The sequence below is a fragment of the Rhodococcus sp. GXMU-t2271 genome, assembly GCF_041414735.1.
Lineage (GTDB): Bacteria > Actinomycetota > Actinomycetes > Mycobacteriales > Mycobacteriaceae > Rhodococcus > Rhodococcus indonesiensis.
In genome coordinates, this window is record NZ_JAUIZP010000029.1 from 115,344 (window position 1) to 171,639 (window position 56,296).

54 protein-coding genes and 4 tRNA genes (2 of these 58 only partly in view) are annotated in these 56,296 nt (G+C 72.2%); 31 read left to right on the forward strand and 27 right to left on the reverse strand.

What is annotated here, in order from left to right:
- Nucleotides 1-954, forward strand: partial view of a heme o synthase gene (locus QYS60_RS11680; protein ID WP_003939481.1) — the 3' portion only. The gene continues 24 nt to the left of window position 1, outside the view; only the last 954 of its 978 coding nucleotides appear in the window; its start codon lies off the left edge, out of view; the stop codon is at nt 952-954.
- Nucleotides 955-972: 18 nt separating this feature from the next.
- On the opposite strand, the gene QYS60_RS11685 is transcribed toward QYS60_RS11680, so the two are convergent.
- Complete coding sequence (locus QYS60_RS11685) at nt 973-1,938, reverse strand: quinone oxidoreductase (RefSeq protein ID WP_289380536.1); 966 nt, start codon at nt 1,936-1,938, stop codon at nt 973-975.
- A 22-nt stretch (nt 1,939-1,960) separates the two neighbouring features.
- Between QYS60_RS11685 and QYS60_RS11690 the strand changes: the two genes are divergently transcribed.
- The gene (locus tag QYS60_RS11690; protein WP_040784537.1) at nt 1,961-2,302 is read left to right on the forward strand and encodes a hypothetical protein; all 342 of its coding nucleotides are present in this window, start codon (nt 1,961-1,963) and stop codon (nt 2,300-2,302) included.
- A gap of 78 nt (nt 2,303-2,380) precedes the next feature.
- Here QYS60_RS11690 and QYS60_RS11695 read toward each other — a convergent pair whose 3' ends face one another.
- From QYS60_RS11695 to mptB, 4 genes are read right to left on the reverse strand one after another with little or no spacing between them, the layout of a single operon-like run.
- Nucleotides 2,381-3,346, reverse strand: coding sequence for a heme A synthase (locus tag QYS60_RS11695; RefSeq protein ID WP_054373461.1), 966 nt, complete (start codon nt 3,344-3,346; stop codon nt 2,381-2,383).
- Between the two features lie 49 nt (nt 3,347-3,395).
- Nucleotides 3,396-4,193 (reverse strand): ABC transporter permease, encoded by a 798-nt coding sequence (locus tag QYS60_RS11700; RefSeq protein WP_371383227.1) that lies wholly within the window; start codon nt 4,191-4,193, stop codon nt 3,396-3,398.
- The gene (locus QYS60_RS11705; RefSeq protein WP_003939486.1) at nt 4,190-5,134 is read right to left on the reverse strand and encodes an ABC transporter ATP-binding protein; all 945 of its coding nucleotides are present in this window, start codon (nt 5,132-5,134) and stop codon (nt 4,190-4,192) included. Before QYS60_RS11705 ends, QYS60_RS11700 begins: the two co-directional genes overlap by 4 nt.
- Nucleotides 5,131-6,873, reverse strand: a complete 1,743-nt coding sequence (mptB, locus tag QYS60_RS11710; protein WP_371383228.1) for a polyprenol phosphomannose-dependent alpha 1,6 mannosyltransferase MptB — start codon at nt 6,871-6,873, stop codon at nt 5,131-5,133. The genes QYS60_RS11705 and mptB overlap by 4 nt, the downstream gene beginning before the upstream one ends.
- 96 nt (nt 6,874-6,969) lie before the next feature.
- Here mptB and QYS60_RS11715 point away from each other — a divergent pair, with 96 nt between their 5' ends.
- The 8 genes from QYS60_RS11715 to QYS60_RS11750 all read left to right on the forward strand — a co-directional run bounded on the left by QYS60_RS11715 (nt 6,970) and on the right by QYS60_RS11750 (nt 13,966).
- Complete coding sequence (locus tag QYS60_RS11715; RefSeq protein ID WP_371383229.1) at nt 6,970-7,710, forward strand: helix-turn-helix transcriptional regulator; 741 nt, start codon at nt 6,970-6,972, stop codon at nt 7,708-7,710.
- A 90-nt stretch (nt 7,711-7,800) separates the two neighbouring features.
- A complete protein-coding gene (gene sufB, locus QYS60_RS11720) occupies nt 7,801-9,246 on the forward strand; it encodes a Fe-S cluster assembly protein SufB (RefSeq protein ID WP_003939489.1) in 1,446 nt (481 codons plus the stop codon).
- Entirely contained in the window at nt 9,247-10,476 is a 1,230-nt protein-coding gene (gene sufD / locus QYS60_RS11725) for a Fe-S cluster assembly protein SufD (RefSeq protein WP_003939490.1), read from the forward strand.
- Nucleotides 10,477-10,520: 44 nt separating this feature from the next.
- Nucleotides 10,521-11,318 carry a Fe-S cluster assembly ATPase SufC gene (gene sufC, locus QYS60_RS11730; RefSeq protein ID WP_003939491.1) on the forward strand — a complete coding sequence of 266 codons (798 nt, stop codon included), beginning with the start codon at nt 10,521-10,523 and terminating at the stop codon, nt 11,316-11,318.
- Nucleotides 11,319-11,332: 14 nt separating this feature from the next.
- Nucleotides 11,333-12,586 (forward strand): cysteine desulfurase, encoded by a 1,254-nt coding sequence (locus QYS60_RS11735; protein ID WP_371383230.1) that lies wholly within the window; start codon nt 11,333-11,335, stop codon nt 12,584-12,586.
- Nucleotides 12,586-13,074 (forward strand): Fe-S cluster assembly sulfur transfer protein SufU, encoded by a 489-nt coding sequence (sufU, locus tag QYS60_RS11740; RefSeq protein ID WP_371383231.1) that lies wholly within the window; start codon nt 12,586-12,588, stop codon nt 13,072-13,074. Before QYS60_RS11735 ends, sufU begins: the two co-directional genes overlap by 1 nt.
- Complete coding sequence (locus QYS60_RS11745) at nt 13,074-13,457, forward strand: metal-sulfur cluster assembly factor (protein ID WP_371383232.1); 384 nt, start codon at nt 13,074-13,076, stop codon at nt 13,455-13,457. Before sufU ends, QYS60_RS11745 begins: the two co-directional genes overlap by 1 nt.
- A 116-nt stretch (nt 13,458-13,573) precedes the next feature.
- Nucleotides 13,574-13,966, forward strand: a complete 393-nt coding sequence (locus QYS60_RS11750; RefSeq protein WP_289379128.1) for a MarR family winged helix-turn-helix transcriptional regulator — start codon at nt 13,574-13,576, stop codon at nt 13,964-13,966.
- Nucleotides 13,967-14,016: 50 nt separating this feature from the next.
- On the opposite strand, the gene QYS60_RS11755 is transcribed toward QYS60_RS11750, so the two are convergent.
- The 3 genes from QYS60_RS11755 to QYS60_RS11765 are packed head-to-tail and all read right to left on the reverse strand — an operon-like array spanning nt 14,017 to nt 16,963.
- Nucleotides 14,017-14,991, reverse strand: coding sequence for a Ku protein (locus QYS60_RS11755; protein WP_371383233.1), 975 nt, complete (start codon nt 14,989-14,991; stop codon nt 14,017-14,019).
- Between the two features lie 52 nt (nt 14,992-15,043).
- The gene (locus tag QYS60_RS11760; protein ID WP_371383234.1) at nt 15,044-16,153 is read right to left on the reverse strand and encodes a lycopene cyclase family protein; all 1,110 of its coding nucleotides are present in this window, start codon (nt 16,151-16,153) and stop codon (nt 15,044-15,046) included.
- A 3-nt stretch (nt 16,154-16,156) separates the two neighbouring features.
- Complete coding sequence (locus QYS60_RS11765; protein WP_371383235.1) at nt 16,157-16,963, reverse strand: SDR family oxidoreductase; 807 nt, start codon at nt 16,961-16,963, stop codon at nt 16,157-16,159.
- Nucleotides 16,964-17,069: 106 nt separating this feature from the next.
- Between QYS60_RS11765 and QYS60_RS11770 the strand changes: the two genes are divergently transcribed.
- Nucleotides 17,070-18,698 carry an ABC-F family ATP-binding cassette domain-containing protein gene (locus QYS60_RS11770; RefSeq protein ID WP_003939499.1) on the forward strand — a complete coding sequence of 543 codons (1,629 nt, stop codon included), beginning with the start codon at nt 17,070-17,072 and terminating at the stop codon, nt 18,696-18,698.
- Nucleotides 18,699-18,835: 137 nt separating this feature from the next.
- Nucleotides 18,836-19,081, forward strand: a complete 246-nt coding sequence (locus QYS60_RS11775) for a helix-turn-helix domain-containing protein (RefSeq protein WP_003939500.1) — start codon at nt 18,836-18,838, stop codon at nt 19,079-19,081.
- 6 nt (nt 19,082-19,087) lie between these two features.
- On the opposite strand, the gene QYS60_RS11780 is transcribed toward QYS60_RS11775, so the two are convergent.
- Together QYS60_RS11780 and acnA are read right to left on the reverse strand one after the other, a co-directional pair.
- Complete coding sequence (locus tag QYS60_RS11780; protein WP_003939501.1) at nt 19,088-19,660, reverse strand: TetR/AcrR family transcriptional regulator; 573 nt, start codon at nt 19,658-19,660, stop codon at nt 19,088-19,090.
- A gap of 113 nt (nt 19,661-19,773) precedes the next feature.
- The gene (gene acnA / locus QYS60_RS11785) at nt 19,774-22,578 is read right to left on the reverse strand and encodes an aconitate hydratase AcnA (protein ID WP_054374954.1); all 2,805 of its coding nucleotides are present in this window, start codon (nt 22,576-22,578) and stop codon (nt 19,774-19,776) included.
- Between the two features lie 257 nt (nt 22,579-22,835).
- Here acnA and QYS60_RS11790 point away from each other — a divergent pair, with 257 nt between their 5' ends.
- The 9 genes from QYS60_RS11790 (at nt 22,836) to QYS60_RS11830 (ending at nt 33,005) form a co-directional block, all read left to right on the forward strand.
- Nucleotides 22,836-23,381, forward strand: a complete 546-nt coding sequence (locus QYS60_RS11790; RefSeq protein ID WP_371383236.1) for a DUF6676 family protein — start codon at nt 22,836-22,838, stop codon at nt 23,379-23,381.
- Nucleotides 23,382-23,718: 337 nt separating this feature from the next.
- Nucleotides 23,719-25,581, forward strand: coding sequence for an NlpC/P60 family protein (locus tag QYS60_RS11795; RefSeq protein ID WP_371383305.1), 1,863 nt, complete (start codon nt 23,719-23,721; stop codon nt 25,579-25,581).
- A gap of 148 nt (nt 25,582-25,729) precedes the next feature.
- Complete coding sequence (locus tag QYS60_RS11800; RefSeq protein WP_003939505.1) at nt 25,730-26,887, forward strand: MoxR family ATPase; 1,158 nt, start codon at nt 25,730-25,732, stop codon at nt 26,885-26,887.
- The gene (locus tag QYS60_RS11805) at nt 26,884-27,837 is read left to right on the forward strand and encodes a DUF58 domain-containing protein (protein WP_371383237.1); all 954 of its coding nucleotides are present in this window, start codon (nt 26,884-26,886) and stop codon (nt 27,835-27,837) included. The genes QYS60_RS11800 and QYS60_RS11805 overlap by 4 nt, the downstream gene beginning before the upstream one ends.
- Complete coding sequence (locus QYS60_RS11810) at nt 27,834-28,814, forward strand: VWA domain-containing protein (RefSeq protein WP_371383238.1); 981 nt, start codon at nt 27,834-27,836, stop codon at nt 28,812-28,814. Before QYS60_RS11805 ends, QYS60_RS11810 begins: the two co-directional genes overlap by 4 nt.
- A gap of 79 nt (nt 28,815-28,893) precedes the next feature.
- Nucleotides 28,894-29,643, forward strand: a complete 750-nt coding sequence (gene fabG1 / locus QYS60_RS11815) for a 3-oxoacyl-ACP reductase FabG1 (RefSeq protein WP_003939508.1) — start codon at nt 28,894-28,896, stop codon at nt 29,641-29,643.
- Between the two features lie 52 nt (nt 29,644-29,695).
- Nucleotides 29,696-30,508, forward strand: coding sequence for an NADH-dependent enoyl-ACP reductase InhA (inhA, locus tag QYS60_RS11820; RefSeq protein WP_003939509.1), 813 nt, complete (start codon nt 29,696-29,698; stop codon nt 30,506-30,508).
- Nucleotides 30,509-30,517: 9 nt separating this feature from the next.
- Complete coding sequence (locus QYS60_RS11825; protein ID WP_371383239.1) at nt 30,518-31,582, forward strand: ferrochelatase; 1,065 nt, start codon at nt 30,518-30,520, stop codon at nt 31,580-31,582.
- Between the two features lie 364 nt (nt 31,583-31,946).
- Entirely contained in the window at nt 31,947-33,005 is a 1,059-nt protein-coding gene (locus tag QYS60_RS11830) for a hypothetical protein (protein ID WP_371383240.1), read from the forward strand.
- On the opposite strand, the gene QYS60_RS11835 is transcribed toward QYS60_RS11830, so the two are convergent.
- Complete coding sequence (locus QYS60_RS11835; RefSeq protein ID WP_371383241.1) at nt 32,996-33,805, reverse strand: hypothetical protein; 810 nt, start codon at nt 33,803-33,805, stop codon at nt 32,996-32,998. The genes QYS60_RS11830 and QYS60_RS11835 overlap by 10 nt on opposite strands.
- A gap of 132 nt (nt 33,806-33,937) precedes the next feature.
- Between QYS60_RS11835 and QYS60_RS11840 the strand changes: the two genes are divergently transcribed.
- From QYS60_RS11840 to QYS60_RS11850, 3 genes are all read left to right on the forward strand, one after another.
- Nucleotides 33,938-34,759 (forward strand): DUF3097 domain-containing protein, encoded by an 822-nt coding sequence (locus QYS60_RS11840; protein WP_289379129.1) that lies wholly within the window; start codon nt 33,938-33,940, stop codon nt 34,757-34,759.
- A 61-nt stretch (nt 34,760-34,820) separates the two neighbouring features.
- Nucleotides 34,821-35,252: an NfeD family protein gene (locus QYS60_RS11845; RefSeq protein ID WP_003934930.1), complete on the forward strand. Its 432-nt coding sequence runs from the start codon at nt 34,821-34,823 to the stop codon at nt 35,250-35,252.
- Nucleotides 35,253-36,482 carry an SPFH domain-containing protein gene (locus QYS60_RS11850; protein WP_003934929.1) on the forward strand — a complete coding sequence of 410 codons (1,230 nt, stop codon included), beginning with the start codon at nt 35,253-35,255 and terminating at the stop codon, nt 36,480-36,482.
- A gap of 54 nt (nt 36,483-36,536) precedes the next feature.
- Here QYS60_RS11850 and QYS60_RS11855 read toward each other — a convergent pair whose 3' ends face one another.
- Genes QYS60_RS11855 through QYS60_RS11865 form a run of 3 tightly spaced genes read right to left on the reverse strand, consistent with a single transcriptional unit; the run spans nt 36,537 to nt 38,360 of the window.
- Entirely contained in the window at nt 36,537-37,070 is a 534-nt protein-coding gene (locus tag QYS60_RS11855) for a hypothetical protein (RefSeq protein ID WP_371383242.1), read from the reverse strand.
- The gene (locus QYS60_RS11860) at nt 37,067-37,648 is read right to left on the reverse strand and encodes a hypothetical protein (RefSeq protein WP_371383243.1); all 582 of its coding nucleotides are present in this window, start codon (nt 37,646-37,648) and stop codon (nt 37,067-37,069) included. The genes QYS60_RS11855 and QYS60_RS11860 overlap by 4 nt, the downstream gene beginning before the upstream one ends.
- Before the next feature lie 31 nt (nt 37,649-37,679).
- Nucleotides 37,680-38,360: a TVP38/TMEM64 family protein gene (locus QYS60_RS11865; RefSeq protein WP_371383244.1), complete on the reverse strand. Its 681-nt coding sequence runs from the start codon at nt 38,358-38,360 to the stop codon at nt 37,680-37,682.
- Between the two features lie 257 nt (nt 38,361-38,617).
- Here QYS60_RS11865 and mutA point away from each other — a divergent pair, with 257 nt between their 5' ends.
- Genes mutA through meaB form a run of 3 tightly spaced genes read left to right on the forward strand, consistent with a single transcriptional unit; the run spans nt 38,618 to nt 43,756 of the window.
- Nucleotides 38,618-40,483 (forward strand): methylmalonyl-CoA mutase small subunit, encoded by a 1,866-nt coding sequence (gene mutA / locus QYS60_RS11870; protein ID WP_040781258.1) that lies wholly within the window; start codon nt 38,618-38,620, stop codon nt 40,481-40,483.
- Nucleotides 40,484-42,730, forward strand: coding sequence for a methylmalonyl-CoA mutase (gene scpA / locus QYS60_RS11875; RefSeq protein ID WP_371383245.1), 2,247 nt, complete (start codon nt 40,484-40,486; stop codon nt 42,728-42,730).
- 6 nt (nt 42,731-42,736) lie between these two features.
- On the forward strand, nt 42,737-43,756 hold the full coding sequence (meaB, locus tag QYS60_RS11880; RefSeq protein ID WP_371383246.1) for a methylmalonyl Co-A mutase-associated GTPase MeaB: 1,020 nt from the start codon (nt 42,737-42,739) through the stop codon (nt 43,754-43,756).
- Here the strand turns inward: meaB and QYS60_RS11885 are convergent.
- From QYS60_RS11885 to QYS60_RS11910, 6 genes are all read right to left on the reverse strand, one after another.
- On the reverse strand, nt 43,753-45,132 hold the full coding sequence (locus QYS60_RS11885; RefSeq protein ID WP_371383247.1) for a CoA transferase: 1,380 nt from the start codon (nt 45,130-45,132) through the stop codon (nt 43,753-43,755). The two genes, meaB and QYS60_RS11885, sit on opposite strands and share 4 nt — an antisense overlap.
- A gap of 12 nt (nt 45,133-45,144) precedes the next feature.
- Complete coding sequence (locus tag QYS60_RS11890; RefSeq protein ID WP_003934921.1) at nt 45,145-46,095, reverse strand: sulfite exporter TauE/SafE family protein; 951 nt, start codon at nt 46,093-46,095, stop codon at nt 45,145-45,147.
- A gap of 287 nt (nt 46,096-46,382) precedes the next feature.
- Complete coding sequence (locus QYS60_RS11895; protein WP_371383248.1) at nt 46,383-47,627, reverse strand: trans-acting enoyl reductase family protein; 1,245 nt, start codon at nt 47,625-47,627, stop codon at nt 46,383-46,385.
- A gap of 25 nt (nt 47,628-47,652) precedes the next feature.
- Nucleotides 47,653-48,024, reverse strand: a complete 372-nt coding sequence (locus QYS60_RS11900; protein ID WP_371383249.1) for a DUF2784 domain-containing protein — start codon at nt 48,022-48,024, stop codon at nt 47,653-47,655.
- A gap of 47 nt (nt 48,025-48,071) precedes the next feature.
- Nucleotides 48,072-48,467, reverse strand: a complete 396-nt coding sequence (locus QYS60_RS11905; protein ID WP_003934918.1) for a universal stress protein — start codon at nt 48,465-48,467, stop codon at nt 48,072-48,074.
- Between the two features lie 139 nt (nt 48,468-48,606).
- Nucleotides 48,607-50,049, reverse strand: coding sequence for an SDR family NAD(P)-dependent oxidoreductase (locus QYS60_RS11910; RefSeq protein ID WP_371383250.1), 1,443 nt, complete (start codon nt 50,047-50,049; stop codon nt 48,607-48,609).
- A gap of 147 nt (nt 50,050-50,196) precedes the next feature.
- Here QYS60_RS11910 and QYS60_RS11915 point away from each other — a divergent pair, with 147 nt between their 5' ends.
- Complete coding sequence (locus tag QYS60_RS11915; RefSeq protein ID WP_371383251.1) at nt 50,197-50,421, forward strand: hypothetical protein; 225 nt, start codon at nt 50,197-50,199, stop codon at nt 50,419-50,421.
- A 95-nt stretch (nt 50,422-50,516) separates the two neighbouring features.
- On the opposite strand, the gene QYS60_RS11920 is transcribed toward QYS60_RS11915, so the two are convergent.
- The 4 genes from QYS60_RS11920 to QYS60_RS11935 form a co-directional block, all read right to left on the reverse strand.
- Nucleotides 50,517-50,602: transfer RNA gene (locus tag QYS60_RS11920), tRNA-Leu, on the reverse strand.
- A 188-nt stretch (nt 50,603-50,790) separates the two neighbouring features.
- Nucleotides 50,791-50,876 (reverse strand) — tRNA-Leu (locus QYS60_RS11925).
- A 188-nt stretch (nt 50,877-51,064) separates the two neighbouring features.
- Nucleotides 51,065-51,150, reverse strand: a tRNA-Leu gene (locus QYS60_RS11930).
- 188 nt (nt 51,151-51,338) lie between these two features.
- Nucleotides 51,339-51,424, reverse strand: a tRNA-Leu gene (locus tag QYS60_RS11935).
- A gap of 113 nt (nt 51,425-51,537) precedes the next feature.
- Between QYS60_RS11935 and QYS60_RS11940 the strand changes: the two genes are divergently transcribed.
- Together QYS60_RS11940 and QYS60_RS11945 are read left to right on the forward strand one after the other, a co-directional pair.
- Entirely contained in the window at nt 51,538-52,899 is a 1,362-nt protein-coding gene (locus QYS60_RS11940; protein WP_371383252.1) for a M20/M25/M40 family metallo-hydrolase, read from the forward strand.
- Nucleotides 52,900-52,928: 29 nt separating this feature from the next.
- Complete coding sequence (locus QYS60_RS11945; RefSeq protein WP_003934914.1) at nt 52,929-53,462, forward strand: YbhB/YbcL family Raf kinase inhibitor-like protein; 534 nt, start codon at nt 52,929-52,931, stop codon at nt 53,460-53,462.
- A gap of 107 nt (nt 53,463-53,569) precedes the next feature.
- Here the strand turns inward: QYS60_RS11945 and QYS60_RS11950 are convergent, their stop codons facing one another.
- The 3 genes from QYS60_RS11950 to QYS60_RS11960 are packed head-to-tail and all read right to left on the reverse strand — an operon-like array spanning nt 53,570 to nt 55,952.
- Nucleotides 53,570-54,640, reverse strand: coding sequence for a quinone-dependent dihydroorotate dehydrogenase (locus tag QYS60_RS11950; protein WP_003934913.1), 1,071 nt, complete (start codon nt 54,638-54,640; stop codon nt 53,570-53,572).
- 41 nt (nt 54,641-54,681) lie between these two features.
- Entirely contained in the window at nt 54,682-54,942 is a 261-nt protein-coding gene (locus QYS60_RS11955) for a DUF5703 family protein (protein WP_017682199.1), read from the reverse strand.
- Nucleotides 54,942-55,952: a hypothetical protein gene (locus QYS60_RS11960; RefSeq protein ID WP_371383253.1), complete on the reverse strand. Its 1,011-nt coding sequence runs from the start codon at nt 55,950-55,952 to the stop codon at nt 54,942-54,944. The genes QYS60_RS11955 and QYS60_RS11960 overlap by 1 nt, the downstream gene beginning before the upstream one ends.
- Before the next feature lie 138 nt (nt 55,953-56,090).
- Between QYS60_RS11960 and QYS60_RS11965 the strand changes: the two genes are divergently transcribed.
- On the forward strand, nt 56,091-56,296 hold the 5' portion of the coding sequence (locus QYS60_RS11965) for a hypothetical protein (protein ID WP_371383254.1). Its footprint extends 142 nt past the window's final position; 206 of the gene's 348 nt are visible here — the first part of the coding sequence; it begins with the start codon at nt 56,091-56,093; its stop codon lies off the right edge, out of view.

Genomic DNA, 56,296 nt, shown 5'->3' on the forward strand with positions numbered 1-56,296 from the left:
GGACACGGCTTCGGCGCCCCCGAGGCACCCGGAGCGCCGCGCCCCGACACGGTGTGGGGACGCGTTTCGGGCACGGTGCTCGCCTATATCGCGCTGACCAAGCCGCGCGTGATCGAGCTGCTGCTGGTGGCGACCATCCCGGCGATGCTCTTCGCCGCCCGCGGCGAGGTGGATCTGGTGCTCATCGCGAGCACCCTGTTCGGTGGGTGGATGGGCGCGGCGAGCGCGAATGCCCTCAACTGCGTCGTCGACGCCGACATCGACAAGGTCATGAAGCGGACGGCGCTGCGGCCGCTGGCCCGGCAGGCCGTCCCGACCCGGCACGCGTTCGTGTTCGGCGCGGTGCTCGGCGTCGTGTCGTTCCTGTGGTTGTGGTGGCGGGCGAACCTGCTCGCCGGCCTGCTCGTGGTCGCCACGATCGCCTTCTACGTCCTGGTGTACACGATGGTCCTCAAGCGCAGGACCTGGCAGAACGTGGTGTGGGGCGGGGCCGCGGGGTGCATGCCCGTGATGGTCGGCTGGGCCGCGGTCACCGGCTCGCTGAGCTGGGAACCGATCGTGCTGTTCCTGGTGATCTTCTTCTGGACGCCGCCGCACACCTGGGCCCTGGCCATGCGGTACAAGGAGGACTACAAGGCCGCCGGCGTGCCCATGCTGCCCGTGATCGCGAGCGAGCAGCACGTCACCAAGCAGATCCTGCTCTACACCTGGGCGACCGTGCTGGCGACGCTGGTGCTCGTGCCGGCCGCCGGCCTGGTGTACGCGGTGGTCACCGTCGCTGCCGGTGCCTGGTTCCTGCTCGTCGCGCATCAGCTGTACCGCAGCGTCCGGGGTGGGGCGGCGGTCAAGCCCCTCAAGCTGTTCCTGCAGTCGAACAACTACCTCGCGCTGGTGTGCCTGGGCCTGGCCGTGGACTCCGTGCTCGACCTGCGCACGATCGCCTCGTTCTTCTGATCCGCTGCGAGCACCCACTCAGGGGAGCAGCACGATCGAACCGGTCGTGCGGCGGGCCTCGAGATCCCGGTGTGCCTGCGCCGCCTGCGCCAGCGGGTACCGCGCGCCGACCCGGACGGTGAGGGTCCCGTCGGCGACGGCGGCGAACACGTCGCCCGCCCGCCACATCAGCTCCTCGCGGGTGCGCACATGGTGCGCGAGGGTCGGCCGCGTGACGTACAGCGAGCCCGCGGGGTTGAGCCGCTGCAGGTCGAACGGCGGAACCGGACCGCTGGCCGCGCCGAACAGCGCCAACGTGCCGCGGATGCGCAGCGAGGCGAGCGACGACTCGAACGTGGCCGCGCCGACGCCGTCGTAGACCGCCGCGACGCCCTCCCCGCCGGTGAGGTCCCGGACCTGCTCGGCGAGGTCGTCGGAGTAGCGCAGCACCTCGGTCGCGCCCGCCCCGCGCGACAGGGCCTCCTTCTCGTCGGAGGAGACGGTCGTGATCACCCGCACGTCCTTCGCGGCGGCGAGCTGGGTGAGGAGCAGGCCCACCCCGCCGGCGCCCGCGTGCACGAGCACGGTCTCGCCGGGCTGCGCCGGATACGTCGAATTGAGCAGGTAGTGCGCGGTCATGCCCTGCAGCAGCGCCGACGCCGCCTGCTCGGCGGGAACCGCGTCGGGCACCGGCACGGCCACCGCCGCCGGCACGAGCACCTGCTCGGCGTAGGAACCGTCGGCCGCCGCCCAGCTCACCCGGTCGCCGACCGCGACGCCGGCCACGCCCTCACCCGTCGCGACGACCCGTCCGGTGCCCTCGGTCCCGGGAATGTACGGCAACTCCCGGGGGTACAGCCCGGTGCGGAAGTAGGTGTCGATGAAGTTGACGCCCACGGCATCCGTCCGGACCAGCAGCTGACCCGGCCCCGGCTCGGGAGCCGGGACCTCGACGGGGGTGAGGACCTCGGGGCCGCCGAACCGTGCCACTTCGATTGCGCGCATGCGTTCACAGTATTCTGCAGGCATGAGCGCCGATACTCAGGTCGTGGCCGCACCGGCCGACATCGTGAAGTCCCTCCGCAGCTTCGTCGCCGCGCACGGTGGCTCCGCCAAGGCGGTGCTGCAGCCGGTCGCGCGGGGCGCGGTGCGCATCACCGTCGTCGCCGAGGACGGTGTGCTCGGCGACCGGGTGGTGCGCGATCTCGCCACCGCGCAGGCGGTGGTCGAGGCGCTGCCCGACGTGACCGTCTCGGAGTGGGATCGCGAAGTGACCAGCATCGCGACGCCGCAGCAGGGCCACTGGAAGAAGATGGCCGGCTGGGTGGCCCGTCAGACCCGGTTCCCGCGGGCCCGCAACGAACGCTGACCGATCCTCGACCGGCTCCGGGGGCCACCCGTCACGGGTGGCCCCCGGAGCCGTTTCTCGCTCGCGCGTGCGCGCGGGTCAGACGGCGACCGGTTCGCGGGCCGGTTCGGTGGTGCGGACCCGTCCCGCCGCCCACACCGCTGCGGTCGCGGCCGTGCACAGCCCGGCTCCGGCGACGTGCACGGCGACCAGGGCGGCGGGCACGTCGGTGAAGTACTGCACGACCCCGACGAGGGCCTGAGCGACGACGAGGGCGAGCAGCACGTGCAGGCGCGTCTTCACCGCCTGCGGGGCGGCGACGGCGTACAGCGCGAAGGCCAGGCCGACGAGCAGACCGAGGTATCCGACGAGCAGTTCGGCGTGCAGGTGCACCAGCGACTCGATGTCGATCTCGAGGCGCGGCACCGGCCGGTCGGCGCTCTTGTCCCCGGCGTGCGGGCCGGCGCCGGTGACCATCGTGCCCGCGACGAGCACCCCCGCGAGCAGCGCGGCGGACAGGGCGGTGAGGGTCCGCAGGGGGCGGGGGATCGTCGCCACGACCACCCCGTCGTCGGGCTCGCCGACCTTCGCGTGCAGCAGCACCGCGAGCCACACCATCAGCATCGACGCCAGCAGGTGCACCGCGACGGTCCACCAGGCCAGGCCGGCGAGCACGGTGATGCCACCGATGACGGCCTGCAGGACGGTGCCGGCGGGCATCAGCCAGGCGTAGACGAGAACCTCGCGGCGACGCCGGGCCCGGGTCACGGCCAGCACGACCGCCGCGGCGGAGGCGACGACGACGAACGTCAGCAGCCGGTTGCCGAACTCGACGACCTGGTGCAGGGTCGCGACCTCCTCGGACACCCCGACGGGCACGAAGCTGCCCGGGAAGCACTGCGGCCAGGTGGGACAACCCAGGCCGGATGCCGTCACGCGGACGATCGACCCGGTCACGGCGATGCCGCCCTGGGTCAGGATCGCGATGAGCGCGAGCAGCCGCTGGGTCCGCAGGGACGGCAGGGGCAGACGGTCGACAAGGCGCAGGAAGCCGCGATACAGCACATCGACGATGGTACGGGCCGGTCCACTACAGGCTGTAGTGGGGTGCCGGTCAGACGAACCGGAACAGTCTGCTCGCCAGGACACCGCCGACGGCCGCCCACGCGCCGAGGATCGCCACGGCCAGCCAGTCGACGCTGCCGCGCAGCGCCGCGTCGAGCGCGAGGGCGAGCGCCCCCGACGGGACCAGGCGCGCCAGGTGCACCACCGCATCGGGAAGACCGTCGCCGGCGAGGACGACGCTGCCGATCCCGAGCAGCACGAACCAGATGACGTTGGCCAGCGCCAGCACGATCTCGGCGCGCAGGGTGCCGCCGAGCAGCAGGCCCAGGGTGGCGAACGTCACGGTGCCCAGGGCGATGACGGCGGCGCCGAGCAGCAGCCCGACGGGTTCCGGGCGCCAGCCGAGGGCGAGACCGATGCCGCCCAGCAGAATCGACTGCAGTGCCACGACGAGGGCCACCGCACCGCTCTTGCCTGCGATGATGCCCCATTTCGGCAGGGCGGTGGCACCGAGTCTTTTCAATGCACCGTATCTGCGGTCGAATCCGACCGCGATGGCCTGGCCGGTGAACGCCGTCGACATCACCGCGACCATCATCACCGCCGGCAGCACACGCTCGACCCGGGCCTCACCCAGATCGCCGATCGGGAGCAGGGTGAGTCCGATCAGCAGGGTGATCGGGATGAACATCGTCAGCAGCAGCTGCTCGCCGTTGCGCAGCAGGAGCACCAGCTCCATGCGGGTCTGCGCGGCGAGCATCGCCGCCGGGCCGTTCGGGCGGGGCGCGGGAGCGAAGGTGCCGGGCGTGAACCGGTTCGCCGCCAGGCGCTCGTGCGAGGTGCTCATCCGCGGATCTCCCGTCCGGTCAGGTCCAGGAACACGTCCTCGAGGCTGCGCTGGTCCACCCGGATCTCGCGGGCCAGCACGCCCTGGTCGGCGCACCACGCGGCCGCTGCCGCGACGACCTGCGGATCGATGGGGCCCTCCACGAGATACCGGCCGGGCCCGGCCTCGCGCACCCGGAAGGCCTCCGCCAACGCGGCACGCAGGGGAGTGAGATCCAGCCCCGAGGCGGCGGTGAGCCACAACTGGCCCTCCGCGCCGGTGCTGGCGACCTCGGCAGGGGTGCCGGCGGCCACGATCCGGCCGTGATCGATGATGACGACCTCGTCGGCGAGTTCCTCCGCCTCGTCCATCAGGTGCGTGGTGAGCAGCACCGCGACCCCGTCGCGCCGGAGGGCGTCGATCAGTTCCCAGACCAGCAACCGCGCCTGCGCGTCCAGACCGGCGGTCGGTTCGTCGAGGAAGACGAGTTCGGGCCGGCCGACGAGGGCGCAGGCCAGCGCGAGCCGCTGCTGCTGCCCGCCGGACAGTCGCCGGTAGGGGGTGCGCCGTGCCTCCTCGAGTCCGAGACTGCGCAGCAGCCAGGCCGGATCGAGGGGATCCGCGGAGTAGGCGGCCACCAGATCGAGCATCTCCCCGGCCTTGGACCCGGGGTAGGCGCCGCCGCCCTGCAACATGACCCCGATCCGCGGGCGCAGGGCCTCGGAGTCGGCGATCGGGTCGAGTCCGAGGACCCGCACGGTCCCGGAGTCGGGGGTGACGAAGCCCTCGCACATCTCCACGGTGGTGGTCTTGCCGGCACCGTTGGGGCCGAGCAGCGCGAGCACCTGGGCGCGGTCGACGGTCAGATCGAGCCCGTCGACCGCGGTGAGGTCGCCGAACCGCTTGACGACGCCCTCGAGGCGGACGGCGGGCGGCGCAGCGGCGGGGGATCTCGAGGTCACGAGGTTCCAGCGTAGGCGCCGGGCGAATCGGCGGGACGCGGTGGTGTGTCGTCCTCGTCGCGCCAGGGGAGCCGGTTGCGGGTGGCGAAGATCGCCAGTCCCACCACGACGACCGTCGCGATCGCCGCCTGCACGATGATGAACGGCTGGTACTCGCCGCCGTTGGGCATCAGGATCACGCTCACCAGCGACGAGAACGCCACGGTGGGGAGCCGGAAGATCGGGCGGGTGGCCCACGCGGCCAGCGGGATCACCGCCCACAGCAGGTACCAGGGCTGCACTACCGGGAACAGCAGCACGATCGCGCCGAGGGACACCCCGAGCGCGCCCACGGGATGCAGCCGGCCGGTGAGCACCGCCAGCATCATCCGCACCGTCACCAGCGCCGCGATCAGCGCGGCGACGGGCCGGGTGAGCGACAGGATCGCGGTCGTGTGGTCACCGAGACCGAGCAGCACCCCGGCCAGGCCGGTGCCCAGGCCGAGCAGCGTCGGGATGGACATCCAGCTGCGTACCTCGGTTGCGGTGCCGAGGGTCTGCGTCCAGCCGAACCCGAGCCCGCTGCCCCAGCTGACCGCGCCCACGACGGCGACGGCGACCACGGCGAGCAGCGCGGCGGCGGCGACCACCGCGCGCAGGGTGCCGCCCCAGCGGTGCGCGAGCGCCATCCCGACGAAGCCGAGGGCGAGCAGCGAGGGCACCTTGACCATCGACGACAGCGCGATGACGGCGGAGCCCGCCAGCAGCCAGCCCAGCGCGCGGCCGCGCAGCGGCGCCGCCGGGTCGGCGGTGTAGATCCCGCGCAGCGCCAGTTCGAGACCGGCCAGCATGAGACCGAGCATCAGGGCCTCGTTGTGGATGCCGGCCACGAGGTGGAACAGCAGCAGGGGATTGGCCGCACCGAGCCACAGGGCGCTGACGGAGGCGACCCCGCAGCGGCGCGCGAGCCGCGGCAGCGCCCACACGATCAGCGCGACCCCGGCGAGCGCGGTCACGCGGTGCAGGAACACGCCGGCGACGATGTTCTCGCCCGTGAGGTCGGTGATCCGCTGTCCGAGCCACAGGATCGCCGGCCCGTACGGCGCGGGGGTGTCGCGCCAGATGTTGGGCACGGTGCGGGTCAGGACGTGGTCGACACCCAGGGCGCCGGCGGGGCCGATCCCGTAGGGGTCGAGACCGCGGGCTGCGATCTCGCTCTGCGCGAGATACGAGTAGACGTCCTTGCTGAACATCGGGGGTGCCACCGTCAACGGCAGGATCCACAGCAGCAGGGTGCGGTCGAGCTGGGACCGGCTCAGCCGTCGGGGTACCCCGTCCGGGTCGCGGCGGCCGACGGCGAAGCGGCCGAGCAGCAGCCAGGCCAGCACCACCAGCACGGTGCCCGTCATGGTCAGCGTCAGCGCGGCGCTGGGCATGCGGGCGGGCAGCCCGAGCACCCGCAGGCCCTGGACGGGGTTCTGCAGCACCGGTTGCGCCCCCGCGCCGAGCGCCCCCACCGCCATGAGCACGGTGCCCGTCGCGCCGAACAACCGGATGCGGTGCAGTTGGGTGGTCTCGGTGGCGTCGAGGCCGCGGCCCTCGAGTTCGTCGCCGTGCAGGATCGTGGCCACGGCGGGGCCGCCGCCGCGCCCGTCGAGTCCGAGGGCGCGCCGGCCGAGTTCCACGGCGCGGGCCCCGAGGTCCGCGGCACGGCGGCTCGGCGCCGGCCCGCTCGGGTCGGGTTCCACGGTGGACGGCACGCGAGCAGCGTAGCGGGCCGGAAACCGGGACCTCGCCGCCTGTAAGGTAGGGCACCCTTTGTAGACCGGCCGGAGTAATTCCGTCACACTGGTGTTGTGAAAACGACGTCCGATACCGGGGTGCACGGGGAACGCGCAGGTCATCCGCCTGCCGGGTTGCCGGTGGCCCAGGTTCCGGGCGCGCACGAGGGCCAGACCCGGGCGGCGGTGGTGCAGCTGCTGCTCGAGGAGGGACCGATCACGGCCACCGAGATCGGCGCCCGTCTCGGCCTGAGCGCGGCCGGGGTGCGTCGCCACCTCGACGCCCTCATCGACACCGGAGAGGCCCAGGCGGCTCCGGCCCCTCGACGGGAAGGTCGCGGGCGGGGACGGCCGGCGCGCCGATTCCAGCTCACCGCGGTGGGCCGGGCGCGGCTGGGGCACTCCTACGACGACCTGGCCAGTGCCGCGATGCGGCACCTGCGCGAGGTCGGCGGCGAGGCGGCGGTCGAGGACTTCGCCCGGCGTCGCGTGCAGTCCCTGCTCGGCGGGGTCGCCCCGGTCGAGTCCGGCAGCGGCGCCGAGATCGAGGACACCGCCGAGGACATCGCGGCGGCGTTCACCGATGCGGGGTTCGCGGCCTCGACCCGGCGGGTCGGCACCGGCGTGCAGATCTGCCAGCACCACTGCCCGGTCTCGCACGTCGCCGAGCAGTTCCCCGAGCTCTGCGAGGCCGAGCTCGAGGCGTTCACCCGGATACTCGGCACCCACGTGCAGCGACTGGCGACCATCGCCAACGGCGACAGCTTCTGCACCACCCACGTGCCGGTGCCACCGTCGGACACCCGGAAGACCTGAGCGGAACCCGTCCACCCCGACAGAAGCACGACGTTGACCGCCGGCGATCAGCCCTCGCCGGTACCGAACAAGACTCCGGAAGGAGCTCACATGACCGTCACATCGGATCAGGCGTCGGCCGGCGCGCCGCTGACACAGGAGGAGACCATCGCGTCCCTCGGTCACTACGGCTACGGCTGGTCGGATCCCGACGCGGCCGGCGCCACGGCCCAGCGAGGGCTGTCCGAGGCGGTCGTGCGCGACATCTCCGCGAAGAAGAACGAGCCCGAGTGGATGCTCGACATCCGCCTCAAGGCGCTGCGCACCTTCGAGAAGAAGCCGATGCCGGTGTGGGGCTCGAACCTCGAGGGCATCGACTTCGACAACATCAAGTACTTCGTGCGCTCCACCGAGAAGCAGGCCACGAGCTGGGAAGAACTGCCCGAGGACATCAAGAACACCTACGACAAGCTCGGCATCCCCGAGGCCGAGAAGCAGCGCCTCGTCGCCGGTGTCGCCGCCCAGTACGAGTCCGAGGTCGTCTACCACCAGATCCGTGAGGACCTCGAGTCCCAGGGCGTGATCTTCCTCGACACCGACACCGGCCTGCGCGAGCACCCGGAGATCTTCCGCGAGTACTTCGGATCCGTCATCCCGGCCGGCGACAACAAGTTCTCGGCGCTGAACACCGCCGTGTGGTCGGGCGGCTCGTTCATCTACGTCCCGCCGGGTGTGCACGTCGACATCCCGCTGCAGGCCTACTTCCGGATCAACACCGAGAACATGGGTCAGTTCGAGCGGACCCTGATCATCGTCGACGAGGGCGCCTCCGTGCACTACGTCGAGGGTTGCACCGCCCCGATCTACAAGTCGGACTCGCTGCACTCGGCGGTGGTGGAGATCATCGTCAAGAAGGGCGGGCACTGCCGCTACACGACCATCCAGAACTGGTCGAACAACGTCTACAACCTCGTCACCAAGCGCACCAAGGTCGAGGCCGGTGGCTCGATGGAGTGGATCGACGGCAACATCGGGTCCAAGGTCACCATGAAGTACCCGGCCGTGTGGATGATGGGCGAGCACGCGCGCGGCGAGGTGCTCTCCGTGGCGTTCGCCGGCGAGGGTCAGCACCAGGACACCGGCGCGAAGATGCTGCACCTGGCGCCGCACACCTCCTCGACCATCGTGTCGAAGTCGGTGGCCCGCGGCGGCGGACGCGCCTCCTACCGCGGTCTGGTGCAGGTCAACAAGGGCGCGCACGGGTCGAAGTCGACCGTCAAGTGCGATGCGCTGCTCGTCGATCAGATCTCCCGCTCGGACACCTACCCGTACGTCGACATCCGTGAGGACGACGTGACGATGGGGCACGAGGCGACCGTCTCCAAGGTCTCCGACGATCAGCTGTTCTACCTGATGAGCCGAGGCCTCACCGAGGACGAGGCCATGGCGATGGTGGTGCGCGGCTTCGTCGAGCCCATCGCCAAGGAACTGCCGATGGAGTACGCACTCGAGCTCAACCGCCTGATCGAACTGCAGATGGAAGGGGCAGTCGGCTAAATGACTGCGGAAGCGAAGAACACCCCCGCCACCGGTTCGCCGGTCGTCGCCACCGGGGTGCAGGGAGCCGCGCGCTCGGAGAAGGCCGGCGGGCCGGCCGTCAACAAGGGCGAGGTCTTCACGTCGTACGACGTGAATGCCTTCGAGATCCCCTCCGGCCGCGACGAGGCGTGGCGATTCACCCCGCTGCGCCGTCTGCGGGGTCTGCACGACGGCACCGCTGTCGCCGACGCCGACGCCACCGTCGAGGTCACCTCCGCGGACGGCGTGCAGGTCGAGACCGTCGGTCGCGACGACGCCCGCCTCGGCGAGGGCGGCGTGCCCGCCGACCGGGTCGCCGCCCAGGCCTACTCGGGCTTCACCACCGCCACCGTCGTCACGGTCGGCCGCGAGGTCGAGGTTCCCGAGCCCGTCACGATCACCGTCACCGGCCCCGGCGAGGGCAAGGTCGCGTTCGGGCACCTGCAACTGCGGCTCGAGCCGTTCGCGTCGGTCACCGTCGTCCTCGACCAGCGCGGGTCCGGCACCTACGCCGAGAACGTCGAGTTCGTCCTCGGCGACAGCTCGCGCCTGAACATCGTCGCCATCCAGGACTGGGCCGACGACGCGGTCCACGTCGCGGCCCACCACGCCCGCCTCGGCCGCGACGCCGTGCTGCGGCACTTCACCGTCGGCCTGGGCGGTGACCTCGTGCGCGTGTCTCCGACGGTCCGGTACGACGCGCCCGGCGGCGACGCCGAGATGCTCGGCCTGTACTTCGCCGACGCCGGCCAGCACCTCGAGCAGCGCCTGCTCGTGGACCATGCGCAGCCGCACTGCAAGTCCAACGTCGTGTACAAGGGGGCGCTGCAGGGCGATCCCGGCTCCGGCAAGCCGGACGCGCACACCGTGTGGATCGGGGACGTGCTCATCCGCGCCGAGGCCGAAGGCACCGACACCTTCGAACTCAACCGCAACCTGGTGCTCACCGACGGTGCCCGAGCCGACTCGGTACCCAACCTCGAGATCGAGACCGGTGAGATCGTCGGTGCCGGCCACGCCAGCGCCACCGGCCGGTTCGACGACGAGCAGCTGTTCTACCTGCGTGCCCGCGGCATCTCCGAGGAGCAGGCCCGCCGGCTCGTGGTCCGCGGATTCTTCCACGAACTCGTCGAGAAGATCACCGTGCCCGCCGTCCGGGAGCGGCTCGAGGCCGCCATCGAGGCCGAACTCGCCGCCGTCGGCGCCTGACCCCCACCCGTTCTCCCCATATTCGCGAAGGAACCGTTACCGACATGTCCACCGAGCAGAACGTCCTCGAGATCAAGGACCTGCACGTCCGCGTCGCCCAGACCGACGACAACGCCGAGCCGATCAACATCCTCAAGGGCGTGAACCTCACCGTCCGGTCCGGGGAGACGCACGCCATCATGGGCCCCAACGGCTCGGGCAAGTCCACCCTGTCCTACGCCATCGCCGGCCACCCCAAGTACGAGGTCACCTCGGGATCGATCACCCTCAACGGTGAGGACGTCCTCGCGATGAGCGTGGACGAGCGGGCCCGCGCCGGCCTGTTCCTGGCCATGCAGTACCCCGTCGAGGTCCCGGGCGTGTCCATGTCGAACTTCCTGCGCACCGCCGCGACCGCGGTCCGCGGCGAGGCCCCGAAGCTGCGCCACTGGGTCAAGGAGGTCAAGTCGGCGATGACCGAACTCGACATCGACCCGGCGTTCGGTGACCGCTCCGTCAACGAGGGCTTCTCCGGCGGCGAGAAGAAGCGCCACGAGATCCTGCAGCTGGGCCTGCTCGCGCCGAAGATCGCCATCCTCGACGAGACCGACTCCGGCCTCGACGTCGACGCCCTGCGCGTGGTGTCCGAGGGCGTCAACCGCTACCAGGAACGCGAGCACGGCGGCGTGCTGCTGATCACCCACTACACCCGCATCCTGCGCTACATCAAGCCGCAGTTCGTGCACGTGTTCGTCGGTGGCCGTGTCGTCGAGTCCGGCGGCCCCGAGCTCGCCGAGGAACTCGAGACGAACGGTTACGTGCGCTTCACCCAGGCCGCCGCGGCCGCGGGTGCCGACAAGTAAGGAACGGTGAGCCGATGACGGTGCAGGTGCCCACGGTGGACGTCGCCCGGATCCGGGCCGACTTCCCGATCCTCGGGCGCACGGTGCGCGACGGGAAACCCCTGGTCTACCTCGACTCCGGGGCCACTTCGCAGCGCCCGACGCAGGTCCTCGACGCCGAACGCGCGTTCCTGACCACCTGCAACGCGGCCGTGCACCGGGGAGCGCACGAGCTGTCCGAGGAGGCCACCGACGCCTACGAGGGCGCCCGCGCCGTCATCGCCGACTTCGTCGGCGCGGATGCGGACGAGCTGGTGTTCACCAAGAACGCCACCGAGTCGCTCAACCTCGTCGCCTACGCCTTCGCCGACGCCCGGTTCCCCCGGCGGGTCGGTCCCGGCGACGAGATCGTCGTCACCGAACTCGAACACCACGCCAACCTGGTGCCGTGGCAGGAACTCGCCCGCCGCACCGGCGCGACGCTGCGCTGGTTCGGCGTGACCGACGACGGCCGCATCGATCCCGATTCCCTCGAACTCACCGACCGGGTCAAGGTCGTCGCCTTCACCCACCAGTCCAACGTCACCGGGGCCGTGGCCCCGGTCGAGGAGCTGGTGCGGCGCGCGCAGTCCGTCGGCGCGGTCGTCGTGCTCGACGCCTGCCAGTCGGTGCCGCACATGGGCGTGGACTTCCATGCGCTCGGGGTCGACTTCGCGGCCTTCTCGGGGCACAAGATGTTCGGCCCGTCCGGCGTCGGCGTCCTCTACGGCCGCCGCGAGCTGCTCGCCGACGTGCCACCGTTCATCACCGGTGGCTCGATGATCGAGACCGTCACCATGGAGGCCTCCACGTTCGCGCCGCCGCCGCAGCGCTTCGAGGCGGGCTCGCCGATGTCGTCGCAGGCCGTCGGACTCGGCGCCGCGGTGCGGTATCTGCAGCAGATCGGCATGGACGCCGTCGCCGCACACGAGCACGAGCTCACCGCGGCGGCCCTGGCCGAACTCGCCGGCATCGACGGCGTGCGGATCGTCGGCCCCACCACGGCCGAGCAGCGCGGCGGTGCCGTCGCGTTCGTCGTCGACGGCATCCACGCGCACGACCTCGGACAGATCCTCGACGACGAGGGCGTGGAGATCCGCGTCGGCCACCACTGCGCGTGGCCGCTGCACCGCCGCTTCGGGATCGCGGCGACCGCCCGGGCCTCCTTCGCCGTGTACAACACGCTCGACGAGGTGGCCGCGCTCGGTGCGGCGATCCGCCGCGCCCAGGACTTCTTCGGAGCACGCTGATGCGGATGGAACAGATGTACCAGGAGGTCATCCTGGACCACTACAAGCACCCGCACCACCGGGGCCTGCGCGAGCCCTACGGAGCGCAGGTGCACCACGTCAACCCCACGTGCGGCGACGAGGTGACGTTGCGGGTGCAGCTCGCCGACGACGGCACCGTCGAGGACATCTCCTACGACGGGCAGGGTTGCTCGATCAGCCAGGCGTCGACCTCGGTGCTCACCGACCAGGTGATCGGGCTCCCGCTCGGCCGCGCCCTGGCCACCGTCGACGCGTTCGCGGAGATGGTCGGCAGCCGCGGAACCGTCGAGGGTGACGAGGACGTGCTCGGCGACGGCATCGCCTTCGCCGGGGTCTCGAAGTACCCGGCGCGCGTGAAGTGCGCGCTGCTGGGCTGGATGGCGTTCAAGGACGCCGTCGTGCAGATCACCGACGGCACCGACAGCACTCACCGGACCGCACCCGTAGCCAGTGGAGGACAGAACTGATGACCGAACCCGTGACCCCGGCGGACGAGACCGCCACCGCCGCCGCCCCGGACGCGTCCCCCGCCCTCGACCCCGAGCGGTACGACGAGCTCGAGGAGGCGATGCGCGACGTCGTCGACCCCGAACTCGGGATCAACGTCGTCGACCTGGGCCTGGTCTACGGCATCTCCGAGGACGACGAGGCCGTCACCATCGACATGACGCTCACCTCGGCGGCCTGCCCGCTCACCGATGTCATCGAGGACCAGTCCCGCAACGCCCTCGTCCGCAGCGGCCTGTGCGACGAGCTGCGCATCAACTGGGTGTGGATGCCGCCGTGGGGACCGGACAAGATCACCGACGACGGTCGCGAGCAGCTGCGCGCGCTCGGCTTCACCGTCTGACCCGGTCGGTGACCCGGCACGTCCCCCCAGTGCCCCCGGACCCGGGAGCCGCCGGCTCCGTCGACCCGGGAGCCGCCGGCTCCGTGGACCCGATCACCGCCCTCGAACACGAGTTCATGGCGCTGATGCGCCGCGGCCGGGACCAGCTGGGGGTGCGCGCCCGCGCCGTCCACCCCCAGCTGGATCCGGCGTGCTACCCGCTGCTGGTGCTGCTCGGCCGCGCGGACGCGGTGGCGATGTCGGACTTGCTCCGTGATCTCGCGATCGAGAAGTCGACGTTGACGCGGCGCATCGACGCCGCCGTGCGGCTCGGGCTGGTCGAGCGGACGACGGACCCGCACGACGCACGCGCACGGCTCGTCGCGCTCACCGCCGACGGCCGGGACCGCTTGACCGCGCTGCAGCAGGAACAGACAGCGCGGTGGCGCCGTCGCCTGTCCACCTGGGATCCCGCCGACGTCGAGCAGCTCACGGCTCTACTGCGCCGCCTCCGCGACGGGCTGGACTGAGGTCGTCCCCGCCCGACGCCTGAGGCCCCGGCCGGTGCCGGGCCGGGGCCTCAGGCCCGCTTGCGGGCGGTGGACTTCTTCGCGGTGGACTTGGTTGCCGCCGTCTTCTTCGCGGTCGACTTGCCGCTGGACTTCGCGGCGGTCTTCTTCGCCGGTGTCTTCTTCGCGGCGCTCTTGCGGGCGGGTGCCTTCTTCGCCGCCGAACCCCGGGCGGGCGCAGCCTCGTCCGACTTCTTCTCTCCGGACGCGGCGTGCACGCTGCGCTGCAGCGCAGCCACCAGATCCAGCACCTCGGCGTCCTCGGCCGCGGGTTCGCCCGTCGGGGTCACCGGCAGCACCTTCTCGCCGCCTCGGGCGATGATGTCGTCGATCAGCGACCGCAGCTCGACCTGGTACTCGTCGGTGAACTCGTCCGGGCGGAAATCGTCGGCCATCGACTCGACGAGCATCTCCGCCATCGCCATTTCCTTCTGTTTCGGCGGCTCCGCGTCGTCGAGCACGGGGAACGACACCGAGCGCACCTCGTCCGGCCACAGCAGGGTCTGCAGCACGAGCACGCCGTCCCGGTTGCGCAGGGCCGCCAGCCGGGTCCGTTGGCGCAGCGTGAAGTGCACGAGCGCGGTGCGATCGGTCTGGGTGAGCGTCTCGGCGAGCAGCGTGTACGCCTTCGGCGACGCCGAGTCCGGCTCGAGGTAGTAGGACTTCTCGAACAGGATCGGGTCGATCTGCTCGGACGGGACGAACTGCAGCACCGGGATCTCGTGCTTCTCCGCGACGGGCAGTTTGTCGAAGTCCTCGTCGGTGAGCACGACCCGGACGCCTTCGTCGGAGTCGTAGGCCTTGTCGATCTCGGCGTAGGGCACCGACTCGCCGCATTCGGTGCAGACCCGGTCGTATTTGATCCGGCCGCCGTCCTTCGCATGCACCTGGTGGAACCGGATGTCGTGGCTCTCGGTGGCGGAGTAGACCTTCACCGGGACGTTCACCAGTCCGAACGCGATGGCACCCTTCCAGATCGAACGCATGGTTCCATCATGATCGAGATCGGCGTCCGCCGCGCGGAACCGGGCGAACTCGTCACCACAGGGCACGCAGCATGGCCCCACGCAAGGCCGGAGAGCCCGTCGTGAACATCCGGGTCATCGCCGCCACCGTCCCCCCGACGTCGGTGCGGCCGGACAGGTAGGAGCGCTGGCGCTCGGGCGGCAGCGTGAAGAACCCGGCGAAGAACGCCGGGGTCTGTTCCGGGTGCAGTTTCAGCAGCACCCGCAGCCCCGAGGCGCGCAGCTGCGCGACCGCCCGCGCCGACGGCGACCACAACGCCGCCGTGGCCTTGCGGCCTCCGGCGAGCGCGTGCGCCACGGGATCGGCCGCGGCCAGCGACGCCGCCACCGCATACCCGGTGCCCGGGTGCATCAGACCGCCGCGGGCACCGAACCGGGCCACCCCGCGCGCCGACCCCGGCGGCGGCTGCACCCCGAACCGCACCCGCTCGACCGGCTCCGAGCCGCTCAGTTCCACCCCCCGCGCGGCGAGCCGGACCTCGAGGCGTCGCTGCAGCTCGGGCAGGGGGATCGCGGGCCGCCCCACCAGACACGTCTCCTCGAGCAACACCCGGTCCTGCCCGAGGGGCACCGCGTACAGGAACGACGGCGCATCCCCGGAGCCGGCGCGGTTGTCGCGCCGCCAGTCCATGAACCAGGCGGCGCGCCCCTGCAGCGCGGGTGCAGCGGTCGCGGTGTCGACGATCACGCCGAAGGCGGTCTGCTGGGCGCGGGAGCGGTGGGCAGGCACCCCGCGCGCGTCGATCACGGCCGGCGCGCGCAGCACCGCACCGTCCGCGAGGACGACATGGTCGGCGTCGACGACGTCCGCCCGGGCGGCGCAGACCCGCACGCAGTCCAGCGCCAGACTTCGTTGCAGTGCCGATGTGTCGAACACACCGTAAGGGCGCGGAATTCGGTGCGGATGCGTGGTCCACGCCGCCGGTTCCGCCACCCGCGCCGCGAGTACCGACTCGGGCAGCCATCGTGGCAGCTCGTCGAGCCAGGCCGCGTAGGTCGCCGTCCACGGGCGGTCCGGTCGCGGGTCCACCGCGAGCACGTCGAGGCCGGCCGCGGCGACGCGGTGCGCCACCGCGCGCCCGGCGGGCCCGAGCCCGACGACGATCACCTCCGCGTCGATCACCTGCTACATCGCTCCCGTCGCCAGCAGTCCACCGTCCACCCGCACAGTCTCCCCGGTGATCCACCCGGCCGCATCCGAGACGAGGAACGCGACCAGTTCGGCGACGTCGGCCGGGGTGCCGAGCCGGCGCATGGGATACCGGGCGGCAGCGCTGTCCTCGCCGTCGGCGACGAGTGCGGCCGCGAACTTCGTCTTCACCACCCCGGGCGCCACCGCATTGACGCGCACACCCGGCCCGAGCTGCCAGGCCAGCTCCTCGGTCAGCCGGATCAGCGCCGCCTTCGACGCCCCGTACGCGGCGATCACCCCGGTCGAACGCAGGCCCGCCACGCTCGCGATGTTGACCACGGACCCGCCGTGCTCACCCATCCACGCGCGGTACGCCTGCTGCACGAATCCCAGCGCGGCGACGACGTTGACGTCGAAGATCTTGCGGACGGCGTCGAGGTCTGCGTCCATCAACGCCCCGAACACGGGGTTGATGCCCGTGTTGTTGATCAGGATGTCGAGGGCGCCGAGTTCGGCGACGGTGCGGCGCACCGCCTCGGCCCGGGCCTCGGCGTCCCCGGCGTTGCCGGGCAGCTCGAGCACCCGTCCGCGGTGACCGAGGGCGCGCAACTCGCCGGCGGCCTCGGCGAGCGGTTCGGCCTTGCGGGCGGTGAGGGCCACGTTCGCGCCGCGGGCGAGCAGCACCCCGGCGATCGCCTTGCCGATCCCACGGCTCGCGCCGGTCACCAGTGCCGTGCGGCCCGTCAGGTCCGAGCCGGCGGGCAGTTCGGGGGAAGTCGTCATGCCGGGAACGTAGCGCATCTCACGTCGGGTGTCGGCGGTCCGGACGGTAAAATGAATGGTTCGTGCGCCTGTCGCTGCGGCATCATCGACAGCCGATCCGAAACATCCCTGAGGAGTCCCACGCGTGATCACCGCCACCGATCTGGAAGTCCGCGCCGGCGTGCGGACGCTGCTCTCGGCGCCGGGACCGGCGCTGCGGGTGCAGCCGGGCGACCGGATCGGGTTGGTCGGACGCAACGGCGCCGGCAAGACCACCACCCTGCGCATCCTCGCGGGGGAGGGGGAACCGTACGCGGGCGCCGTCGTCCGCTCCGGTGACCTGGGGTACCTGCCGCAGGACCCGCGCGAGGGCAACCTCGACGTGCTCGCCAAGGACCGCGTGCTCTCCGCCCGCGGCCTCGACGAGATCCTGCGTGCGATGGAGAAGCAGCAGGCCGTCATGGCCGAGGCCGTCGACGAGAACGTCCGCGACCGGGCGGTGCGCAAGTACGGGTCGCTCGAGGAACGCTTCTCGGCCCTCGGCGGGTACGAGGCCGAATCGGAGGCAGCCCGCATCTGCACCAGCCTCGGCCTGCCGGACCGGGTGCTGGGCCAGCCGTTGCGCACCCTGTCGGGCGGCCAGCGCCGCCGCGTCGAACTCGCCCGCATCCTCTTCGCCGCCTCCGACGGTTCCGGCAAGTCCGCCACCACCCTGCTGCTCGACGAGCCCACCAACCACCTCGACGCCGACTCGATCACCTGGCTGCGCGGATTCCTGCAGAACCACGACGGCGGACTGGTCGTCATCAGCCACGACGTGGACCTGCTCGCCGACGTCGTGAACAAGGTGTGGTTCCTCGACGCGGTGCGCGGTGAGGCCGACATCTACAACATGGGCTGGAAGAAGTACCTCGACGCGCGGGCCACCGACGAGGCGCGCCGTCGCCGCGAACGCGCCAACGCCGAGAAGAAGGCGTCCGCGTTGCGCCAGCAGGCGGCCAAGCTCGGCGCGAAGGCCACCAAGGCCGTCGCGGCGCAGAACATGGCCAAGCGCGCCGACAAGCTGCTCGCCGAACTCGACGAGGTGCGGGTGGCCGACAAGGTGGCCAAGATCCGGTTCCCGGAACCGGCGCCGTGCGGCAAGACCCCGCTCACCGCCGAGAGCCTGACGAAGGTGTACGGCTCGCTGGAGATCTTCACCGGCGTGGACCTGTCGATCGACCGGGGCAGCCGCGTCGTCGTGCTCGGCCTCAACGGTGCCGGCAAGACCACGCTGCTGCGCCTGCTCGCGGGGGTCGAGACCCCGGACGCCGGCGGGCTGGTGCCCGGACACGGCCTGAAGATCGGATACTTCGCACAGGAGCACGACACCCTCGACGACGATGCGACGGTGTGGGAGAACATCCGGCACGCGGCACCGGACGCGGGGGAGCAGGACCTGCGGGGGCTGCTCGGGGCGTTCATGTTCACCGGTCCCCAGCTCGACCAGCCCGCCGGGACGCTGTCCGGTGGTGAGAAGACCCGCCTGGCGCTGGCCGGGCTGGTGTCCTCCGCGGCGAACGTGTTGCTGCTCGACGAGCCGACCAACAACCTGGACCCGGTCTCGCGGGAACAGGTGCTCGACGCGCTGCGCAGCTACGCCGGTGCGGTCGTCCTCGTCACCCACGATCCCGGCGCCGCCGAAGCGCTCGATCCGGAGCGCGTGATCCTGCTCCCGGACGGTACCGAGGACCACTGGTCGCAGGAGTACCTGGAACTGATCCAGCTCGCCTGAGGTCGCGGGCCCCCCGTCCGGTGCCGAGCCGGACCCGGGGCGGCCGCCGCGGCCCGGACCTGCGCGATTCCTCCCGGCGCTCCGCGCCGTCCACTAGCCTGGGAGGCGGGGCCTTGCCGATCCGACGGGAGGATCCGATGGCACGCAAATCCGAGCACGCCGGGAGTGTACTGACCAAGGGCACACGGGTCACGGGGGAGTCGCGTGATCGTCTTCAGGCAGAACTGAAACGCCGCTACGAGGCCGGGGCGAGCATCCGGACGCTGGCGCAGGAAACGGGCCGGTCCTACGGGTTCGTGCACAACGTGCTCGTGGAGTCCCACGTCGCGCTGCGCGGCCGGGGCGGACCGAACCGGCGCAGCGCGGCCCGCGCCGCCACCTGACCGGGGTCAGCCGGCGGCGGTGCGTCGCACGGACTCCTCGACCAGGTCCAGCACCGCCGCCAGTTCGTCGTCGGCGGTGCCAGAGGCGAGCCGCGCGATCAGCCCGTCGAGAACCAGGTCCAGGTAGCTGAGCACGACCTCGGTCGGCACATCGTCGCGTAGCCGGCCCGCCTCGCGTTGCCGTTCGAGCCGGCCCACCGTCGCCTTGGTCAGCTCCGCGGAGTGCTGGGTCCAGGCTTTCGCGAAGTCCGGGTCGGTGCGCAGGCGCCGCGTGATCTCGAGCCGGGTGCCGAGCCAGTCGAACTGCTCGGGTGAGGCGAGCATGTCCCGCATCACCTGCACCAGGCCCTGCTCGGCGGCGACGTCGGCCATCCGCGCGGCGTCCTCCTGCGCCAGGGCCAGGAAGAGGCCGTCCTTGTCCTTGAAGTGGTGGAAGATCGCGCCGCGGGACAGTCCCGTGGCGTCCTCCAGGCGGCGCACCGTGGCGCCGTCGTAGCCGAACTCGGCGAAGCACCGGCGGGCGCCGGCGAGGATCTGTCTCCGGCGCGCGGCGAGGTGGTCCTCACTGACCTTGGGCACCGCGAACGTCCTTTCGGGGAGGAGACGGCGGGCCCGAGACGAAGTCGCCCCGAGCCCGCCGCCGGTGCACAGCGTGGTCCGCCCGCGGGTGCGGGCGGCCGATCCGGGTGGTGTCAGCCCCGGATCATGTTGCGCAGCACGTACTGCAGGATGCCGCCGTTGCGGTAGTAGTCCGCCTCGCCGGGGGTGTCGATGCGCACGACCGCGTCGAACTCGACCGTGCTGCCGTCCGCCTTGGTGGCGGTGACGTGCACCGTGCGCGGCGTCGTGCCCTGGTTGAGCTCCTCGATGCCCGCGATGTCGAACACCTCGGTGCCGTCGAGTCCGAGAGACTTCGCCGACTCACCCGCGGGGAACTGCAGCGGGATGACGCCCATGCCGATCAGGTTCGACCGGTGGATGCGCTCGAACGACTCGGTGATGACCGCCTTGACGCCGAGCAGGCGGGTGCCCTTGGCGGCCCAGTCGCGGGACGAACCGGAGCCGTACTCCTTGCCGCCCAGGACGACCAGCGGGATCCCGGCCTTCTGGTAGTTCTGCGAGGCGTCGTAGATGAACGCCTGCGGCGCGCCGTCCTGCGTGAAGTCGCGGGTGTAACCGCCCGAGACCCCGTCGAGCAGCTGGTTCTGCAGGCGGATGTTCGCGAACGTGCCGCGGATCATCACCTCGTGGTTGCCGCGCCGCGACCCGAGCGAGTTGTAGTCCTTGCGCTCGACCCCGTGGGAGTCGAGGTACTGCGCGGCGGGGGTGCCGGGCTTGATCGGTCCGGCCGGGCTGATGTGGTCGGTGGTGACCGAATCGCCGAGCAGGGCCAGCACGCGGGCGCCCTTGATGTCGGAGACCGGAGCCGGATCCATCGTCATGCCGTCGAAGTACGGAGCCTTGCGGACGTAGGTCGAGTTCTCGTCCCACGCGAAGGTGTCGCCCTCCGGCGTCTCCAGGTTCTGCCAGCGGTGATCGCCCTTGAAGACATCGGCGTACGACTTGCGGAACATGTCCTGGCTGATCGCCGACTTGATGGTGTCGTCGATCTCCTGGGCCGACGGCCAGATGTCCTTCAGGAAGACGTCGTTGCCGTCCTGGTCCTGTCCGAGCGGGTCGGTCTCGAAGTCGAAGTCCATCGTGCCCGCCAGGGCGTATGCGATGACGAGCGGCGGGGACGCGAGGTAGTTCATCTTCACGTCGGGGGAGATGCGCCCCTCGAAGTTGCGGTTACCGGAGAGCACCGCGGTCACCGACAGGTCGTTGTCGTTGACGGCCTTGGAGATCTCCTCCGGCAGCGGCCCGGTGTTACCGATGCACGTGGTGCAGCCGTAGCCACCGAGGTAGAACCCGAGCTTCTCGAGGTACGGCCACAGGCCGGCCTTCTCGTAGTAGTCGGAGACGACCTGAGAGCCGGGTGCCATGTTGGTCTTGACCCACGGCTTCGACGACAGGCCCTTCTCGACGGCGTTGCGGGCGAGCAGCGCGGCGCCGAGCATCACCGACGGGTTCGAGGTGTTGGTGCACGAGGTGATGCCCGCGACGACGACGGCGCCGTGGTCGAGCACGAACTCCCCGCGCTCCTCGGAGACGACCCGCACGGGCTTGGTGGGCCGGCCGTCCGCGCCGTTGGCGGCGGACTGGACGTCGACGGCACCGTCGTCGGCGAAGGACAGCGCGACCGGGTCGGACGCCGGGAAGGATTCCTCGACGGCCTCGTCGAGCTTGGTGTGCTCGGCGGGGTGCTGCTCCTCGACGTAGTTGTGGATGTCCTTGCGGAAGGCGATCTTCGACTCGCTGAGCAGGATGCGGTCCTGCGGGCGCTTGGGGCCGGCGATGGACGGGACCACGGTGCTCAGGTCCAGCTCGAGGTACTCGGAGTAGGAGGGCTCCTTCTCCGCGTCGTGCCACATGCCCTGCTCCTTGGCGTACGCCTCGACGAGCGCGAGCTGCTCGTCGCTGCGGCCGGTCAGGCGCAGGTAGTTGATGGTCTCGCCGTCGATCGGGAAGATCGCGGCGGTGGATCCGAACTCGGGGCTCATGTTGCCCAGGGTGGCGCGGTTGGCCAGCGGCACCTCGGCGACGCCCGCGCCGTAGAACTCGACGAACTTGCCGACCACGCCGTGCTTGCGGAGCATGTCGGTGACCGTGAGGACGACGTCGGTGGCGGTCACACCCGGCTGGATCTCGCCGGTCAGCTTGAAGCCGACCACGCGCGGGATGAGCATCGAGACCGGCTGGCCGAGCATCGCGGCCTCGGCCTCGATGCCGCCGACGCCCCAGCCGAGCACGCCGAGGCCGTTGACCATCGTGGTGTGCGAGTCGGTGCCGACGCAGGTGTCGGGGTAGGCCTGGCCGTTGCGCACCATCACGGTGGGGGCCAGGTACTCGATGTTGACCTGGTGCACGATGCCCATGCCCGGGGGGACGACCTTGAAGTCGTCGAAGGCGCCCTGGCCCCAGCGCAGGAACTGGTAGCGCTCGCCGTTGCGCTCGTACTCGAGGTCGACGTTGCGCTCGAGGGCGTCGGCCCGGCCGAAGACGTCGAGGATGACCGAGTGGTCGATGACCATGTCGGCGGGGGAGAGCGGATTGACCTTGTTCGGGTCGCCGCCGAGGGTGGTGACGGCCTCACGCATGGTGGCGAGGTCGACCACGCAGGGCACGCCGGTGAAGTCCTGCATGATCACGCGGGCGGGAGTGAACTGGATCTCGACGCTCGGCTCGGCCGACGGATCCCAGTTCGCGAGGGCGCGGATGTGATCGGCGGTGATGTTCGCACCGTCTTCGGTGCGCAGCAGGTTCTCGGCGAGAACCTTCAATGCATAGGGCAGCTTTTCGGTGCCGGGTACGGCCGAGAGGCGGAAGATCTCGTACGAGTTCTCTCCGACCTCCAGCGTCCCCTTGGCGCCGAACGAATCAATACTGGTGCTCACGTCAGCTCCACTCGTCGATGAGGCTCGCCGCCGACGGGGCTGTGTCGACGGCCGAAGCGAGGCTCCGCAGCCGGGCCGGGCCGCAGAACAGGGCCGGACGGCGTCGGAGGCGTCTCGCGGCAAGTCTAACAGTACGCTTGTCCTGTGAAGCGATGGGACGGAACCGCCGATCCGGCGTCCGGCCGCCGCGATCGCCTCGTCGCGTAGGGTACGAACGGCGCCGCACGAGCGGTGGCCGTCGAGTACCACGGAGAGAGATGTCTGCGCCCCTGCCACGTGTCCTGACGCCGTCGTCCACCGACCTCCCGCCGGGCGTCTCGCTCGAGCAGGTCCTCGCCGACCTCGCCGACGACCAGGTCTCGGCACCTCCGGAGCGCGTCGACGATCTCGTCGCCGTCGTCGACCGCGCGCAGCAGCACGGGATCGACTTGAGCATCGTCGTGCTCGACCGCGATCCCCGCCTCGATTCGCAGCTGCGCGACCTCGCCACGGACGTCGCCGGCGAGGACGGCGGCACCGTGCTCGTGCTCAGTCCCGGCTGGGTGGGCGCCCACAGCGACAGCATCGACCGGGTGCTCCTCGAGTCCGCGCAGGACCGCACCTACACCGGCGACCCGGTCGTCTCGGCGTCGAATTTCGTCGATGCTCTCACCGAGCCCGCGCCGCCCTGGACGCTGTTCACGGTGCTGCTGCTGCTCGCGGTCGCGGGCGCGGCCGGAGCGACCTACCTCGCCAAGGCCGTCCGTCGCCGTCGCGACACCGACACGACGACAGCGGCGGCGGCCGGCCGGATCGAGCGCTGACGCGGCGGAGAATTTTCGTCTCGCGCTGTGGCCGTCGTCACAGCTCAGGCCGTTGACACAGGTCTCATTCCGCTTCCGTCTTCTGTGACTGGAGTTTCATCGGGGTGCGAAGTGTCGTACGGTGCACTTGGCGCTCTTGGGGAAGGGGTGTCACACATACCCGGTGCCGGGTCGCGGTGCGAACCGTGAGTCGACGCCGGGCCGTCGAGCGGTGCAACCGCGGCCTCGTCCGCGGTGGATCGCTGCTGCACCGACCCCTTTCCCGGTTGCGCTCGGGTGCGTCCCGCCGGCGCGACCGAGGGAGGGCGATGTGAGGCGTAGCGGAATACGGCAGGCGATGTCCCGGCAGTCGTCGCGGACGCCCCGAAGACGCCGCTTGTCCCGCACGGCGCGGCTGGTCCTCGGCATCGGCCTGGCCACCTCCCTGATCGCGGGCACGGCCGCGTCCGCCGGGGCGGTCCCACCCCCGCCGCCCAATCCGAGCGATGCCGATCTCGCGGCAGCCGGGGGTGCCGTCGCCGCCGGGCTGGACCAGGTGGGTGGGCTCATCCTCCGCATCGCCTCAGCCGACCAGCACCTCGCCGAACTCGAGAGCCAGGTTGCGATCAAGCGGGAGAACGTCAACCGCGCCCTGGTCGACCTGCAGTCCGCCCGCGACGCCGCCGACGCCGCCGCCCACGCGGTCACCCTGTCCCAGCAGGCGCTGAAGGACGCCGGCACCCGGATCCGGCAGGCCCAGCAGGATTTCGACGCCTTCGCGCGCGACAGCTACGTCCAGGGCACCAATGTCGCCTCGCTCGCCTCGTTCATCGGCTCCACCGGGCCCGACGACCTGCTCGACCGCGCCCAGATCATGCGCCTGCTCTCCGCGGGCCGTACCGCCGTCCTCGACGCGCTCGAACGGGCCCGCACCGAGCAGGCCAACCGGGACTCGCGAGCGCGCGCCAGCAAGCAGGAAGCGGACGCCGCGGCCGCGGCGGCGGAGGAACGCCGTGCCGCTGCCGAGGCCGCCATCAGCGAGGCGCGTACCGCGCTGGCCGCACAGACCGCAGAGAAGCAACGCATCGAACAGGACCGCGCACAGGCGCAGGCGGAACTCGACCGGGCCCGCGGCACCGTCACCGGACTCGAAGGTCAGCGCGCGCAGTACGCGGAGTGGGATCGGCAGCGGCAGGCCGAGGAGGCCGCGACGGCGGCGGCCGAGGCTGCCGCGCGGCAGGCGGCGGCCGATGCCGCCCGGCGCGTCGCCGCCGACGCCGACGCCAACGCCCGTGCTGCCGAATTGGCCAACGGGCAGCGGCCCCACACTCAGATCGACGGCTACGTGCGGCCCCAGCCCGCGGCCGCCGAATCCGGCGAGTCCGAGGTCGGATTCGAGTCGCCGCTGCCGCCGACCTCCGGCACGACCCGGCCGGGGCGCGCCACATCGGGGCAGGACGGAACGGACACCGACGGATCGGGCACCGACGGATCGGGCACCGACGGATCGGGCACCGACGGATCGGGCACGGACGGATCCGGTACGGACGGATCCGGTACGGACGGATCCGGTACGGACGGATCCGGTACCGACGGCTCGGGCACGGACGGATCGGGCACGGACGGATCGGGCACCGACGGATCGGGCGGCTCGACCGACGGCAGCGAGGACGCCGGCTCCGAGGACTCGACGATTCCCGACCGCGCCGACCCGGTGGAGGAGGAAGACACCACCACCACTCCGCCCACCCGCAGCCGGCCCCGGACCAGTCCCGAGCGGGGCTCGACCCTCACCGGCGCGGCCGCCGTCGAGACGGTGATCGATCGGGCGATGTCTCAGATCGGGGTGCCCTACGCGTGGGGCGGGGGCGACGAGAACGGCCCGACCCTCGGCATTCGCGACGGCGGCGTCGCGGACAGCTACGGCGACTACAACAAGGTCGGCTTCGACTGCTCCGGGCTGATGATCTACGCATTCGCCGGGATCGGGATCTCGCTTCCGCACTACACCGGCTACCAGTACACCGCCGGCGAGCAGGTGCCGTCGGCACAGATGCGCCGCGGCGACATGATCTTCTATGGCCCCAACGCCAGCCAGCACGTGGGCCTGTACCTGGGCGACGGGCAGATGATCGAAGCCCCGCAGTCGGGTTCGCACGTGAAGATCTCACCGGTACGCTGGGACGGCATGACCCCGTACGTGGTACGGATGGTCTCCTGACACGCTGTTCCGCCCGGCCGGAGGAGGACTCGTCCGACGCCGGTGCCCACGCGCACCGGCTCGGCGACGGCGCCGCCGTCCGCCACCTGGAATAGTGGTGTGGGTAGGTGACTTCCAGCAGCAACGAGGCGAAAGCGGTGGATTCTTGGTGACCTCACGCGAGGGTGGCACGTCGGGCACGGCAACGTCGGACGCGAAGACCGCCGTGGCCGCCCCGGCCGGGGAGACGGGCCGCACGTCGGACCAGGCACACGATGTGCGTCTGCTCGAACAGGCCATCTACGAGGTCAAGCGGGTGATCGTCGGTCAGGACCGGCTCGTCGAGCGGATGCTCGTCGGCGTCCTCGCCCGCGGCCACGTGCTGCTCGAGGGTGTCCCCGGCGTGGCGAAGACCCTCGCGGTCGAGACGTTCGCGAAGGTCGTCGGCGGATCGTTCTCCCGGGTGCAGTTCACCCCCGACCTCGTGCCGACCGACCTCGTCGGCACCCGCATCTACCGGCAGGGCCGCGAAGCATTCGACACCGAACTCGGACCCGTCGTGGCGAACTTCGTGCTCGCCGACGAGATCAACCGTGCCCCGGCCAAGGTGCAGTCCGCCCTGCTCGAAGTGATGGCCGAACGGCACGTCACGATCGGCGGCCGGACCTTCCCCATGCCGGACCCGTTCCTGGTGATGGCCACCCAGAACCCGATCGAGAACGAGGGCGTGTACCCGCTGCCGGAGGCGCAGCGCGACCGTTTCCTGTTCAAGGTCCTCGTCGACTACCCCACGGTCGAGGAGGAACGCGAGATCGTCTACCGCATGGGGGTGGCGGCACCCGAACCCAAGCAGATCCTCGACAGCGACGAGCTGATCCGCCTGCAGCAGGTCGCCAACCGCGTGTTCGTCCACCACGCCCTCGTCGACTACGTGGTGCGGGTCATCTTCGCCACCCGTTCTCCCGGCGAGATCGGCCTGACCGAGGTCGACGGCTGGATCGCCTACGGAGCGTCCCCGCGGGCGACTCTCGGCATCATCTCCGCCGCGCGTGCCCTGGCCCTGCTGCGCGGCCGCGACTACGTCGTGCCGCAGGACGTCGTCGACATCATCCCGGACGTGCTGCGGCACCGGCTGGTGCTGTCCTACGACGCCCTCGCCGACGACGTCTCGCCGGACCAGATCATCGCCCGCATCCTGCAGACCGTCGGCATGCCGCAGGTGGCCCCGCAGGCCGAACCACCCGTCCCCGCCCCGGCGCCGGTCGGGGTCGCGGCCGCGCCGGCGGCAGGGATGCCCGGGCCGGAGGCCGGTGCGGGGCAGCGGTGAGCCGACGCCCCCCGGTGACTCCGCCGACCTTCCGTTCCGGCGAGTTGCGTGACCCCGCCCTGACGGCGGCGCTGCGAACCCTCGAGCTGACGGTGCGGCGCCGCCTCGACGGGGTGCTGCATGGCGACCACCTCGGACTCATCCCGGGCCCCGGCTCCGAGCCCGGCGACGCCCGCGAGTACCAGCCCGGCGACGACGTGCGCCAGATGGACTGGTCCGTCACCGCTCGCACCACCCACCCGCACGTGCGGCAGACCGTCGCCGACCGCGAGCTCGAGACGTGGCTGGCGATCGATCTCTCGCCCAGTCTCGACTTCGGCACCGGGGTCTGCGAGAAGCGGGACCTCGCCGTGGCCGCCGCCGCCGCGGTCGGCTACCTCGCCGGCGGCGGCGGCAACCGGATCGGCGCGGTGGTCGGGACGGGGGTGCACACCCGCCGCGTGCCCGCCCGCGGCGGCCAGCTGCACACGCAGGCGATGCTCCGCTCGATCGCGACGACCCCGCACGCCCCCGACGGCACCCGCGGGGACCTGCGCGGCCTGATCGAGTCGCTGCGGCGCCCGCAGCGGCGCCGCGGCCTGGTCGTCGTCGTCAGCGACTTCCTCGGCCCCATCGACTGGGAACGGTCGCTGCGTGCCCTCTCCGGCCGGCACGACCTGCTCGCGGTGGAAGTCCTCGACCGTCGCGATCTCGAACTTCCCGACCTCGGCAACGTCGTGCTGCACGACCCCGAAACCGGGCGCACCCGCGAGTTCACCACCACCGAGCAGTTGCGCGCCGACTACGCGCGCGCCGCGACCGAACACCGCGACGCCGTCCGCCGGGCCGTCCGCAGCTGCGGCGCCCCTCTGTTGAGCCTGCGCACCGACCGCAACTGGATCGACGACGTCGTCCGGTTCGTCGCCGCGCGCCGCCACAGCTTCGGCGCGCCGGTGAAGGGGGCCCGGTGAGCATCTCCGACTTCACCGCGCCGTGGTGGCTGCTGTTCCTTCTCGTCGTCCTCGCCCTCGCCGCCGGCTACGTGGCGGTGCAACGCCGCCGCATGCGGCACACACTGCGGTTCACCAACTTCGAACTGCTTGAGAAGGTGGCGCCGCAGCGGCCCGGCCGCAGCCGGCACGTCCCGGTCGCGTTGCTCCTGGCCGGTCTCGCGTTGCTCACCGTCGCCGCGGCCGGGCCCACCGCCGAACAGCGGGTCCCGCGCAACCGCGCCACCGTCGTCCTGGTGATCGACGTGTCCCTGTCGATGCAGGCCACCGACGTCGAGCCGACCCGTCTGGCCGCCGCGCAGGCGGCCGCCAAGTCCTTCGCCGACGACCTCACGCCCGGCATCAATCTCGGCCTGGTGGCGTTCTCCGGCACCGCCTCGGTGCTCGTCTCGCCCACCACCAACCGGGCGGCCACCAAGACCGCGATCGACAACCTGCAGCTGAGCGAGCGCACCGCCACCGGGGAGGCGATCTTCACGGCCCTGCAGTCCGTCGACACCCTCGCCGCGGTGCTCGGCGGCGGCGACCAGGCACCCCCGGCCCGGATCGTGCTGCTCTCGGACGGCAAGCAGACCGTCCCGGAGAGCCCCGACGACCCGCGCGGCGGATTCACCGCGGCCCGGCAGGCCGCGGACAAGGACGTGCCCGTCTCGACGATCTCCTTCGGCACCGAGTACGGCACCGTCTCGATCGAGAACGAACGCATCCCGGTTCCGGTGGACGACCCGTCCCTCAAGGAGATCGCCAACCTCTCCGGGGGCACCTTCTTCACCGCATCGAACCTGCAGGAACTCGAGGACGCCTACAACACCCTCGAGGAACAGATCGGGTACGAGACCACCCGCGGTGACGCCAGCCGGCCCTGGCTGATCCTCGGCGTCCTCGCCGTCACCGGTGGGGTCGGGGCCGCCCTGCTGCTGCGTCAACGCCTGCCCTGACCTGCGCCGCAGCCGGTCCGCCCGCCGCTCCGGGCGCCTTGTTACCGACCCGTACCGCCACCAGATAGGGTTTGACCCCATGACTGACGCAAGCAGCCCCGCCGGATCGCCGCGCCCCGCGGCCACCCCCCGCTCGGTTCTCGTCACCGGCGGCAACCGTGGCATCGGCCTCGCCGTCGCCCGCCGCCTGCAGGCGGACGGCCACAAGGTTGCCGTCACCCACCGCGGCTCCGGCGCCCCGGAGGGACTGTTCGGCGTTCGCTGCGACGTCACCGACAGCGACTCCGTCGACGCCGCGTTCAAGGCAGTCGAAGAGCATCAGGGACCGGTCGAGGTTCTGGTCGCGAACGCCGGCATCACCGACGACACGCTGCTGATGCGGATGACGGAGGACCAGTTCACGAAGGTCGTCGACGCCAACCTCACCGGTGCGTTCCGGTGCGCGAAGCGCGCCAACCGCGCGATGCTGCGGGGGCGCTGGGGCCGGATGATCTTCCTCGGCTCGGTCGTCGGCATGGCCGGCCAGGCGGGACAGATCAACTACGCGTCCTCGAAGGCCGGTGTCATCGGCCTGGCCCGCTCGGTGACCCGTGAACTCGGCTCGCGATCGATCACGGCCAATGTCGTCGCGCCCGGCTTCATCGAGACGGACATGACCGCCGAACTCTCGGACGACGTCCGCGACACCGCGAAGAAGTTCATCCCGCTGCAGCGTCTCGGCAAGCCCGAGGACGTCGCCGCCGTCGTCAGCTTCCTGGCCTCCGACGACTCCGCGTACGTCTCCGGCGCGGTCATCCCCGTCGACGGCGGCCTCGGCATGGGCCACTGACCCCGGCACACACGCCACCACATCCGAAACTCACTGGAGGACCGACACACTCATGGGCGGACTGCTCGAGGGCAAGACCATTCTCGTCACCGGCATCATCACCGACGCCTCCATCGCCTTCCACACCGCGAAGGTCGCGCAGGAACAGGGCGCCAAGGTGATCATCACCGGCTTCGACCGGCTACGCCTGATCGACCGCATCGCGCAGCGCCTGCCGCAGCCGGTGCCGCCGGCCCTCGAACTCGACGTGCAGAACACCGAGCATCTCGACACCCTCGCCGACCGCGTCCGCGAACTCGCCCCCGACGGCCTCGACGGCGTGGTGCATTCCATCGGGTTCGCCCCCCGCTCCTGCCTGGGCAGCCCGTTCCTCGACGCGCCGTGGACCGACGTCGCCGTCGCCCTCGAGGTGTCCGCCTACTCCTATGCCGCCCTCGCCAAGGCACTGCTGCCCGCCCTCAACGACGGTGCGTCCCTGGTCGGCATGGACTTCGATCCGGCCCGGGCCGTGCCCTTCTACAACTGGATGGGCGTGTCCAAGGCCACCCTCGAGTCCGTCAACCGCTACGTCGCCAAGGAGGTCGGCGGCCGCGGCATCCGTTCCAACCTCGTCGCCGCCGGCCCGATCAAGACCCTCGCGGCCAAGGCCATCGCCGGCGACGCCACCGGTCCCGGGGCGGAGATGAACCGGCTCAACGAGGGCTGGTCCGCGGCGGCCCCGATCGGCTGGGACGTCGAGGATCCGACGCCCGTCGCCAAGACCGTGTGCACGGTCCTCTCGGACTGGCTGCCCGGCACCACCGGGTCGATCGTCTACGTCGACGGGGGCTTCCATTCCCAGGTCGGCTTCGGTGCCGGAGCCTAGGGTCGAGCCATGACCCCTACTCCCGAGCCGTACGACGCGCTGCTGGTGCTGTCGTTCGGCGGTCCGGAAGGCCCGGACGAAGTGCGGCCGTTCCTCGAGAACGTCACCCGCGGGCGCGGGGTGCCCCCCGAACGCCTCGACGAGGTCGCCGAGCACTACCTGCATTTCGGCGGTGTGTCGCCGATCAACGCCCTCAACCGCGACCTCATTGCGCGTCTCGAGAAGGACTTCGCCGCCGCCGGGCTGGACCTGCCGATCTACTTCGGCAACCGCAACTGGCACCCGATGATCGAGGACACCGTCGCGGCCATGCGCGGCGACGGGGTGCGCAACGCCCTGGTGTTCCCGACCTCGGCGTGGGGTGGCTATTCGGGGTGCCGGCAGTATCACGAGGACATCGCCCGGGCCCGCGCCGCCGTCGGCGACGACGCGCCCGCGCTGACCAAACTGCGGCACTTCTACGATCATCCGCTGTTCCTCGCCGCCGTCGCCGACGCCGTCGCCGCGGCCCGGGCCCAGCTGCCCGCCGACCGTCGCGACGCGGCCCGCCTGGTGTTCACCGCCCATTCGGTGCCCACCGCCGCCGACGCCACCGGTGGTCCCCCCGATCGGGGTGGACACCTCTACAGCCGGCAGGTCGACGAGGCCGCCCGCCTGATCGCCGCCGCCACCGGCACCCCCGACCACGACCTGGTGTGGCAGTCCCGGTCCGGGCCCCCTCAGGTGCCGTGGCTCGAGCCGGACATCGTCGACCACCTCGACGCTCTGCACGCCCGCGGCGTCGACGCGGTCGTCGTCGTGCCGGTCGGATTCGTCTCCGACCACCTCGAGGTCGTCTGGGACCTCGACACCGAGGCGCGCGACCGGGCCGCGGAGCTCGGCATGGCATTCGTCCGCGCCGCCACCGCCGGCACCGACCCGCGGTTCGTGCAGATGGTGCGCGAGCTGGTGCGCGAACGCCTCGACGGTGCCGCCCCGGTGCGGCGCGGCACCGAGCCGCTGCTGGGCGTCGGGTGCAACGGGGAGCTCTGCGCCCCCGAATGCTGCCGGCCTCCGGCACGGCCGCGCCGCTGACCGGGCGGGCCCGCCCCGCGGGCCCGGCGTCCGGGATCCGGCCGACACCGTCCACCGGCCGCGCCGGGCCGCCTCGCTGACCGTCGGGCGGCGCCGCTGCCCGGGGATGGACGTCACGCCCCGCCAGGGTCGTCACGGCCCCGTCAGGGGCGTCGCTGCCGGGTACCCGAGCCGGACCGGAGGGCGGTCGTGCCGATTTCGGGCTCGGCTGCCGCGACCCGGGAGAAGATGTCGGCATGACGACGGAGCCGGTCCTGCCCGGCACGGACGCAGGGAACCGTCAGGACAGGGGCGCTCAGCCGCCGGGAGCCGCTCACTGCCGCGGCACAGCGGCCGACCCCGCACCGCGACGAAAGGCCGCCCCGTGACCGCACCGCCCACCGCCGTCGACGACGCCGCCGTCACCCGCGTCGAGGTCTTTCTCGTCGCCACCGTCGCGACCGTGCTCGTCACCCGCGGCTACCTCGCCGCGACCGGCTATCCGCAGATCGGCGGCGGCACCTTGCACATCGCGCACGTGCTGTGGGGCGGGCTGCTCATGGCCGTCGCCCTCGTCGGCGTCCTGATCCGGCACGGCAGCCGGGTGCGGATGCGCGCCGCGCTGCTCGGCGGGATCGGCTTCGGGTTGTTCCTCGACGAGGTCGGCAAGTTCCTCACCACCGACGTCGACTACTTCTTCCGGCCCGCAGTGGCCGTGATGTACGTGGTGCTCGTCGCGTTCTACCTCGGTGCCCGCGTAGCGCTGGCGCGGCGCGGCCCGACCGACCGGCAGCGCCTCGCCGTCGGTCTCGAGGCGCTGACCGATCTCGTGCTCGGCCGGCTCGACGAGTTCGCGCGCCGCCGCGCGCTGGACGTCCTGGCGGGTGTCCGGGACCCGGCGCAGCGCGTACTGGCCGGCTCGATACGGGCCGGGCTGGCCGCCCCGGTCGCGGCGAGGACCGGATTCGACGGGCGCATTGCCGTGGTCCGGGACCGGGTCGAGCACCGGGTCACGGCCTGGGCGGCGACCGCCGCGGCCCGCCGGCTCGTGCTGGTGGTGTTCGCCGTGCACGCCGTCCACACCCTCGTCGGACTGGTGATCGTGCTGGCCGGGTCGGGGTGGGCGGCCGAGGACGCCGGCATCTCGGAGATCGGCGCCGAACTCTCCGGTGCCGTGAGCGCCGTGCTGATCGTGGCCGGGCTGTGGCAGTTCGCGCGGCGCCGCGATCTGCCCGCGCTGCGGTTGCTGTACGCCTCCGTGGTGGTGAACCTGCTCGTCACCCAGGTGTTCCTGTTCGACCTGCGCCAGTTCGGCGCGCTGGCCGGGTTCGCGGTGTCGTTGCTGTTGCTGATCGTGGTGCGGGTGGCGATCCGGACGGAGAAGGCCGTCGTCGTGCCGGGGGACGTTCCGGGCGGGGTGTCCGCGGCCGTGCGTCAGGCGTGATGGCCCGCCCGGACCGCGGCCGCCACCGCCCCGAGCCGGGCGGCGCGTACGGCCGCCCACAGCGGGCGCAGCGCCTGCTCTCGCGTGGCCTGCCCGGTGGCCGAGGCCGCGTCCGGTTCCGCGCCGCGGCCGGCGACGGTGAGGATCGCCGCGACCTGGTCGGCCGAGTCGAGGATGCGGGCGGCGCGCTCGGGCATCGAGTCCGGGTAGCGGTGCCGCGCATGTTCGGCGATCTCGGCCGCGATCTGCTCCCGGGGGTCGGCGGTGCGGCCGCCGGCGCCCACGGTCAGCACCCGGCCCACCCTCGTCGCGGCGTCCCGCACCGCCTCGCGCATGGCGAACTCGGCCTCCCCGAGGCCGGGCTCGGCGGGCGGTTCGGGCACCGCCGGGACCGCGAACAGGGTCCAGCGCAGCACGTCCGGGCCCTCCACCGAGGGGACGAAGCCGAGACCGGGTGTGCCGGGTGCGCCCGCGAGCACGGCTTCGCCGGCCGCGACCGCGGCGCGGGCCAGCGCGGTGCCCGGGGGCAGGCCGCGGACGTCGCCGGGGGCGGGCAGCACCAGCCGGATCCCGTCCGCGCCGGCCGGGTCGGCCCGGCGCAGCGCGGTGAGCAGCACGGCGGCGCCGTCGACGGGGGAGTGTTCGGGCACGCCGGAGAGGTCGCCGGCGGGCTCGTCGTGGGAGACCACCAGATGCATCGGCGCCCAGGCGTGCAGGGCGTCGAGGACGTCGTCCGGCGCGGCGTGCCCGGCCAGCCAGGAACCGGCCCACACCGTCAGGGTCTGACCGGGGGAACTCACGGCTTCCGAGCATAGGCGCCGTCCCGACGGCGGAGCATAGGCGCCGTCGCGACGGCGGGGCCACGACCGGTCGGCGTGCCCTCCCGCCGCGGCGGCCGCGGCGGCCCTAACGTTGCGCAGGTGAGTCCCGACATGTACGGCGGCGACATCTTCGCCGGCCATCCGCGCGCCCGTAGACCCGCAGTTCCCGAGGTGGCTGCCGAGAAGGACCTGGTGGTCGAGGACGCCGCGTCCGGGTGGTGCGGCGCGGTCGTCGGCTTCGAACGCACCTACGACGGCGACTTCGTCCGGCTCGAGGACGGCGCGCGGCGCACCCGGCTGTTCGCGCTGCGTCCGGCGGCGTTCCTCCTCGACGGGCGGCCGGTGACCCTGGTGCGGCCCACGGCGCGCCCCGCGACGGCCGGCCCGGCCCGGTCGGCGTCCGGGTCGACGAAGGTCGCCGGGCTGCGGGCGCGGGTCGCGCGCGGCAGCCGGATCTGGGTGGAGGGGGTGCACGACGCCGCCCTGGTCGAACGGGTGTGGGGGCACGATCTGCGCGTCGAGGGTGTCGTGGTCGAACAGCTCGAGGGCCTCGACAACCTCGGGGAGCGGCTCGCCGGGTTCGCCCCCGGTCCCGGGCGCCGCGTGGGGGTGCTCGCCGACCACCTCGTCACCGGTTCCAAGGAAGAGCGGCTGACGGCGAATCTCGGGCCGCACGTGCTCGTCACCGGGCATCCGTTCGTCGACGTGTGGCAGGCGGTGCGGCCGAAGGCGCTGGGCATCGAGGCATGGCCGACGATTCCGCGTGGGCAGGACTGGAAGACCGGGGTGTGCCAAGCGCTGGGGTGGGGCAGCCCGCAGGACGGGTGGCGGCGCGTCTATTCGGCGGTGTCGAGCTTCCGCGATCTCGAGGCACCGCTGATCGGGGCGGTCGAGCAGCTCGTCGATTTCGTCACCGAGCCCGCCGAGGACTGACCGCACGAGGCCCTGGCCTGGGGTTCCACCCGGGATGTCCGATTTGTGGTTGGATGGCGTCGTGTCGGCATTGATATGGCTGATCGCCGGGCTGGTGCTCGCCGCCGCGGAGGCGTTGACGGGCGATTTCGTCCTGCTGATGCTCGGCGCCGCCGCCCTGGCCACCGCGGGGGTATCCGCCGCGACGGACCTGCCGGTGTGGGCCGACGCGTTGGTGTTCGCGGTCTCGTCGCTCGTGCTGCTGGGCGGGGTGCGGCCGGTGCTGCGCCGCCGCTACGCGCTGCCACCGGCGAAGGCGACGAACGTGGACGCCCTGCCGGGCAAGCAGGCGCTGGTGCTCGAGGAGGTGGCTGCGCACTCCGGGCAGGTGAAGCTGGACGGGGAGGTGTGGACTGCGCGCCCGCTCGACGTCACCGAGGTGTACCCGCCCGGCACGACCGTGACCGTGATGCAGATCGACGGCGCGACGGCCGTCGTGTGGAAGGGGCCCTAGATGGAAGCGCTGATCGTGCTCGCCGTTGTCGTGGCGTTCGTCGCGCTGGTGGTCGTCAAATCGGTGGCGCTGGTGCCGCAGGCCGAGGCCGCGGTGATCGAGCGGCTGGGCCGGTACTACCGGACGGTGTCGGGTCAGCTGACGTTCCTGGTCCCGTTCGTGGACCGGATCCGCGCCAAGGTGGATCTGCGCGAGCGGGTGGTCTCGTTCCCGCCGCAACCGGTGATCACCCAGGACAACCTCACCCTGAGCATCGACACGGTCGTGTACTTCCAGGTGACGAACCCGCAGGCGGCGGTGTACGAGATCAGCAACTACATCGCGGCGGTGGAGCAGTTGACGGTGACCACGCTGCGCAACGTCGTCGGCGGCATGACCCTGGAGGAGACGCTCACCTCCCGGGACTCGATCAACGGCCAGCTGCGCGGGGTACTCGACGAGGCGACCGGCCGCTGGGGTCTGCGGGTGGCCCGGGTCGAGCTCAAGAGCATCGATCCGCCTCCGTCGATCCAGGAGTCGATGGAGAAGCAGATGAAGGCGGACCGGGAGAAGCGGGCGATGATCCTCACCGCCGAGGGGCACCGGGAGTCGGCGATCAAGACCGCCGAGGGTGACAAGCAGTCCCGGATCCTGTCGGCCGAAGGCGCCAAGCAGGCGGCCATCCTCGAGGCGGAGGCCGACCGCCAGTCGCGGATCCTGCGCGCTCAGGGTGACCGCGCCGCGAAGTACCTCGAGGCGCAGGGCCAGGCGAAGGCCATCGAGAAGGTGTTCGCGGCGATCAAGTCCGGCCGGCCCACCCCGGAGCTGCTCGCCTACCAGTACCTGCAGACATTGCCGCAGATGGCGCAGGGCGACGCGAACAAGGTGTGGATGGTGCCGAGCGATTTCGGAGACGCCCTCAAGGGCTTCGCCCGGCATCTCGGTGCGCCGGGCGAGGACGGGGTGTTCCGCTTCGAGCCGAGCCCGGTCGACGAGCGGCTCCCGCGACCGGAGGAGGACACCGACGAGGTGGCCGACTGGTTCTCCACCGCGCGGGATCCGGAGGTCGCGCAGGCCGTCGCCGCCGCCGAGGCCGTCGCCCGCAAACCGGTCGATCCGGCGGTGCACAACCCGACCGGCGCCGAGCGCCGGGGCGGTGAGCCCTCGTCGGCGGCGTTGCCGCCGTCGGAGCCGATCACGGGCGGATGGGTGCAGCCGCAGCCCGGGCAACGGCACGGCGAACCCCAGTGACCGGAACCCGGGGATCCGGGCCTCGGGACCCGGACCCGGGGACCGCAGGGACGCTCAGGTGAGCAGGCCCCGTCCCACCCCGCACACCGCGACCGCCCACAGCACGCTGGTGAAGGTGCCGATGATGAACTGCTCCGAGGCCTGGGGTTCGCGCAGTTCGGGATAGCGCGCGAGGCCCTTGACGGCGAGCACGACGGCGATGCCCTCCGGCCATCCGGACAGGATCGCGGCGGCGACCGCCGCTCGCTCCAGCAGGCCGATCACCCGTCCGCCGCGCAGCGGTCCGGGCGGCGATTCGGGTCCGGCCGGTGACGACGGGACCGGCCCCGCATCGGGTTGCCGACGGGCGATGCGGAACGAGGCCAGCACGGCGGGGGCGCCGCCGGTGACCGCCGCCGCGCTCGTGAGCACCAGGGTCGCGGCCAGGGCGACGCCACGGACCGCGGGGGTGGCGGTCGCGGCGAGCGCGGCACCGGCAAGTGCCGTCACGGCGAGTCCGGCGACGAGCCACACGGGTGTGCCGCGGCGCAGGCCCAGGGCCGGGGCCAGCGCGGCGACGGCGAGCAGAACCAGGGTGACGACGGTCAACGATCGGCCCTTTCCAGGAGACGGCGGGCGAGGTCGCGGCCGGCCGGTTCGGCCTGCCATCCGGCGGCGGCCAGACGCTGCGACACCGCCTGGGTGCTGATGCCGAGCCGCGCGGCGGCCTCGGCCTGGGTGAGCCCGCGGCGGACGAGTTCGACGGCCTCGTGTCCGGCATCGGACCGGCGGGTCACCAGCAGCGCCGTCAGGGTGAGGGCGGCGTCCGCGTCGGCGGCCGCGGCGGCGTCCGGTCCCTCCACCGCGACCCGGGCGGGCGCGTTCTTGGCGCGGTCGACGGCGCGGCGGGCATGTTCGAAGGCCGGTCCGCGGCCGGCGCGGGTCTGTGCCGGCAGGGGCTGTTCGACCGAGCCGACACCGATGCCGACGCTCCAGTGGCCGCGGCGGACGAGGTCGAGGGCGAGATCGACGACGACGGCCGGGTCGGCGGCGACGGCCTGCACCTCGTCGCCGGCGGTGCGTTCGAAGGGGCGGAGCAGCTCGGCGCCGCGCAGCTCGGTGAGCAGGTCCGCGACCCGGTCGACGTCCCGGCGGCTGCCGCGCTGGTCGACGGTCAACACGAACATTCATCAAGGATGGAGCCTTGAATGATAAAAATCAAGCTTCAGGACTTGATGACACGGTGACGGCACCGGGGCGGGGCGCCGGGAGGCGGGACTCGAGCCACAGGCCCGAGGCGCCGACGACGATGCACACCGCCGAGATCCCCAGGAGCACGGGGTGGGTGCGTCCCGTCAGGGCGTCGCCGAGCAGGACCACCCCTATCGTGCCCGGCAGAATGCCGGCCGCGGTGGCCAGCGTGTACGGGGCCACCCGCACCGACGAGATCCCACAGCAGTAGTTGACCACCGCGAACGGCAGAGGCGCGATCAGCCGCAGTGACCCCACCGCCAGCCAGCCTCGCCGCGCCAGTCGCTCGTCGACCGCCTGGACCGTGGGGTGACTCAGATGCGTCTCGACCACCCCGCGGCCGATCGCACGCACCAGCAGCAGTGCCAGCACGGCGCTGACGGTCGTGGCGGCGACGGTCACCGCGATACCCGTGACCGACCCGAACAGCACCCCGGCGCTGAGAGTGAAGACGGTGCGTGGGAACGGAGCCACCGTCACCACGGCGTGGATCAGGAAGAACAGCAGCGGAAGCAGGGGCCCGGCCGCCTCGGCCCAGGCGCGTACCTCGGCGACGGACGGGTGGGGCAGGAGCAGGGCGACGAGCGCGAGGACGGCCAGCACGGCCGCCGCGGCGAGAATCCGCCGGTCCCGCAGCATTCTCGTCACGAACGGTCACGATACCGGGCTCCCGGGCTTCTCGCGCTGGGGTGCGCGGCCGCCGGCGGCCGGGTGCGGGGTCCTTCGAGCCGGCGCCTCGGCGCCCGGTAGATTCCTTAGGCGACGACATTATCGATCGCTAGGGAAATTGTGGTGATCCCCACAATAGGGGCGGCGTGTATGCGGCTAGCATCACAACGGAATCAGTTTAAGGTTTCCACGGCCGTGTTCGGCGAGCCCGCCCGCTGCGTACGAGAGGACCTCACGTGTCATTAGCTTCAGAAGCCGAGGATGCCGCGCGCGCCTACGCGCAGTGGCAGGAGGCGGTGGCGGGGGTGCTGGCCAAGTCCCGCCGCGTCGACCCCGCGGAGCTCGGACCGGAGCCGCAGCGACTGCTCGAGACCACCACCTACGACGACGTCGCCGTCGCCCCCCTCTACGGGGTGCGCGACGAACGTCCCGAGGCGCCGCTGCCCGGCTCCTTCCCCTTCGTCCGCGGCGGTTCCGCAGCCCGGGACGTCAACACCGGATGGCTCGTCAGCGCCCGCTTCGGCGACACCCCGGGGGAGGTGAACGAACGCATCCTCGACGCCCTCGAGAACGGCGTCAGCGCCCTGTGGCTGCACGTCGGCGCGGACGGCATCGCGATCGCCGACCTGCCCGCCGCGCTCGACAAGGTCCTGCTCGACCTCGCGCCGCTCACCCTCGACGCCGGCGCCGACACCGCCGCGGCCGCCGGCGCCCTCTACGCGCTGCTCGATGCGCGCAGCGACGTCGCCGAGCGCGCCGCCGTGCGGCTGCACCTCGGTGCCGCCCCGCTGACCAGCGCCTTCTCGGGCCGCGCCGACGTCACCGTCGCCCAGGCCGTCGAGCTCGCCCACGCCGCCGCGGGGCGCGCCGAGACCGTGCGGGCCCTCACCGTCGACGGCACCGCATTCCACAATGCCGGGGCCGCCGACGCCGAGGAACTCGGTGCCGCCGTCGCCGCCGGACTCGAGTACCTGCGCGAGCTGACCGGCAGCCGCCAGTCCGCCGCCCGGGCGCTCGGCCAGATCGAGTTCCGGTTCGCCGCCACGGACGACCAGTTCCAGACCATCGCCAAATTCCGCGCCGGCCGGCAACTGTGGGCCCGCATCGCACAGGTGGTGGGTGCGGCCGACGCCGGTCACGCCCCCCAGCACGCCGTCACCTCGGCCGCGATGATGACCCAGCGCGACCCCTGGGTGAACATGCTGCGCACCACCCTCGCCGCGTTCGGCGCCGGCATCGGCGGTGCGGACGCGGTCACCGTGCTCCCGTTCGACGTGGCCCTGCCCGCCGGTGCGCTCGGGGTGTCGGAGGCCTTCTCCGCGCGCATCGCCCGCAACACCCAGCTGCTGCTGCTCGAGGAGTCCAACCTCGGCCGCGTCCTCGACCCGGCCGCCGGGTCCTGGTACGTCGAGGACCTGACGGCGCAGATCGCGGCCAAGGCGTGGGAGTTCTTCCAGCAGATCGAGGCGGCCGGCGGCTACCGTGCCGCCCTCGACGCCGGCCTGATCGCCGAGCGGATCGCCGCCACCCGCGCCCGCCGCGAATCCGACATCGCCCACCGCCGGACCGCGGTGACCGGCGTCAACGAGTTCCCGAATCTGGCCGAGGCGCCGCTGCCCGCGGAGACCGCCGACGCCGGCGCCACCGTCGCCCGGTACGCCGCCGCCTTCGAGGCGCTGCGCGACCGCTCCGACGTCCACCTCGCCGCGCACGGCGCCCGGCCCCGGGTGCTGCTCGCCCCGCTGGGACCGATCGCCGAGCACAACATCCGCACGACGTTCGCCGCGAACCTGCTCGCCTCCGGCGGCATCGAGACGGTCAACCCCGGCCCGCTGTCCGTCGACGACGACAGCATCGCCGCCGCCGTCCGCGACGCCGACGTCACCGTCGCCGTGGTGTGCGGCACCGACAAGCGCTACGGCGAACAGGCCGGCGCGGCGGTCACCGCCCTCCGCGACGCCGGCGTCGGCACCGTCCTGCTCGCCGGGCCGGAGAAGGCCGTGAGCGAGACCGGCGGCGCCGCGCGCCCGGACGGGTTCCTCACCGCCAAGATCGACGCGATCGCCGCGCTGACCGACCTGCTGAACACCCTGGGAGCGTAAGTGAGCATCGAACACAAGATCGGCAGTTTCGCCGACGTCCCGCTGACGGATCCGGCGGCGCCGGCCCCCGCCGCCCCCACCGAGGAGCAGGCCGCGGCGCTCGTCGACTCGGTCGCCACCGCCAACAACTACACGACCGAGCAGGTGGTGTGGTCCACGCCCGAGGGCATCGACGTCAAGCCGGTCTACACCAAGGCCGACCGCGACCGGATCGTCGCCGAGGGCTACCCGCTGGGCAGCTACCCGGGCGTCGAGCCGTTCGTCCGCGGCCCGTACCCGACGATGTACGTCAACCAGCCGTGGACCATCCGCCAGTACGCCGGGTTCTCCACCGCCGCCGAGTCCAACGCCTTCTACCGCCGCAACCTCGCGGCCGGGCAGAAGGGCCTGTCGGTGGCGTTCGACCTCGCCACCCACCGCGGCTACGACTCGGACCATCCCCGCGTGCAGGGCGACGTCGGCATGGCCGGCGTCGCGATCGACTCGATCCTCGACATGCGGCAGCTGTTCGACGGCATCGACCTGTCGCAGGTGTCGGTGTCGATGACCATGAACGGCGCGGTGCTGCCGATCCTGGCGCTGTACGTCGTCGCCGCCGAGGAGCAGGGCGTCAAGCCCGAGCAGCTGGCCGGGACCATTCAGAACGACATTCTGAAGGAGTTCATGGTCCGCAACACCTACATCTATCCGCCCAAGCCGTCGATGCGGATCATCTCCGACATCTTCGCCTACACCAGCGCGAACATGCCGCGCTTCAACTCCATCTCGATCTCCGGCTACCACATCCAGGAGGCCGGTGCGACCGCCGACCTCGAGCTGGCCTACACCCTCGCCGACGGCGTCGAGTACATCCGCGCCGGCCTCGACGCGGGCATGGAGATCGACAAGTTCGCCCCGCGCCTGTCCTTCTTCTGGGCCATCGGGATGAACTTTTACATGGAGATCGCCAAGATGCGAGCCGGCCGCCTGCTGTGGGCCGAGCTCGTCGAGAAGTTCCACCCCAAGTCGGCCAAGTCCAAGTCGCTGCGCACCCACTCGCAGACCTCCGGCTGGTCGCTCACCGCGCAGGACGTGTTCAACAACGTCGCCCGCACCTGCATCGAGGCCATGGCCGCGACCCAGGGCCACACCCAGTCGCTGCACACCAACGCCCTCGACGAGGCGCTCGCGCTGCCGACCGACTTCTCCGCCCGCATCGCCCGCAACACCCAGCTGCTGCTGCAGCAGGAGTCGGGCACCACCCGGCCGATCGACCCGTGGGGCGGCTCGTACTACCTCGAATGGCTCACCCACGAGCTCGCCAACCGCGCGCGCAAGCACATCGCGGAGGTCGAGGAGGCCGGCGGCATGGCGCAGGCCATCTCCGAGGGCATCCCGAAGCTGCGCATCGAGGAGGCCGCGGCCCGCACCCAGGCCCGCATCGACTCCGGCCGCCAGCCGGTGATCGGCGTCAACAAGTACCAGGTCGCCGAGGACCACGAGATCGAGGTCCTCAAGGTCGAGAACTCCCGCGTGCGGGCCGAGCAGCTCGCCAAGCTCGAGCAGCTGCGTGCCGATCGCGACCCCGAGGCCGTGCAGGCCGCGCTGGACGCCCTGACCCGCGCCGCCGGCGCGACCGACGCCGGGCCGGACACGAACCTGCTGGCCCTGGCCATCGACGCGGCCCGCGCCAAGGCCACCGTCGGCGAGATCTCCGACGCCCTCGAGAAGGTCTACGGCCGCCACCAGGCCGAGATCCGCACCATCAGCGGGGTCTACCGGGACGAGGCCGGAAAGGCGGTCAACATCAGCACGGCAACCGAACTCGTCGAGAAGTTCGCCGAGGAAGAGGGCCGCCGGCCGCGCATCCTCGTCGCGAAGATGGGCCAGGACGGGCACGACCGTGGGCAGAAGGTGATCGCCACCGCCTTCGCCGACCTCGGCTTCGACGTCGACGTGGGACCGCTGTTCCAGACCCCCGAGGAGGTCGCCAACCAGGCGGCCGACAACGACGTGCACGTCATCGGCGTGTCGTCGTTGGCCGCGGGACACCTGACCCTGGTGCCCGCGCTGCGGGAGGCCCTCGCGGAGGTGGGCCGCCCGGACATCATGATCGTCGTCGGCGGGGTCATCCCGCCCGGCGACTTCGACGAGCTGTACCAGGCCGGTGCCGCCGCGATCTTCCCGCCGGGCACCGTCATCGCGGACGCCGCGGTGGGGCTGCTGCACAAGCTCGCCGACCAGCTCGGCCACGATCTGGGGGCCTGACCCGCAATGGGCAGCACCCCGGTCGACAGTCACACCCGCCGGCCCGCGGTCGACGTCGACGCCCTCGCCGAGGCCGTCCTCGCCAACCGGCGGGCCGGGCTGGCGAAGGCGATCACCCTCGTCGAGTCCACCCGGGACGACCATCGGGAACAGGCGCAGCAGCTGCTGCTGCGCCTGCTGCCGAAGGCGGGCGGCGCGATGCGCGTCGGCATCACCGGCGTTCCCGGCGTCGGCAAGTCCACCTTCATCGATGCGCTGGGCATGTACCTGCTCGGCAAGGGGCACCGGGTGGCGGTGCTCGCGGTGGATCCGTCGTCGACCCGCACCGGCGGCTCCATCCTCGGTGACAAGACCCGCATGGCGCGGCTGTCGGTGCAGCGCGACGCCTACATCCGGCCGTCCCCGACGGCCGGCACCCTCGGGGGCGTGGCCAAGGCCACCCGCGAGACGATGGTGCTGCTCGAGGCCGCCGGGTTCGATGTGATCCTCGTCGAGACCGTCGGGGTCGGGCAGTCCGAGGTGACCGTCGCGAACATGGTGGACTGCTTCACCTTCCTGACGCTCGCCCGCACCGGTGACCAGCTGCAGGGCATCAAGAAGGGCGTGCTCGAACTCGCCGACCTGGTCGCCGTGAACAAGGCCGACGGCCCGTTCGAACGCGACGCGCGGGTCGCGGCGCGGGAGCTGGCCGGGGCCCTGCGGCTCGTGCATCCGCACGACGCGGTGTGGAAGCCGCCGGTGATCACCATGAGCGGCCTCGAGGGCGCCGGCCTGGACACGTTCTGGGACAAAGTCCTCGAGCACCGCCGGGTCCTCACCGAGGCGGGCCTGTTCGAGGAGAACCGGCGCCGCCAGCTGGTGGACTGGACCTGGACGATGGTGCACGACCAGCTGCTGCGCCGGCTCGAGACCAACCCCCGGGTGCGTGCGCTGCGTGGCGACGTCGAACGCTCTGTGCGCGACGGTTCGCTCACCGCAGCGTTGGCCGCCCAGCAGATCCTCGACGCGTTCGACGCCGCACCCTAGCCACCGAGGCCCTGGACCACCCAGGCCGCCGGATCGCCACCCCAGGCGCGGGCCGGGAACGGATAGTCCGGGTACTCGGCGAGCGCGGGCCGGGCCGTGGTCACCGCCGCGTGCGTGGCCACGGTCCGCGGCCCGGGACGTGCCGGTACCGGCGGCGGGTGCGGGTCGCGGCCGGGTGCCTGCAGCAGCCACGCCGCGGTGCGGGCCAGCGCGACCGCCACGTCGCGGCCCCGCCCGTCCCGGTGCCGCGCGGCCAGCGCATCGAGCACCGCGGCCGCCAGCAGGTAACCGCTCGCGTGGTCGAGCGCCTGCACCGGCAGCGCGCCGGGCGCGTCGCAGTCGCCCTCGGCCACCGCGATCCCGGACGCGGCCTGCACGATCGAGTCGAAGCCGCGGCGGTCCGCCCACGGCCCGGACCATCCCCACGCGCACACCCGGCCGTGCACGAGACCGGGCCGGATCGTGCCGGGCGCCCCGATCAGGGCGTCCAGCGCCCCGGGCCGGTAGCCGGTGAGCAGCACGTCGGCGTCGGCGAGCAGGCGGCGCCACGTCTCCCGGCCGGGACGAGCGTGCAGGTCCAGCAGCGCCGTGCGCTTGCCCTGCCCGTTCTCGGCGTGCTGCCAGGGGATCTCGGGGAGAGCGGGCGGATCGATGCGCAGCACCTCCGCTCCCAGCAGGCCCAGCGCGCGGGCGGCGACGGGCCCGGCGATCACCCGGGTCAGGTCCAGCACCCGGAGCCCGGCCAGGGGCCGCGCCGGGTCGTCGCCCGCGACGGTCCGGTCGGCGGTGTCGTCCCGCGCGAGAATCCGTACCAGCGGGCCCGCCGCCGCGGCCCGGCCCTGCGGGCTCGTGGCCCACTCGTGTTCGGTGCGCACCCGCACCGCGATCGCGTCGTGCCCGGCGGCTGCGTCCTCGACCGCCGTCGCCGGCAGCTGCCGCAGCCGGGCGGCGCAGCCGGCCCGGTCGGTGTCGTCGGGCAGTTCGAGGGCGCGGAGCAGGCGCGCCCGGTGATGCGGATAGTTCGCGTGGGTGCGCACCCACCCGTCGGCGGCGGGGAAGAACCCGGACAGCGCCGCGAACCCCGGCACGGGCCGGCCGGCCATGCGCAGCATCCGGTCCCCGGCGAACGACGCGGCGATCCGCTCCGGGTCGAGCCGCGCCCCCTGCGGAGCGAGTCCGTGGGTGTGGCGGTAGCGGTCGGCGGCCGCCGCGAATGCCGCCACCGCGCCCGTGGCGAGGTCGGCCACCGGCAGCCGGGCGGGGAGGAACCGCCCGGCCGGGGCGCAGTGGATGCCGGGCGCCGGCTCCACCGGGACATCGAGGCCGGCGGCGGCGAGGGCGGCGCCGTAGGTGTCGAGCAGGGCGAGGGGGCGCATCGTGCGCCGAGCCTAGAACGGTGCTCGGCCGTCCGCGGCCGGTTCCCGCAGTTCGGGGCGGGCCGGCTCGAGGCGCTCGAGGGCACCGGCGGATTCGGCCCGGGTGAGCCGGGAGCGGCGCCACGAGACCGTGAGCAGCGCGATCCAGCCGGCCACGATCAGCAGGTACAGCAGCGTGGTGGCCGTGGCGGAGATCTCGAACGAGGTGAACAGCTTCTGCGCGTTGGTCAGCACGATGACGCCGCCGACCGCGGTGCCGAGCAGGGTGGCCGGTACCCGGCTGACCAGCCACGCCGCGATCGGGGCGGCGATGGCCCCGCCGAGGGCGAGACCGGCCACGACGAGCAGGTTGCCGAGCGATTCCCGGCCGAGACCGATGAGGAAGCCGATGCTCGCGGCGAGTGCGACGAGGAACTCGGAGGCGCTGACCGAGCCGATCACGGTCCGGGGGGCCGTCTTGCCGCGGGAGAGCAGGGTGCTGGTCGTGATCGGCCCCCATCCGCCGCCGCCGCTGGCGTCGATGAACCCGCCGAACAGGCCGAGGGGGGACAGGAACTTCGCCGAGTGCGGCGAGGTGCGGGCGTGCGCGACGGCGGGTGGCCGGACCGAGAACCGCAGCGCCACATAGACACCGATGGCGAGCAGGATCGTCGACGTCACCGGGATCGCGGCCTCGGTGGACAGGCTCGAGAGCACCGTGGCGCCGAGGAAGGCGCCGAGCGCGCCGGGCACGCCCAGCTTCGCGACCACCCCCCAGTCCACGTTCCGGAACCGCCAGTGCGAGGCACCGGAGACGAGGGTGGTGCCGACCTCGGCGAGGTGCACGGCGGCGCTGGCATGCGCGGGACCGATGCCGCTGAAGATCAACAAGGTGGTGGCGGTGACCCCGAAGGCCATGCCGAGGGCCCCGTCGACGAGCTGCGCACCGATACCGACGAGCGTGAACACCAGAAGAGCGAACATGCAGAAGACTCCGACCACGAAGGAGCGAACCGGGGAGGGGAGAGGCGGCGCACGCCGCTCAGCAACACTCCTGGTCGAAGCACGCGCCCCGTCGGGTGGGCCAGAACGCCATCAACGCGAGCAGGGTGGCCGGAGCCGCCGCGATGCTCGTCGTCTGCACGTTCGTGTCCCTTCACCGGTCTGCCGTTCGCCGCTCATGCGACGATCCGTCCGAGCATAGCCGGTCGCGCGCGGCGGCGCCGTCGTCGGGCGGCGTGTCGCCGATTCCCGTGACGGCGCCGCCGCGGTCACGGCAGGCGCCGGGCCGTGATCTCGAATCCGGCGCCGCGCAACCGGTCGGTCAGCACGTCCCCGAAGGCGGTCGCGGGGGTGAGCACCCCGCCCCCGGCGTGGAGGCGGTCGCCGCCGAGGACCAGCGATAGTGCCGACTCGCCGAGCATCACCGCGGTCGCCTTGTAGCCGGGGTCGCCCTGGGCGGCGACGCGGGCGCTGTAGCGGGCACCGGTGCTCGTCGTGGTGTAGAGGTCGATGGTGAAGAAGCCGCGCTCGCGGGCCGACTCGGACGGGCCCTGTCCCGGCGCGGGTAGCAGCTTGTCGAGCACGAACCGGGTCGGGGGGAACGCCAGTCCCGCCACCAACGCGCCGAAGCCCGCGGCGACACCGGTCGCCACGAGCGGCGACAGCCGCGACGAACCGACACCCATCGTCTCCCGGTAGCGGAAGCGCGGCCCGTACGCCCAGCCGGTGAGCGCGTTGCTGCGGCGCACCACCCGCGTGTTGTAGGGGCCCATGAAGAACGGCGCGAGCCGGCCGGACAGTTCGGGCGCGACGGACCCGCCGTCGACGGTCGCCAGGTCGTTCTGGCGCCCGAGGTCGGGTTCGCGGGAGCGGTCCGGCGACAGCGAGTAGGGGGCGAGGGCGACCTTGCGGGCCGCGCCGTCGCGGCGTACCGCGTCCACCTGGGTGCGCATCGAGTCGATCGTGCCGCCGCTGACGCCGCCGCGCATGGCCCGCACCACCAGCGTCGTGTCGGTCAGATCCCCGGCGTCGTCCGCCTGCACGGCCCGGTGCAGTGCGTGCACGCCGAGATCGGAGGGAATGGAGTCGAATCCGCAGGAGTGCACGATGCGGGCGCCGGTGCGCCGGGCCACGTCGTCGAACCGGTCGATGCTCTCGCGGTGGAACAGCACCTCGCCGGTGAGGTCGACGTAGTCGGTGCCCGCCTCGGCGCAGGCCTGGACCAGCGGCAGCCCGTACTTGGCGTAGGGGCCGACCGTGGTGACCGCCACGCGGGTGCGGGCAGCGAGCGCGGCGAGCGACTGCGGGTCGCCGGCGTCCGCCTCGAGTACCGGCCAGGCCTGCGCGGCGGGCCCGAGCTCGGTGCGGATGCGTTCGAGGCGGGCGCGGGAGCGGCCGGCCAGGGCGATGCGCACCCCGTCGGGGGCGTGTTCGGCGAGGTAGGCGGCGGTGATCCGGCCGACGAAGCCGGTGGCGCCGTAGACGACGATGTCGAGATCGCGGGAGGCAGTCATGCGCCACACCCTACTGCCGGGTAAGTCAGGATGCGACGCGGCTCACACGGCGGCGCCGCAGCCACCACCCGAACCAGGACAGGACGATGGTCACCGCGACGGCGGCCCGCACGAGTCCCACCGCCGAGTCGGGGTAGATCACCCCGGTCAGGTAGTGGTCGATGAACCCGCTCGGCGGCAGTCCCTCCATCCCGGCGCGGCGGCGCGCCCAGTTCTCCAGATCGGTGAGCGGGCAGTCGAATCCGGCGAGGACGGTGGCGAACCCCCACACCACCGCCACCACGTGCAGCGCCAGCGTGCGGGGCCACCGCCACGCCAGGAAGCCACCGAACGTCACATACAGCAGGAAGGCCAGGTGCACGGCCACGGTGACGTCGGCCAAAAGCCGGTACGCCATACCGCCAGCCTATCCGGATCGGGCAGGGCAGTGGCCGTTCCGGACGACTACTCGTCCGCGTCGGTGCCCTTGACGACCAGGACGGGCACCGGCGCCTCGAGCAGCAACCGCTGCAGGCGCCGTTCCAGCAGGAACTTGCCGAGCGCATTGCGGTCGCGGCTGCCCACCACGAGACGTTCCGCGCCGGAGCGCTCGACCAGGTCGACCAGCGCGGCGACCGGGTCCCCGTCGTGCACCGCCGTCCGCAGTTCCCACCCGTCGGTACCCAGGGTGGCGGTGACGTCCGCGCGGACCGAGTCGAGTTCGCGCTGCCCGGACGCGCCGTCGTCGTCGACCGCGACGAGCACGAGGGTCGTGCCGTCGCCGTGGGCCGCCTCGCGGGCGGCCGCGGTGAGTGCGGCGTGTCCTTCCGGGGTGTCGGCGTGGACTACGGCAACGGGCATGGGGTCCTCCGGAGGCGGTGACGGCGTGTGCCCTCCAGTATCCCCGCCCCGGGACGCCCCGGCCGCTCCCGGCGGTGTGGAACTGGTCTCCACCTGCGCGGACGTGTCGGATGGATCTCACCCGGCCGGCCGGGCCCGCTCACCACGGCGCCGGGCGGTAGTCCTTGAGGAAGCAGCCGTACAGGTCCACCCCGGCCTCGCCCTGCACGATCGGGTCGTACACGCGGGCCGCGCCGTCGACGAGGTCGAGCGGGGCGTGGAACCCCTCCTCGGCCAGGCGCAGCTTGGTGTGGTGGGGCCGTTCGTCGGTGATCCAGCCGGTGTCGACGGCGGTCATGAGGATCCCGTCGGCGCGCAGGTCCTCGGCGCTGGTGCGGGTGAGCATGTTCAGCGCGGCCTTGGCCATGTTGGTATGCGGATGCCCGGCCCCCTTGTACCGGCGCCCGGCGAACTGCCCTTCCATCGCCGAGACGTTCACCACGTACGTGCGGCGGGCGGGGGAGGACGCCAGCGCCGGCCGCAGCCGGTTGACCAGGATGAACGGCGCCACGGAATTGCACAGCTGCACCTCGAGCAGTTCCAGCGGCTCGACCTCGCCGACGGTCTGCACCCAGCTGTTGGTGTGCACCAGATCGGGCAGCAGCCCCCCGGCGTCGACCGCGACACCGGCGGCGATCCGGTCGGGCGTGGCCGACCCGGCCACCAGCGCGAGCGAGGTGAGCGATTCGGCGGTCAGTTGCGCCGGCAGCGACCCGGCCAGCGCGGCCGGGTGCGCGTCCGAGGGTTTACCGAAGGTGAGCACCTCCGGCCGCGGGCCGGCCGGCAGGGGACCGGACTCGGCCTCGGCGAGGGCGGAGTACGCGCCGGGGGAGCGGCGCACGGTCTGGGCGGCGTTGTTGACGAGGATGTCGAGCGGACCCTGCGCGGCCACGTCGTCGGCCAGGGCCACGACCTGGGCGGGGTCGCGCAGGTCGATGCCGACGATCCGCAGGCGGTGCAGCCAGTCGGCGCTGTCCTCCATGGCGGCGAAGCGGCGGATCGCGTCGTTCGGGAAGCGGGTCGTGATCGTCAGGTGGGCACCGTCGCGCAGCAGCCGCAACGCGATGTACATGCCGATCTTGGCGCGGCCGCCGGTGAGCAACGCACGCCGCCCCGTCAGATCGGTACGGGCGTCCCGCTTCGCGTGGTTCTCCGCGGCGCAGCGCGGGCACAGCTGGTGGTAGAACGCATCGACGCGGGTGTACTTGTCCTTGCACACGTAGCAGGCCCGCGGCCGGATCAGGGTGCCCGCGCTCGCACCCGGCGCGTTCGAGCTCAACGCGATCCCGGCGGTCTCGTCGTCGATGCGGGTGGGGGAGCCGGTCGCTGTCGTCGCGAGCACCTGCCGGTCCGCGGCGACCTTGGCCCGGCGGGTCTCGTTGCGGCGCGCCCGCTTGAGCTTCTTGAACATGTGCCCCACGGCGCGCTGCACCGTCACCGAATCCGGGTGGTCGGCGTCGAGCTCACCCACGAGGGACAGGACGCGGAGGCAGGTGGCGAGGTCGGCCGGGTCGATACCCGACGCGTCGGTGTGCGAAGTCATGGGCCTGTTCGTCGTGGGGGGGCGGTACGGACCGATGGTATCGGGCGGGTGACGCCGGGCGACCTCGTGGGACCTGTGGCTCTGCCCGCGACGCCGCGAACCTGGCAGGCTCGGGGTGCAAGCAATCCTCGACCCAAGGAGACGACGATGACCGCACGGCGCCGCCGGAAGTTCCGCGACCTGACCCCGGCGCAGCAGACGCTCGTGCTCACCCTCGCCGCTGTGCAGCTCTCGCTCGCCGCGACGGCATGGATCGATCTGGCGCGGCGCCCCGCGGATCGGGTCGCGGGCAGCAAGGCGAAATGGGCCGCGACCATCGCGGTGAACTGGATCGGCCCGATCACGTACTTCCGCCGCGGCCGGATCGGCTGAGCCACCCGCCGCGGGCGGCGAAGCGCCGCCCCGTGGACGGCGAAGGCCCCGAACCTGCTCGATTCGGGGCCTTCGCCGGCTGTCTCGACTCGGAGTGTCCGAGGGGGGACTTGAACCCCCACGTCCGTTAATAGGACACTAGCACCTCAAGCTAGCGCGTCTGCCATTCCGCCACTCGGACATGCTGATGCTCCCCGCTCCGCGGGTGCCGTTTCAGCGTAACCTACCCGGGCGCACCGTCCCAATCCGCTGGTCGACGGCTCGGCCGGCTCCGGGACGCGGCGACGATCCGGCGGCGCCCGGCGCGGCAACGGCGAAGGCCCCGAACCTGCTCGGTTCGGGGCCTTCGCCGTCTGTCTCAACTCAGAGTGTCCGAGGGGGGACTTGAACCCCCACGTCCGTTAATAGGACACTAGCACCTCAAGCTAGCGCGTCTGCCATTCCGCCACTCGGACATGCTGATGCTCCCCGCTCCGCGGGTGCCGTTTCAGCGTAACCTACCCGGGCGCACCGTCCCAATCCGCTGGTCGACGGCTCGGCCGGCTCCGGGACGCGGCGACGATCCGGCGGCGCCCGGCGCGGCAACGGCGAAGGCCCCGAACCTGCTCGGTTCGGGGCCTTCGCCGTCTGTCTCAACTCAGAGTGTCCGAGGGGGGACTTGAACCCCCACGTCCGTTAATAGGACACTAGCACCTCAAGCTAGCGCGTCTGCCATTCCGCCACTCGGACATGCTGATGCTCCCCGCTCCGCGGGTGCCGTTTCAGCGTAACCTACCCGGGCGCACCGTCCCAATCCGCTGGTCGACGGCTCGGCCGGCTCCGGGACGCGGCGACGATCCGGCGGCGCCCGGCGCGGCAACGGCGAAGGCCCCGAACCTGCTCGGTTCGGGGCCTTCGCCGTCTGTCTCAACTCAGAGTGTCCGAGGGGGGACTTGAACCCCCACGTCCGTTAATAGGACACTAGCACCTCAAGCTAGCGCGTCTGCCATTCCGCCACTCGGACCTGCTCCGCTCCCACGTCCGTGGGCGCTGTGAAAGAGTAACCCACCACGTCGCGGCGCCCAAATCGCCCCGCCCACCTGCGGGTTTGCCGAGATCGATGGTAGACAGGGGACCGTGTCCACAACATCGAATCCCGCCCAGCCGGCCGGCGGATCCCGCGCCGAGGCCGAAGTCGTCGACCTGGTGTCGCAGCTGATCCGCTTCGACACCTCCAACACCGGAGACCTGGCCACCACCCGCGGTGAACGGGACTGCGCGATGTGGGTGGCGGCACGGCTCGAGGAGGCCGGCTACACCACCGAGTACGTCGAATCCGGCGCTCCCGGCCGCGGCAACGTGTTCGCCCGCCTGCCGGGTGCCGACCCGTCCCGGGGTGCGCTGCTGCTGCACGGGCACCTCGACGTGGTGCCCGCCGAACCGGCGGACTGGAGCGTGCACCCGTTCTCCGGGGCCGTCGAGAACGGCTACGTGTGGGGGCGCGGCGCGGTCGACATGAAGGACATGGTCGGGATGATGCTGGCCGTCGCCCGCCGCTTCAAGGCCGAGAACATCGTGCCGCCCCGCGACCTGGTCTTCGCGTTCCTCGCCGACGAGGAGGCCGGCGGCACCTACGGCAGCCACTGGCTCGTGCGGCACCGCCCCGACCTGTTCGACGGCATCACCGAAGCCGTCGGCGAGGTCGGCGGGTTCTCCCTGACCGTGCCGCGCCGCGACGGCGGCGAACGCCGCCTCTACCTCGTCGAGACCGCCGAGAAGGGCCTCGGCTGGATGCGGCTGACCGCCAAGGGCCGCGCGGGCCACGGCTCGTTCCTGCACGAGGACAACGCCGTCACCGTCCTCGCCCAGGCCGTCGCCCGCCTCGGCACGCACACCTTCCCGCTCGTGCTGACCGAATCGGTCGCCGAGTTCCTCGCCGCCGTCGCCGAGGAGACCGGACTCGACTTCGATCCGGCCTCGCCGGACCTCGACGGCACCCTCGCCAAACTCGGGTCCATCGCCCGCATCGTCGGCGCCACCCTGCGCGACACCGCCAACCCGACGATGCTCGACGCCGGGTACAAGGCCAACGTCATTCCCCAGACGGCGCAGGCCGTCGTCGACTGCCGCATCCTGCCCGGCCGGCGCGCCGAGTTCGAACGCACCGTCGACGACCTGATCGGCCCGGACGTCACCCGCGAATGGATCACCGACCTCGACTCGTACGAGACCACGTTCGACGGTGACCTCGTCGAGGCGATGAACGCGGCCATCCTGGCCCACGACCCCCTCGGGCGGACCGTGCCCTACATGCTCTCCGGCGGCACCGACGCGAAGGCCTTCGCCAAGCTCGGCATCCGCTGCTTCGGGTTCGCCCCGCTGCAGCTGCCCCCGGAACTGGACTTCGCCGCGCTGTTCCACGGGGTGGACGAGCGTGTCCCGGTCGACGCGCTGCGCTTCGGCACCCGTGTCATGGAACACTTCCTGCTGCACGCCTGAGCACACCAGCACCCAGAGAAAGGACCGGTATGGCCCACGACCCGTATGCGCCGCTGCCCGACCTGCCCACCTTCGATCTCACCAGCGAGGACATCACCGACGGTCGCCCGCTGAAGCCGGAACAGGCCAGCGGGATCTTCGGGGTGCCCGGCGGGCAGGACGTCTCCCCGCAGCTGTCGTGGTCGGGCTTTCCCCCCGAGACCAAGAGCTTCGTCGTCACGATGTTCGACCCCGACGCGCCGACCGCGTCCGGGTTCTGGCACTGGGCGGTGGCGAACATCCCGGCCTCGGTGACCTCGCTGCCCGCGGGAGCCGGCGACGACACCGGCTCCGGGCTGCCCGAGGGCGCGGTCACCCTGAAGAACGACGGCGGCCTGCATCGCTTCCTCGGCGCGGCCCCGCCGCAGGGGCACGGCCCGCACCGCTACATCGTGGCCGTGCACGCTCTCGACGTGGACACCCTCGACGGGGTCGGCGCCGACTCGACCCCGGCGTTCCTCGGATTCAACGTGTTCTCGCACGCGATCGCGCGCGCGACGCTGCACGGCACGTTCGAGCAGTAGACCCGTTCGGCGGATCGCCTCCGCGCCGGAAACGGACAGGCACACACCGCCGGACGGGTGTGCCTGTCCGGCGGTGTGTGCCGGCCCGCCGCTCCGGGCGCGGCGGATCAGACGCGGACGCCCGCGCCCACCGCGTCGCCGATCGACGCGAACCCGGCTGCCCGCACCTTCCGGGCGAGGCCCTTGTGGATGCGGCGCGCCCAGAACGGTCCGCCGTAGATGAAACCGGTGTAGCCCTGCACCAGCGACGCGCCCGCGAGGATCCGCTCCCAGGCCTGCTCGGCGGTCTCGATGCCGCCGACCGAGATCAGCACCAGCCGGTCCCCGACCCGCGCGTGCAGCCGGCGCAGGACCTCGAGGGAGCGCTGCGCGACCGGGGGACCGGACAGCCCGCCGGCGCCGATCTCCGCGACGAGGGCGGGATCGGTGCGCAACCCGTCCCGCCGGACGGTGGTGTTGGTGGCGACGATGCCCGCCAGCCCGAGTTCGACGGCGAGGTCGGCGACCGCGTCGATGTCCTCGTCGGACAGGTCGGGGGCGATCTTCACCAGCACCGGCACGTGCACGGTGTCCAGCACCGCCGCGAGCAGCGGCCGCAGCGACTCGACCGCCTGCAGGTCGCGCAGCCCGGGGGTGTTGGGGGACGAGACGTTGACGACGACGAAGTCGGCGAGCGGGCCGAGCAGCCGGGCGCTCGCGGTGTAGTCCTCGGCCGCGTCCGCCGGCGCGACCACCTTGGTCTTCCCGATGTTCGCGCCGATCGGGACGGTGTGCACCCGGGTGCGCAGCCGGTTCGCGGCCTCCCCGGCGCCGTGGTTGTTGAAGCCCATCCGGTTGATCAGCGCCCGGTCCGCGGGCAGGCGGAACAGCCGGGGCGCCGGGTTGCCGGGCTGCGCCTGGGCGGTGACGGTGCCGATCTCGGCGAACCCGAAGCCCAGGGGGCCCCAGGCGTTCACCCCGGCCGCGTCCTTGTCGAAGCCCGCCGCGAGACCGAGCGGGGCCGGGAACGTCACCCCGAACACCGTGTTGCGCAGCACCGGATCGTCGACGACGAGGACCTTGGCGATCAGCGCCCGCAGCGGCGGGACCCGGGTCGCGAGCCGCATCGCCGTGAACGCGAGGTGGTGGATCCGCTCCGGCGGCAGCAGGAACAGCAGTCGAAGGAACAAGCGATACACGGAACACTCCCTGCTGGCCCGGGCGGCGCCCGGGGTCGGCGTCAACGAACGGTGGGTTCGGGCACGTGGTGGCCGGTCTTGCGGCGGCGCAGCAGCACCCGGCGACTGCCGTCGGGATACAGCCGCACCCGCGTCAGCTCCCACCCGTGGAACTCGGCCTGGATGGCCAGGCGCAGCGACGCGCTGACCCGCGAGACGTCCCGCGGCAGCCGCAGCGGCACGTAGTCGTACTCGTCGTTGCTGGTGTCCCAGCCCACCGGCATCCGCGTCCACCGGCCGCCCACATCGCGTGGACCTGCCATCACACACCCCCGATCGGGATCCTCTGCAGCCCGTCCCCGGTCCCGGATCCGATCACCAGGACGGCGCCGGCGGTGTCGACCACCACCGAGTTCGGTTGCCGCACCGTCGCGTACCGGCCTCGCTCCTGCGGAATCCCGGTCGACAGATCGTAGCCGACGACCTCGTTGCTCCCGGTCGAAGTGACCCACACGAGGTCGTTCGCGCTGTCGTAGGCGACGCCGTACGGGCCGTTCGGCACCGGATACCGCTGGCGCAGCACCAGCGGATCGAGCGTGTACACGTGCAGCTCCCCACCCCGGGTGTCGGTGACCAGGACCCGGCCGAACGGGTCGGTGGCCAGCTGCGTGGCACCCTCCCCGGCCCGCAACGCCAGGCCGAGATCACCGTCGGCGACATCGACCTCGGTCAGCGACGTCTGGCGACGGTCCAGCGCCGCCAGCTCCGAGCCCACGGCGGCGAGCGCGTCGACCGAGGCCAGGCCGGGAACGGTCTGCGTCGCACCCGACGCCGGGTCGACGAGAAGGGTGACGCCGTCCGCGGTGCCCACGGCCAGACGCCCGTCCGCCAGCACGGCCGCCGAGCGGGCCTGTCCGTCGACCGGCACCTCCGTGACGGTGCCCGACCGCACATCCACCCGGGCGACGACGCCGGGACCGGGGGCGAGGACCTCCCCGTCGGCACCGGGAAGCACGGTCGCCGCCGCGGCGGGCAGGGCGACCTCGCGGGGCGCTGCCGCCGGGTCGGCGGCCGCGAGCAGCAGCAGCCGCGACCCGTCGCCGGCGAGCGCGGCGACCGTACTCGTGCCAGGATCGACGGCGAGGGCATCGACAGCGCGGCCGAGCGCCTGCACCGTTCCCGCCGGCGGGACGGCCGGCTCCGGCGCCACGGCCGGTGTCGCCGGGTCGATGGTGGGCAGACTGTCGCCGCTGCTCGAGGAGGAACACCCGGTGACCAGCGCCAACGCGAACCCCACCGCCGCGGCGGTCGCACGTGCTGCCGGTCTGCCCATCGTCTCGCTCCTCGTTGTCGCCCGGGGTCGGTGGCGTGCGGCACCGTCGCCGGCGGCGCACCCGACCCCCAGTGTTCCTGATCGCCGCGGCGGCGCCGCAGCCGCCTCGTCCACCCTCACCCCCGCCAGGAGGCCGATGTGACCTGGCCCACCGGTTCCGCGGACCGGCCCGCCGACGGCTTCGTCGTCGAATACCTCAGCCCGGGTGTGCACGCGCACGGGTTCGGTCGCACCGAGGAGGGCCGGCCGTTCTCGTTCCGGGTGCGCCGCGCCACGTTGCGGGTGGAGGTGTACCGGCCCGCGGGCGCGTCCACCGTGCCCACCGCCGCGGACGTGATCGCCCG

Bases quoted from the DNA above. Each gene is read 5' to 3' on its own strand.
- QYS60_RS11685 (WP_289380536.1), bottom strand. From the start codon at position 1,938: ATGCGCGCAATCGAAGTGGCACGGTTCGGCGGCCCCGAGGTCCTCACC.
- QYS60_RS11690 (WP_040784537.1), top strand. From the start codon at position 1,961: ATGAGCGCCGATACTCAGGTCGTGGCCGCACCGGCCGACATCGTGAAG.
- QYS60_RS11700 (WP_371383227.1), bottom strand. From the start codon at position 4,193: ATGAGCACCTCGCACGAGCGCCTGGCGGCGAACCGGTTCACGCCCGGC.
- sufB (WP_003939489.1), top strand. From the start codon at position 7,801: ATGACCGTCACATCGGATCAGGCGTCGGCCGGCGCGCCGCTGACACAG.
- sufD (WP_003939490.1), top strand. From the start codon at position 9,247: ATGACTGCGGAAGCGAAGAACACCCCCGCCACCGGTTCGCCGGTCGTC.
- sufC (WP_003939491.1), top strand. From the start codon at position 10,521: ATGTCCACCGAGCAGAACGTCCTCGAGATCAAGGACCTGCACGTCCGC.
- QYS60_RS11735 (WP_371383230.1), top strand. From the start codon at position 11,333: ATGACGGTGCAGGTGCCCACGGTGGACGTCGCCCGGATCCGGGCCGAC.
- sufU (WP_371383231.1), top strand. From the start codon at position 12,586: ATGCGGATGGAACAGATGTACCAGGAGGTCATCCTGGACCACTACAAG.
- QYS60_RS11745 (WP_371383232.1), top strand. From the start codon at position 13,074: ATGACCGAACCCGTGACCCCGGCGGACGAGACCGCCACCGCCGCCGCC.
- QYS60_RS11750 (WP_289379128.1), top strand. From the start codon at position 13,574: ATGGCGCTGATGCGCCGCGGCCGGGACCAGCTGGGGGTGCGCGCCCGC.
- QYS60_RS11755 (WP_371383233.1), bottom strand. From the start codon at position 14,991: ATGCGTTCGATCTGGAAGGGTGCCATCGCGTTCGGACTGGTGAACGTC.
- QYS60_RS11765 (WP_371383235.1), bottom strand. From the start codon at position 16,963: ATGCGCTACGTTCCCGGCATGACGACTTCCCCCGAACTGCCCGCCGGC.
- QYS60_RS11775 (WP_003939500.1), top strand. From the start codon at position 18,836: ATGGCACGCAAATCCGAGCACGCCGGGAGTGTACTGACCAAGGGCACA.
- QYS60_RS11790 (WP_371383236.1), top strand. From the start codon at position 22,836: ATGTCTGCGCCCCTGCCACGTGTCCTGACGCCGTCGTCCACCGACCTC.
- QYS60_RS11795 (WP_371383305.1), top strand. From the start codon at position 23,719: ATGTCCCGGCAGTCGTCGCGGACGCCCCGAAGACGCCGCTTGTCCCGC.
- fabG1 (WP_003939508.1), top strand. From the start codon at position 28,894: ATGACTGACGCAAGCAGCCCCGCCGGATCGCCGCGCCCCGCGGCCACC.
- inhA (WP_003939509.1), top strand. From the start codon at position 29,696: ATGGGCGGACTGCTCGAGGGCAAGACCATTCTCGTCACCGGCATCATC.
- QYS60_RS11825 (WP_371383239.1), top strand. From the start codon at position 30,518: ATGACCCCTACTCCCGAGCCGTACGACGCGCTGCTGGTGCTGTCGTTC.
- QYS60_RS11840 (WP_289379129.1), top strand. From the start codon at position 33,938: ATGTACGGCGGCGACATCTTCGCCGGCCATCCGCGCGCCCGTAGACCC.
- QYS60_RS11850 (WP_003934929.1), top strand. From the start codon at position 35,253: ATGGAAGCGCTGATCGTGCTCGCCGTTGTCGTGGCGTTCGTCGCGCTG.
- QYS60_RS11860 (WP_371383243.1), bottom strand. From the start codon at position 37,648: ATGTTCGTGTTGACCGTCGACCAGCGCGGCAGCCGCCGGGACGTCGAC.
- meaB (WP_371383246.1), top strand. From the start codon at position 42,737: ATGGGCAGCACCCCGGTCGACAGTCACACCCGCCGGCCCGCGGTCGAC.
- QYS60_RS11885 (WP_371383247.1), bottom strand. From the start codon at position 45,132: ATGCGCCCCCTCGCCCTGCTCGACACCTACGGCGCCGCCCTCGCCGCC.
- QYS60_RS11890 (WP_003934921.1), bottom strand. From the start codon at position 46,095: ATGTTCGCTCTTCTGGTGTTCACGCTCGTCGGTATCGGTGCGCAGCTC.
- QYS60_RS11895 (WP_371383248.1), bottom strand. From the start codon at position 47,627: ATGACTGCCTCCCGCGATCTCGACATCGTCGTCTACGGCGCCACCGGC.
- QYS60_RS11900 (WP_371383249.1), bottom strand. From the start codon at position 48,024: ATGGCGTACCGGCTTTTGGCCGACGTCACCGTGGCCGTGCACCTGGCC.
- QYS60_RS11905 (WP_003934918.1), bottom strand. From the start codon at position 48,467: ATGCCCGTTGCCGTAGTCCACGCCGACACCCCGGAAGGACACGCCGCA.
- QYS60_RS11910 (WP_371383250.1), bottom strand. From the start codon at position 50,049: ATGACTTCGCACACCGACGCGTCGGGTATCGACCCGGCCGACCTCGCC.
- QYS60_RS11915 (WP_371383251.1), top strand. From the start codon at position 50,197: ATGACCGCACGGCGCCGCCGGAAGTTCCGCGACCTGACCCCGGCGCAG.
- QYS60_RS11945 (WP_003934914.1), top strand. From the start codon at position 52,929: ATGGCCCACGACCCGTATGCGCCGCTGCCCGACCTGCCCACCTTCGAT.
- QYS60_RS11955 (WP_017682199.1), bottom strand. From the start codon at position 54,942: ATGGCAGGTCCACGCGATGTGGGCGGCCGGTGGACGCGGATGCCGGTG.
- QYS60_RS11960 (WP_371383253.1), bottom strand. From the start codon at position 55,952: ATGGGCAGACCGGCAGCACGTGCGACCGCCGCGGCGGTGGGGTTCGCG.